52 protein-coding genes and 1 pseudogene (2 of these 53 running past the window's edge) are annotated in these 57,228 nt (G+C 58.8%); 31 read left to right on the top strand and 22 right to left on the bottom strand.

Going from position 1 to position 57,228, the window contains the following annotated elements:
• Together I6L49_RS19730 and I6L49_RS19725 are read right to left on the bottom strand one after the other, a co-directional pair.
• Window positions 1–562: the 5' portion of a LysE family translocator gene (locus tag I6L49_RS19730; RefSeq protein ID WP_139437449.1), read on the bottom strand. Its footprint begins 29 nt before the window's first position; the window shows 562 of its 591 coding nt (coding positions 1–562); it begins with the start codon at window positions 560–562; its stop codon lies beyond the left edge, outside the window.
• A 125-nt stretch (window positions 563–687) separates the two neighbouring features.
• Window positions 688–1,284, bottom strand: a complete 597-nt coding sequence (locus I6L49_RS19725) for a LysE family translocator (protein WP_005335536.1) — start codon at window positions 1,282–1,284, stop codon at window positions 688–690.
• A 116-nt stretch (window positions 1,285–1,400) separates the two neighbouring features.
• Between I6L49_RS19725 and I6L49_RS19720 the strand changes: the two genes are divergently transcribed.
• The 3 genes from I6L49_RS19720 (at window position 1,401) to I6L49_RS19710 (ending at window position 5,129) form a co-directional block, all read left to right on the top strand.
• The gene (locus I6L49_RS19720) at window positions 1,401–2,777 is read left to right on the top strand and encodes a PLP-dependent aminotransferase family protein (protein WP_216950201.1); all 1,377 of its coding nucleotides are present in this window, start codon (window positions 1,401–1,403) and stop codon (window positions 2,775–2,777) included.
• 54 nt (window positions 2,778–2,831) lie between these two features.
• On the top strand, window positions 2,832–3,299 hold the full coding sequence (locus tag I6L49_RS19715; RefSeq protein ID WP_216950200.1) for a hypothetical protein: 468 nt from the start codon (window positions 2,832–2,834) through the stop codon (window positions 3,297–3,299).
• Between the two features lie 168 nt (window positions 3,300–3,467).
• Entirely contained in the window at window positions 3,468–5,129 is a 1,662-nt protein-coding gene (locus tag I6L49_RS19710) for a hypothetical protein (protein ID WP_216950199.1), read from the top strand.
• Between the two features lie 117 nt (window positions 5,130–5,246).
• Here I6L49_RS19710 and I6L49_RS19705 read toward each other — a convergent pair whose 3' ends face one another.
• On the bottom strand, window positions 5,247–5,660 hold the full coding sequence (locus tag I6L49_RS19705; RefSeq protein WP_040068349.1) for a CBS domain-containing protein: 414 nt from the start codon (window positions 5,658–5,660) through the stop codon (window positions 5,247–5,249).
• 154 nt (window positions 5,661–5,814) lie between these two features.
• On the opposite strand from I6L49_RS19705, the gene I6L49_RS19700 reads away from it, so the two are divergent.
• The 4 genes from I6L49_RS19700 (at window position 5,815) to I6L49_RS19685 (ending at window position 10,367) form a co-directional block, all read left to right on the top strand.
• Complete coding sequence (locus tag I6L49_RS19700) at window positions 5,815–7,725, top strand: ABC transporter ATP-binding protein (RefSeq protein WP_005335545.1); 1,911 nt, start codon at window positions 5,815–5,817, stop codon at window positions 7,723–7,725.
• On the top strand, window positions 7,718–8,179 hold the full coding sequence (locus tag I6L49_RS19695; protein ID WP_042052355.1) for a DUF2390 domain-containing protein: 462 nt from the start codon (window positions 7,718–7,720) through the stop codon (window positions 8,177–8,179). Before I6L49_RS19700 ends, I6L49_RS19695 begins: the two co-directional genes overlap by 8 nt.
• Entirely contained in the window at window positions 8,173–9,027 is an 855-nt protein-coding gene (locus I6L49_RS19690; protein WP_158110599.1) for a 23S rRNA (adenine(2030)-N(6))-methyltransferase RlmJ, read from the top strand. Before I6L49_RS19695 ends, I6L49_RS19690 begins: the two co-directional genes overlap by 7 nt.
• 734 nt (window positions 9,028–9,761) lie before the next feature.
• Window positions 9,762–10,367, top strand: a complete 606-nt coding sequence (locus I6L49_RS19685; protein ID WP_159157601.1) for an HD domain-containing protein — start codon at window positions 9,762–9,764, stop codon at window positions 10,365–10,367.
• 82 nt (window positions 10,368–10,449) lie between these two features.
• Here the strand turns inward: I6L49_RS19685 and I6L49_RS21075 are convergent.
• Window positions 10,450–10,656, bottom strand: a pseudogene (locus I6L49_RS21075) (hypothetical protein).
• Between the two features lie 191 nt (window positions 10,657–10,847).
• Between I6L49_RS21075 and I6L49_RS19675 the strand changes: the two are divergent.
• Together I6L49_RS19675 and I6L49_RS19670 are read left to right on the top strand one after the other, a co-directional pair.
• Window positions 10,848–11,213 (top strand): DUF2061 domain-containing protein, encoded by a 366-nt coding sequence (locus tag I6L49_RS19675; protein WP_005343334.1) that lies wholly within the window; start codon window positions 10,848–10,850, stop codon window positions 11,211–11,213.
• Between the two features lie 185 nt (window positions 11,214–11,398).
• Complete coding sequence (locus I6L49_RS19670) at window positions 11,399–11,995, top strand: MliC family protein (protein WP_064341585.1); 597 nt, start codon at window positions 11,399–11,401, stop codon at window positions 11,993–11,995.
• A gap of 38 nt (window positions 11,996–12,033) precedes the next feature.
• On the opposite strand, the gene I6L49_RS19665 is transcribed toward I6L49_RS19670, so the two are convergent.
• On the bottom strand, window positions 12,034–13,209 hold the full coding sequence (locus tag I6L49_RS19665) for a retropepsin-like aspartic protease (protein WP_216950197.1): 1,176 nt from the start codon (window positions 13,207–13,209) through the stop codon (window positions 12,034–12,036).
• A gap of 534 nt (window positions 13,210–13,743) precedes the next feature.
• Here I6L49_RS19665 and rdrA point away from each other — a divergent pair.
• From rdrA to I6L49_RS19645, 4 genes are all read left to right on the top strand, one after another.
• On the top strand, window positions 13,744–16,674 hold the full coding sequence (gene rdrA / locus I6L49_RS19660; RefSeq protein WP_216950196.1) for an antiviral RADAR system adenosine triphosphatase RdrA: 2,931 nt from the start codon (window positions 13,744–13,746) through the stop codon (window positions 16,672–16,674).
• Entirely contained in the window at window positions 16,674–19,376 is a 2,703-nt protein-coding gene (rdrB, locus tag I6L49_RS19655) for an antiviral RADAR system adenosine deaminase RdrB (protein ID WP_216950195.1), read from the top strand. The genes rdrA and rdrB overlap by 1 nt, the downstream gene beginning before the upstream one ends.
• A 10-nt stretch (window positions 19,377–19,386) precedes the next feature.
• The gene (rdrD, locus tag I6L49_RS19650; protein WP_216950194.1) at window positions 19,387–20,193 is read left to right on the top strand and encodes an antiviral RADAR system accessory protein RdrD; all 807 of its coding nucleotides are present in this window, start codon (window positions 19,387–19,389) and stop codon (window positions 20,191–20,193) included.
• Between the two features lie 62 nt (window positions 20,194–20,255).
• Entirely contained in the window at window positions 20,256–20,741 is a 486-nt protein-coding gene (locus I6L49_RS19645; RefSeq protein ID WP_216950193.1) for a GNAT family N-acetyltransferase, read from the top strand.
• A gap of 123 nt (window positions 20,742–20,864) precedes the next feature.
• On the opposite strand, the gene eno is transcribed toward I6L49_RS19645, so the two are convergent.
• The 5 genes from eno to rlmD form a co-directional block, all read right to left on the bottom strand.
• Window positions 20,865–22,166 (bottom strand): phosphopyruvate hydratase, encoded by a 1,302-nt coding sequence (eno, locus tag I6L49_RS19640; RefSeq protein ID WP_005335583.1) that lies wholly within the window; start codon window positions 22,164–22,166, stop codon window positions 20,865–20,867.
• An 89-nt stretch (window positions 22,167–22,255) separates the two neighbouring features.
• Window positions 22,256–23,893, bottom strand: a complete 1,638-nt coding sequence (gene pyrG / locus I6L49_RS19635; RefSeq protein ID WP_005335584.1) for a glutamine hydrolyzing CTP synthase — start codon at window positions 23,891–23,893, stop codon at window positions 22,256–22,258.
• Between the two features lie 141 nt (window positions 23,894–24,034).
• Window positions 24,035–24,832 (bottom strand): nucleoside triphosphate pyrophosphohydrolase, encoded by a 798-nt coding sequence (mazG, locus tag I6L49_RS19630; protein ID WP_216950192.1) that lies wholly within the window; start codon window positions 24,830–24,832, stop codon window positions 24,035–24,037.
• 84 nt (window positions 24,833–24,916) lie between these two features.
• The gene (gene relA, locus I6L49_RS19625; protein WP_005335588.1) at window positions 24,917–27,130 is read right to left on the bottom strand and encodes a GTP diphosphokinase; all 2,214 of its coding nucleotides are present in this window, start codon (window positions 27,128–27,130) and stop codon (window positions 24,917–24,919) included.
• A gap of 390 nt (window positions 27,131–27,520) precedes the next feature.
• Entirely contained in the window at window positions 27,521–28,843 is a 1,323-nt protein-coding gene (gene rlmD, locus I6L49_RS19620) for a 23S rRNA (uracil(1939)-C(5))-methyltransferase RlmD (RefSeq protein WP_216950191.1), read from the bottom strand.
• Between the two features lie 153 nt (window positions 28,844–28,996).
• Here rlmD and barA point away from each other — a divergent pair, with 153 nt between their 5' ends.
• The 7 genes from barA to galE all read left to right on the top strand — a co-directional run bounded on the left by barA (window position 28,997) and on the right by galE (window position 37,975).
• Complete coding sequence (barA, locus tag I6L49_RS19615; protein ID WP_204385085.1) at window positions 28,997–31,714, top strand: two-component sensor histidine kinase BarA; 2,718 nt, start codon at window positions 28,997–28,999, stop codon at window positions 31,712–31,714.
• Between the two features lie 89 nt (window positions 31,715–31,803).
• Window positions 31,804–32,283 carry a DUF1456 family protein gene (locus I6L49_RS19610; protein WP_005343323.1) on the top strand — a complete coding sequence of 160 codons (480 nt, stop codon included), beginning with the start codon at window positions 31,804–31,806 and terminating at the stop codon, window positions 32,281–32,283.
• Between the two features lie 34 nt (window positions 32,284–32,317).
• Window positions 32,318–33,205, top strand: a complete 888-nt coding sequence (locus I6L49_RS19605; protein WP_216950190.1) for an N-acetylmuramoyl-L-alanine amidase — start codon at window positions 32,318–32,320, stop codon at window positions 33,203–33,205.
• Window positions 33,206–33,360: 155 nt separating this feature from the next.
• Window positions 33,361–33,828: a Dps family protein gene (locus tag I6L49_RS19600; protein ID WP_005343312.1), complete on the top strand. Its 468-nt coding sequence runs from the start codon at window positions 33,361–33,363 to the stop codon at window positions 33,826–33,828.
• Between the two features lie 289 nt (window positions 33,829–34,117).
• Window positions 34,118–35,767: a hydroxylamine reductase gene (hcp, locus tag I6L49_RS19595; RefSeq protein ID WP_216951686.1), complete on the top strand. Its 1,650-nt coding sequence runs from the start codon at window positions 34,118–34,120 to the stop codon at window positions 35,765–35,767.
• Between the two features lie 110 nt (window positions 35,768–35,877).
• A complete protein-coding gene (locus tag I6L49_RS19590) occupies window positions 35,878–36,867 on the top strand; it encodes a hybrid-cluster NAD(P)-dependent oxidoreductase (protein WP_216950189.1) in 990 nt (329 codons plus the stop codon).
• Window positions 36,868–36,961: 94 nt separating this feature from the next.
• Window positions 36,962–37,975: a UDP-glucose 4-epimerase GalE gene (galE, locus tag I6L49_RS19585; RefSeq protein ID WP_216950188.1), complete on the top strand. Its 1,014-nt coding sequence runs from the start codon at window positions 36,962–36,964 to the stop codon at window positions 37,973–37,975.
• Window positions 37,976–38,045: 70 nt separating this feature from the next.
• Here galE and I6L49_RS19580 read toward each other — a convergent pair whose 3' ends face one another.
• Window positions 38,046–38,747: a phosphatase PAP2 family protein gene (locus I6L49_RS19580; RefSeq protein ID WP_216950187.1), complete on the bottom strand. Its 702-nt coding sequence runs from the start codon at window positions 38,745–38,747 to the stop codon at window positions 38,046–38,048.
• A 258-nt stretch (window positions 38,748–39,005) separates the two neighbouring features.
• Between I6L49_RS19580 and mpl the strand changes: the two genes are divergently transcribed.
• Both mpl and I6L49_RS19570 read left to right on the top strand, forming a co-directional pair.
• Window positions 39,006–40,376, top strand: a complete 1,371-nt coding sequence (gene mpl / locus I6L49_RS19575) for a UDP-N-acetylmuramate:L-alanyl-gamma-D-glutamyl-meso-diaminopimelate ligase (RefSeq protein ID WP_005362853.1) — start codon at window positions 39,006–39,008, stop codon at window positions 40,374–40,376.
• Window positions 40,373–40,984 (top strand): flavin prenyltransferase UbiX, encoded by a 612-nt coding sequence (locus I6L49_RS19570; protein ID WP_151287389.1) that lies wholly within the window; start codon window positions 40,373–40,375, stop codon window positions 40,982–40,984. The genes mpl and I6L49_RS19570 overlap by 4 nt, the downstream gene beginning before the upstream one ends.
• 72 nt (window positions 40,985–41,056) lie before the next feature.
• On the opposite strand, the gene I6L49_RS19565 is transcribed toward I6L49_RS19570, so the two are convergent.
• On the bottom strand, window positions 41,057–41,671 hold the full coding sequence (locus I6L49_RS19565) for a TetR/AcrR family transcriptional regulator (RefSeq protein ID WP_042079938.1): 615 nt from the start codon (window positions 41,669–41,671) through the stop codon (window positions 41,057–41,059).
• 201 nt (window positions 41,672–41,872) lie between these two features.
• Here I6L49_RS19565 and hpt point away from each other — a divergent pair, with 201 nt between their 5' ends.
• From hpt to I6L49_RS19525, 8 genes are all read left to right on the top strand, one after another.
• Entirely contained in the window at window positions 41,873–42,403 is a 531-nt protein-coding gene (hpt, locus tag I6L49_RS19560) for a hypoxanthine phosphoribosyltransferase (RefSeq protein WP_005335618.1), read from the top strand.
• Between the two features lie 111 nt (window positions 42,404–42,514).
• Complete coding sequence (locus I6L49_RS19555) at window positions 42,515–43,432, top strand: ABC transporter ATP-binding protein (protein WP_005354634.1); 918 nt, start codon at window positions 42,515–42,517, stop codon at window positions 43,430–43,432.
• Window positions 43,429–44,202: an ABC transporter permease gene (locus tag I6L49_RS19550; RefSeq protein WP_005362866.1), complete on the top strand. Its 774-nt coding sequence runs from the start codon at window positions 43,429–43,431 to the stop codon at window positions 44,200–44,202. Before I6L49_RS19555 ends, I6L49_RS19550 begins: the two co-directional genes overlap by 4 nt.
• Window positions 44,203–44,428: 226 nt before the next feature.
• The gene (locus tag I6L49_RS19545; RefSeq protein ID WP_216950186.1) at window positions 44,429–45,580 is read left to right on the top strand and encodes a double-cubane-cluster-containing anaerobic reductase; all 1,152 of its coding nucleotides are present in this window, start codon (window positions 44,429–44,431) and stop codon (window positions 45,578–45,580) included.
• Window positions 45,581–45,589: 9 nt separating this feature from the next.
• On the top strand, window positions 45,590–46,372 hold the full coding sequence (locus tag I6L49_RS19540) for an acyl-CoA dehydratase activase (RefSeq protein ID WP_104016372.1): 783 nt from the start codon (window positions 45,590–45,592) through the stop codon (window positions 46,370–46,372).
• The gene (locus tag I6L49_RS19535) at window positions 46,369–46,677 is read left to right on the top strand and encodes a DUF3343 domain-containing protein (RefSeq protein WP_124241701.1); all 309 of its coding nucleotides are present in this window, start codon (window positions 46,369–46,371) and stop codon (window positions 46,675–46,677) included. The genes I6L49_RS19540 and I6L49_RS19535 overlap by 4 nt, the downstream gene beginning before the upstream one ends.
• A 14-nt stretch (window positions 46,678–46,691) precedes the next feature.
• Window positions 46,692–47,111, top strand: coding sequence for a MauE/DoxX family redox-associated membrane protein (locus I6L49_RS19530; RefSeq protein WP_236398956.1), 420 nt, complete (start codon window positions 46,692–46,694; stop codon window positions 47,109–47,111).
• A gap of 4 nt (window positions 47,112–47,115) precedes the next feature.
• Window positions 47,116–47,643: a rhodanese-like domain-containing protein gene (locus I6L49_RS19525; protein WP_151287393.1), complete on the top strand. Its 528-nt coding sequence runs from the start codon at window positions 47,116–47,118 to the stop codon at window positions 47,641–47,643.
• 78 nt (window positions 47,644–47,721) lie between these two features.
• Here the strand turns inward: I6L49_RS19525 and I6L49_RS19520 are convergent, their stop codons facing one another.
• From I6L49_RS19520 to thpR, 10 genes are all read right to left on the bottom strand, one after another.
• A complete protein-coding gene (locus I6L49_RS19520; RefSeq protein WP_216950184.1) occupies window positions 47,722–49,089 on the bottom strand; it encodes a cation:dicarboxylase symporter family transporter in 1,368 nt (455 codons plus the stop codon).
• Between the two features lie 149 nt (window positions 49,090–49,238).
• The gene (locus tag I6L49_RS19515; RefSeq protein ID WP_041210222.1) at window positions 49,239–49,589 is read right to left on the bottom strand and encodes a putative quinol monooxygenase; all 351 of its coding nucleotides are present in this window, start codon (window positions 49,587–49,589) and stop codon (window positions 49,239–49,241) included.
• 24 nt (window positions 49,590–49,613) lie between these two features.
• Entirely contained in the window at window positions 49,614–50,471 is an 858-nt protein-coding gene (gene panC, locus I6L49_RS19510; protein ID WP_124928564.1) for a pantoate--beta-alanine ligase, read from the bottom strand.
• Window positions 50,472–50,672: 201 nt separating this feature from the next.
• The gene (panB, locus tag I6L49_RS19505) at window positions 50,673–51,467 is read right to left on the bottom strand and encodes a 3-methyl-2-oxobutanoate hydroxymethyltransferase (RefSeq protein WP_005335640.1); all 795 of its coding nucleotides are present in this window, start codon (window positions 51,465–51,467) and stop codon (window positions 50,673–50,675) included.
• Window positions 51,464–51,973 (bottom strand): 2-amino-4-hydroxy-6-hydroxymethyldihydropteridine diphosphokinase, encoded by a 510-nt coding sequence (gene folK, locus I6L49_RS19500; RefSeq protein WP_184235878.1) that lies wholly within the window; start codon window positions 51,971–51,973, stop codon window positions 51,464–51,466. The genes panB and folK overlap by 4 nt, the downstream gene beginning before the upstream one ends.
• An 11-nt stretch (window positions 51,974–51,984) precedes the next feature.
• Window positions 51,985–53,451, bottom strand: a complete 1,467-nt coding sequence (gene pcnB, locus I6L49_RS19495; RefSeq protein ID WP_111900188.1) for a polynucleotide adenylyltransferase PcnB — start codon at window positions 53,449–53,451, stop codon at window positions 51,985–51,987.
• Window positions 53,452–53,619: 168 nt separating this feature from the next.
• Entirely contained in the window at window positions 53,620–54,528 is a 909-nt protein-coding gene (gene gluQRS / locus I6L49_RS19490; RefSeq protein WP_216951685.1) for a tRNA glutamyl-Q(34) synthetase GluQRS, read from the bottom strand.
• Between the two features lie 124 nt (window positions 54,529–54,652).
• Complete coding sequence (gene dksA, locus I6L49_RS19485) at window positions 54,653–55,102, bottom strand: RNA polymerase-binding protein DksA (protein ID WP_005335644.1); 450 nt, start codon at window positions 55,100–55,102, stop codon at window positions 54,653–54,655.
• Between the two features lie 119 nt (window positions 55,103–55,221).
• The gene (gene sfsA, locus I6L49_RS19480) at window positions 55,222–55,965 is read right to left on the bottom strand and encodes a DNA/RNA nuclease SfsA (protein ID WP_047437797.1); all 744 of its coding nucleotides are present in this window, start codon (window positions 55,963–55,965) and stop codon (window positions 55,222–55,224) included.
• A complete protein-coding gene (gene thpR / locus I6L49_RS19475; protein ID WP_151287395.1) occupies window positions 55,962–56,504 on the bottom strand; it encodes an RNA 2',3'-cyclic phosphodiesterase in 543 nt (180 codons plus the stop codon). Before thpR ends, sfsA begins: the two co-directional genes overlap by 4 nt.
• A gap of 178 nt (window positions 56,505–56,682) precedes the next feature.
• On the opposite strand from thpR, the gene hrpB reads away from it, so the two are divergent.
• Window positions 56,683–57,228: the beginning of an ATP-dependent helicase HrpB gene (gene hrpB / locus I6L49_RS19470; RefSeq protein ID WP_151287396.1), read on the top strand. Its footprint extends 1,902 nt past the window's final position; only the first 546 of its 2,448 coding nucleotides appear in the window; it begins with the start codon at window positions 56,683–56,685; the stop codon falls past the right edge of the window.

The raw sequence follows: 57,228 nt of genomic DNA, 5'->3' as shown, positions 1-57,228 counted from the left end.
CCGTCGCCAGCCCCATGCCGAGGTTGAAACGCCGCCAGCCCTGGGCGGTGCGAATGATTTGCCGCACCTGGGCACCAAAAAGCACCCAGAACGCCCCGGTGTAGAGACCGGTAATAAAGAAGGTCACCAACACCCAGAGCGCGGAGGGCCAGTAAGCCTCCCCCGCCAGGGTGAAACCGCTGATGGCGGAGAGCGCCATCATCCATGCCTTGGGATTGAGCAGTTGCAGCATGGCCCCCTGATGAGCGGGAATAAGCGGCCGGTTGCCCTCGGCCGGGCCGCTGGCCGTCGCCACCTTCCACGCCAGCCAGAGCAGATACGCCGAACCGATAAGCTTGAGGCCGTCGTGCAGCAGCGGCACCTTCTCGAACACCACGCCAAGCCCCAGCGCGGTAGCGAGGATCATCAGATTGATCCCCCCCACTACCCCCACCAGCAGGGGAATCGTGCGGCGAAAACCCTGCGCCGCCCCGGCGCTGGTGAGCAACATATTGTTGGGCCCCGGCGTGCCGCAGGTAACCAGGGCAAACCCCGCCAGGGGCAGTAACCAGTTCAGATCCATCTCAACCTCTTGTCGATGCAACGCCCCCGTTATGGGGAAAGCCTTCTAATATGCAGAGCCAACCCCGTGGCGACAAGTCAGAAATGCCTCTTTCCAGGCCACCTCCCCCTCCAGCGCAACACGGCTCAATACCAGAGCATCACCACGCAGAGCGCCGTCAGCAGACCGAGAGAACCGTTGAGTCGCCGCCAGCCCCGATCCGAGCTGATCCAGTTGCTCAGCTGATGGCCGAACAGTACCCAGACAAAGCAGACTGGCAGGGCCACCAGCACAAACATGACCATCACCGCCAGCTGACTCGACCAGTAACTGGCGCCGGGCAGGCTGAACAGACTGATGGCGGAGATCCCCATCATCCACGCCTTGGGATTGAGGAACTGAAAGCCCAGCCCCTCCAGCATGGTTAGCGGACGGGCCCGACGGGCCGGATCCCCCGGCGCGCCGGCCACCGCGATACGCCACGCCAGCCACAGCAGATAGAGGCTACCGAAGATCTGCAAACCGAGGCGCAGCAAGGGCCAGCGCTCGAACAGCGGATAGAGCCCCAGCGCCAGAACCAGTTGCAACACCGGCTGCCCCAGCCCCACCCCGAGCAGATGTGGCAGGGTGCGACGCACCCCGAAGTTGGCGCCGGAGGCCGTCAGCATCAGGTTGTTGGGCCCCGGCGTACCGCAGGTGAGTACGGCAAAACCGAACAGGGTGACATACCACTCCATCGTCATATTGTGACTCCTTGCTTGCCACATTGTATCGATACAATGTGTGCTATTTGGTTGTTACCAGGTTGAAATTCACGCTATATTGACAGCAAATTTTGATCAATGGATTTATTGTCACCATGACAATCTGGACACCCGACCTTACGGCCTTCGATGGCCCCCTCTACCTCAAGCTGGTCAAAGCGATCGAACAGGGGATCGCGAATGGCGAGCTGCCACCGCAGACCCGATTGCCCACCCACCGATCCCTCGCGGATCGTCTGGGTGTCACCGTCGGCACCATCACCCGCGCCTACAGCGAGGCTGAGCGGCGCGGCCTGCTGGCCGCCCGGGTGGGCCACGGCACCTGGGTCAAGGGAGCGAACACGGATCCCGCCAATGAGTGGGTGATCCGCCAGGAGGAGGGGCACCGCATCGAGCTGTGGCAGAACCTGCCGGTGCAGCTGGATCGGGCGGCCATCATTCGCCCCATGCTGGGGGAAGTGGCGGACGGGGATCTCAACGCCCTGCTCGGCTACGACAAGGAGGCGGGACGGCCGGATCAGCGCCAGCAGTTCGTCAACTGGTTGGCGGAGCAAGGGGTGGCCTGCAGTGAGGATCGCCTGCTGTTCAGCCACGGCGCCCAGCACGGCATCATGCTGGCGCTGCTGGCTACCAATTGCGTGGGGGAGACCATCCTGTGCGAGGGGCTGAGCTACCCCGGTATGCTGGGCAACGCCCGCCAACTGAAAAATCAGGTGGTGGGGCTCGCGATGGACGAGGAGGGGCTGCTGCCCGAGGCACTGGACGCCGCCTGCCGCACCCGCCGGGCCAAGCTGCTCTACCTCACCCCGACCCTGCAAAACCCCACCACCGCCATCATGAGTCTGGCGCGGCGGGAGGCCATCGTCGCCATCGCCCGTCGCCACGATCTGCTGATCATCGAGGATGACGTCAACGGCCTGCTGCCCCAGCAACCTGTGATCCCTCTGGTCAATCTGGCGCCGGAGCGGGTCATCTATCTGGGCAGTCTGGCCAAGATCGCCTGCGGCGGTCTGCGGGTCGGCTTCGTGCTGACGCCCCTCACCCTGCGCAGCGCCTTCGCCCAGACCATGCGGCTGTCGAGCTGGATGGTGAGTCCGCTGCTGATCGAGCTCGCCTGCAAAATGGTCAGTCAGCGCCAGATCATGCCGCTGGTCGAACAGCAGCGGGAGATCCTCAAACGCCGTGGCGAACTGCTGCGCCACCTGCTGCCTGCCGCCCGCTGGCAGCCGGGCAGCATGCACGCCTGGCTGCCGCTGCCGGAGCCCTGGCGCAGCCAGCAGTTTGCTGCCGCCGCCGACGCCCTTGACGTTGGCGTGGCAAGCGGGGAACACTTCGCCGCCGGTCAGTTTGCCGCTCCGCAGGGGGTGCGCCTGAGCCTGAGCCAGCCCGCCACCGACGCCCGGGTCGGCGAAGGACTGGCCCGTCTGGCCCAACTGCTGCAGGGGGCGCCCCCCAGCAATCCCCTGCTATAGTCAGGGCCAGCCGACCTGACCTTCACGCTTCATCGTCATAGCCAAGGAGATGCCGTGCCCCCCATCAGAGCCGCCCTGCTGCTTGCCACCCTGTTGTTGGGTGGCTGCGCCTCGTCAACGACCCACCAGCAGCTGGGGGCCGCGCTCAATGGACTGGAAGGGGAGTTGCAACGACTGGAAGAGGAGCTGGCGGCGATGAACGGCCTGCACTATCAAAAGGCGATCGATGCGCCGCTCAGTTTGCGCCGCGCACTCGGGGCACCGCAGCCCACCCCAGAGGGGCTGGTGCCGGTGGCCAGCAAGCTGGAGGATGGGCCACTCCTTCACTATCAATACCGCCTGCCAGCGGGGATGGCGAACCTGCCCCAAGACAACCTCTGCCAGCGCTACGAGTTCGAGCTGCGCCATCTGGGCCGCCTCGGCAAACTGGAATTGAGCTGGCTGGGGGAACAGGGCAAGGGGTCGCGGCTGATCCGCCAGAGCGACTGCCCCTTCGGGACGCAGGTCCGCCCTCGGCAATAACAGGTTGCAGCCCTGAGAGTTGGCATAACCGATTGAAATAACAGCCCATAGTGCGCCCTCCAGCCCCCTGCTGGCTACTGTCAGCTTTTCACTCAGCGAGTGCTGTGCCTATGTTCCTCTTGGGTCTACCATAATCAACCTAATGGTTTGCTCACAGGAAGTACCTGCATGACGATACTGCTGCTCGAAGAGGATCCCCTGCTCCGTAGCGCCATCACCCGGGAACTGACCGAACAGGGAGTGCCCGCCGACCGGATCCACTACCACAGCCATCCAAACCACGAGCGCAGTGGCCTGCTGGCCCTGCTGCAACAGCACGCCTTCGACGCCATCATCTGTCAGCAGGACAAGCAGCAGGATCTTGACGGAGCCCGGCTGCTGCACGAAGCGCACTATCTCGGCCTGCTGCAACCCGGTTGCGTGTTGCTGCTGCTCGATGCCGATCAGAGCGAGCAGGAGTTTCTCCCCTCGGATCTCTACTTTTCCCTCTATCTGCCCCTCCCCTTCATGACCCAGCAGCTCACCGCGGTGCTCGGCCAGTTGGTGAAGTTAAGCAGCCTGACCCGCACGCTGGCCGCCCCCATTCTGCTGCGGGAGTGGCAACTGGCTACCGCCCTCTGTGAAGACCTGCTGTTTCAACGGGAGAATCGCTCGCTGACCCCCTGGCTGGATCGGCTCAAGGGCTACCTGCTGCTGCAATCGACCGAGCGGATCACTGCCGCCCAGCACTATGCCCTCTGTGCCAACGAGTATCAGGCGAGCTGGCCAAGGGCCGGGCTCTTCTACGCCATGCTGGGGCTCGGCAAATTGCAGAGCGCCCAGACCGACTTGCAGCGCCATCAGGCCAGCGTCTCGATGGCCACCCGGCTGGAGCTGCAACTCGCCAGCCAGCTGCATCAGCATTACTGGCTGGCGGCCTGGGAGACCATGGGAGAGCTGCTGCAGATCCGCCCCCATCAGCCGCGCTGGCATCAGCTGGCGATGTTGCTCGGGCTGGTGTTGCAAGATGAAGAGAAGGTGCTGGAGCAGGCCAACAGCCTGACCCTGCGCCACTTCAGCGAGCAGCGCGTCCGGCTCGCCATCGACAGCTTCATGCTCAATGCCAGTCTGGCGGTGCTGTGGCACGCCCCCTCCAGCAACCGGATCCGCTCCCTACAACAGGAGTGGGAGCACCTCAAGCGCACCGTCCACCTGCAACCCCACGAATATGAGCTGCTGCAGGCGTTGATGCTGGGGCTGGATTACCGCTTCGACGAGGCGCTGATCCTGATTGCCCACCACCAGCCGGATGAGGGGAGCGACAACCACCTCACCCTGCTGCTCGGCTTTGCTGTCAGCCAGTTCTGCGGTTTGCCCCACCACGCCCAGCGCTACCTGACCCAGCTGACCCAATACCGCGTCAGGGTGGCGCCCCACCCGCTCACCCGCCAGCTGTTCCACCATCTGGTGGCCGAGCTGGGCCAGCGTCTGACGGCGAGAGAACAACGGCTGAGCGAACTGCGCCAGCTGCGCCACAAGGCGATGCAGGCCAGCCAATATCAGACAGCCCTGCAAGCGGGCTTGCAGCTGCTGGAGGAGTTCCCCGCCCTGCCGGGCGATGCCTGGCAACTGCTGGAGCTGCTGCAACACTGCTGGCCTGCGGGTATGGCCGCTCCCAGGGTGGCGCTGCTGGTCGATACCCTGGAGCGGCGTCTCAAGCACAGCCCCGCGTTTCTCGATCAACATGCCCAGCAGTACCAGCGCACCCTGCAGGAGATCCGCACTCATCTGCAGCCGCACCTCTCCGGCAGCGGCCCCTCCTGTCTTGTCGCAGGGCAGCCCGAGCCGTGATGATGCTGGCGGCGTGCAAACCGGCATTGTCGGCAAAGCCAATATAGAGAGAGGGGAACCTTGGCTCCCCTCTTTCTATGTTGGTTCTCTGTCAGCTGATGGCGATGAGCGTTGGGCTCAAACCAGCGCGTCACTCTCCAGCGCCGCCTTGAGAAAATCTTTCCAGCTGATAATGCCGACCAGAGCGCCATTCTCCAGCACCGGCAGGCAGGAGACCCCCTTCTCCAGCATCAGCTTGACGCCGTCGCGCACGGTGAGATGGGGAGCGATGGTGACGAGCTGACGACTCATGATCTGGTGGGCCCGCTTGTTGAGGGTTTCGGTATCGCGGCTCATCTCGGCTTCGGAGTCGAGATAGGGGCTGATGGCGCGGAACAGATCCCGATCCGAAATGACCCCCACCAGCTCCTCCTCTTCCAGCACCAGCAGGTGGCGAAAGTGTGCCTGCTCGAAGATATCCCTGATGACTCGGAGTCGATCATCCATTGAAACGGTGGCGACCCGGGTCGTCATAATATCCCTGATATGCATGCTAACCTCCCGTAACCAAACTGGTTTCTCTGTTATGGCATGTTTTTGCAGCGCCAGCCAGTGGCCAGCCCTTCGCTACAGTGCAAATCAGCGTCATTTCACGTAAGATCCGCGCCAGTTTTTCTCCTCCATTTTGAGCAAGCAGATCCCACCCATGATAGTTGCCAGTCAAATCGAACTGATCCGCGGCGGCCGCAAGCTGCTGGACAACGCCTCCGCCACCATTCACCCCGGCCACAAAGTGGGTCTGGTGGGCAAAAACGGCTGTGGCAAGTCCACCTTTTTTGCACTGGTACGGGGCGAGCTGGCCATCGACAGCGGCACCTTCAGCCTGCCCGCTGGCTGGCAGATTGCCGGCGTGGCGCAGGAGACCCCGGCGCTCGACTGCTCCGCGCTCGAGTACGTGATCGACGGCGACAAGGAGTTTCGCTCGCTGGAAGCCCAGCTGGTACAGGCCGAGCAGGATGACAATGGTCTGCTGGTAGCCGAGCTGCACGGTCGCCTCGATACCATAGGCGCCTACAGCATTCGCGCCCGCGCCGCCGAACTGTTGCACGGCCTCGGTTTCAGCGACGAGCAACTCGGCTCGCCGGTGCGCAGCTTCTCCGGTGGCTGGCGCATGCGCTTAAACCTCGCTCAGGCGCTGCTCTGCCGCTCCGATCTGCTGCTGCTCGATGAACCGACCAACCACCTGGATCTCGATGCGGTGATCTGGCTGGAGAAGTGGCTCAAGGGCTATCAGGGCACGCTGGTGCTCATCTCTCACGACCGCGATTTCCTCGATTCGGTCATCAGCCGCATCATCCATATCGAGAACGGCAAGCTCAACGAATACACCGGCGGCTACTCCGACTTCGAACTGCAGCGCGCCGAACAGCTGGCCCAGCAGCAGTCGATGTACGAGAAGCAGCAGCGGGAGATGTCCCACATGCAGGCGTATGTGGACCGCTTCCGCTACAAGGCCTCCAAGGCCCGTCAGGCCCAGAGCCGCCTGAAAGCGATGGAGCGGATGGAGAAGATCCTGCCCGCCCACGCCGACTCGGAATTCAGCTTCGAGTTTCGCGAGCCGTCGGCCCTGCCGACCCCTCTCATCGCCATGGAGAACCTCTCTGCCGGTTACGGTGACAAGGTGATCCTGGAGAAGATCAAACTCAATCTGGTACCGGGTTCGCGCATCGGTCTGCTCGGCCGCAACGGCGCAGGTAAGTCCACCTTTATCAAGATGCTGTCGGGCTCCAACCCGCCGCTCTCCGGCAAGCTCGAAGTGAGCGCCGGGGTGAGCATCGGCTACTTCGCCCAGCATCAGCTGGAGACCCTGCGTCTCGATGATTCCCCGCTCGATCATCTGGCCCGCCTCGCGCCGGACAAGACCGAGCAGGAGCTGCGCAACTATCTGGGCAGCTTCGGTTTTCACGGTGACAAGGCGCTCGACAAGGTAGCCCCCTTCTCCGGCGGCGAAAAAGCGCGGCTGGTGCTGGCGCTGATCACCTGGCAAAAGCCGAACCTCTTGCTACTGGATGAACCGACCAACCACCTGGATCTGGAGATGCGCCACGCCCTGACCATGGCGCTGCAAGGCTTCGAAGGGGCCATGGTAGTGGTCTCCCACGACCGTCACCTGCTGCGTACCACCACAGATGACTTCTATCTGGTGCACGGTGGCCGGGTCGAGCCGTTCGACGGCGATCTGGACGACTACCACAAGTGGCTCGGCGAGCAGGAGAAAGAGGCCAACGCCAAACCGGCCGACGGCCCCGTCTCTGCCAACTCGGCAGTGGCGCGCAAGGATCAGAAGCGGCGCGAGGCGGAGTTCCGCCAGCAAACCCGTCCCCTGCGCCAGAAGCTGGAAAAGCTCGAAGCGAGCATGGAGAAACTGCAAGGCAAGCTTGGCGACATCGAGAGCCAACTGGCCGACCCAGCTATCTACGAAGAGAGCGCTAAAACCAAGCTCTCCGAGCTGCTCAAATCCCAGGGCCCCCTCAAGGAGCAGCTGGAAGAGGTAGAGCTGGAGTGGATGAGCCTCTCCGAAGAGCTGGAAACCATGGAGCAAGCCTTCTTTGCGTGACGAACAGCTGATGGCCAGCGAGCGGGTCGCGGTCCACGAATTGCCGACGCCGATCGGCTTCTGGCACTGGAGCGGCAAGGTCTATGGTGAGCGCAGCCAGGATTGGCTCACCGTGCAGGAGCAGGGGGGCAACGTCAATCTGGCGCTGCTGCTGCACCGGCTCGATCAACTCGGCATCGTGGTCGATCTCACCGACCTACAACCAGCGCTGGTGCAAACCGAGGCGGTGCTAACCCCGTGGCGCGCCCTGCGCCAAAGCGCCAAGGCGCGGCTCGACGAGCAGCAGTATCAGTCGATGCTAGCCCACGAACTGGAGCTGGAGCGGCTGCAACAGGGCGTCCTGTTGCAGACCCTGCGCAGCCTCTCCCTGTTTCGCGGCAACAGCCGCAATTTGTTGAACTATCTATCGTTACTGGGTGCCCAGCAGGGCCCCCTCAGAGATCTAATATGCTGAGCTATCGCCACGCCTTTCACGCCGGCAACCATGCCGACGTGCTGAAACACGCCGTTCAGGCCCTGATCATCGAGTCCCTCAAGAAGAAGGAGAAACCCTTCATCGTGCTGGACACCCATGCCGGTGGCGGTCTCTACGACCTGCGCGGCGACTGGTCCCAGAAGAAGGCCGAGTATGCCGATGGCATCGGCCGCCTGTGGGACGAGCGGGCCCAATGGTCTGCCATGGCCCCCTATCTCGGCATCATCGAAGAGATGAACAGCGATGGCGAGCTGCACTACTACCCCGGCTCGCCGGAGCTCTCCCGTCGCCTCACCCGCGAGCAGGACAAGCTGGCGCTGATGGAGCTGCACAACAACGAGGTCGAAGATCTGCGCGCCAATATGGGTTACGACCCTCGCGTGGCCGTGCACCACCGCGACGGCTTCGAGGGGCTGATCGCCCTGCTGCCGCCGACCCCGCGCCGCGGGCTGGTGCTGATCGACCCGCCCTATGAGCTCAAAGAAGATTACTTCGCCGTGGTCGACACCCTGAAAAAGGCGCAGAAACGCTGGGCGACCGGCATCTACGCCCTCTGGTACCCCATTCTGGGGGAAGAGGCGGACAAATCCCGCGACATGCTGCGCGCCATCAAGCGCGAAAACTTCGGCAACGTGCTGGTGGCCGAGCTGGAAGTGGCCGGTCAGACCAAGGATTGGGGCATGAACGGCTCAGGCATGCTGATCATCAGCCCGCCCTGGATGCTGGACGAGCAGATTGAAGCCTTCCTCAAACCGCTGTGTGCCAAGCTGGCGCAGGGCGCCGGCGCCCAATACAAGGTCGAGTGGCTGAACAAGGTCGAAGAGTAAACCTGCACCAGCCCGCTCCGGCGCCCGGCCAAGGCGCCAGCAAGTCGCTCACCCAAGCCGTCCACAGTGGCGGCATGGCCAGCAAAGAGAAGCCCCGTTCAGGAGCTTCTTGTTTTTTTACCCGCTACCGCTTTAGCCACGAACTCTGTTCCCCACTAACTGTTTACCTCACCAATGGCAGCACCCGCCCCATCTGCACACCAGATCAGTCGTTATTGACTAATTAGTCGATCCAGATCAGAAATCGGCCATCTGGCCCTTTCCCTCCATCGACCCGCCGCTAATATATCCGATTGGCAACACACACCTCGTTGGAGTCTCCCATGAGCCAGGCCAGCCACACCCCGTTGGTGAAATGCAGCAGACTGGAAGCTGAAATTCAGAGGCGGTAGCCATGCCGGATGGAATGGATAAGCGAGAGTTTCCTACGACCCACTCAACATGGTGACGGCCCCATTTTTATTTCTGACCTGCTCATGCAGGCATGCTTTGGCGGCGCTTTCCAAGACTGCGCTGAGCACTTTTTTCACACCAATAGTAACAGCGGCACAAAAAGAGGAGGTCAAGCGAATACATTCAAGTATCAGAGGTAGACTGGTAATATTTTGATTTGATTTTATTTTATTTTTCCATGTCAAAAATCAGAGCAGATCGGATTTATATGGAAGGCTCTGCTATCGGATTAGTGCCGCCCTCTATCTAATCACCGTTAAATTATCAAGAAGGAGCGAGAATTGAATTCAATTGACGATATATTTAGCTTTATTATTGAAATCGAAAAGCTTAAAAATGTACTTCGAAAAACCAAGCCTGTCGGTCTAAATCGCTTTGAAAATTCTGGTGAGCACAGCTGGCATGTTTGTCTAGTAGCATTACTTTTTAAAGAATATTCCAACTTTGAAATCAATATTGACCGTGTAATTAAAATGTTACTTATTCATGATCTTGGTGAAATTGATGCAGGAGACACAATTGTGTACTCCTGCGAAAATAAAGAAATAAAGGAATTAGAAGCTGCCAGCATCCGAAGAGTTTTTAATCTATTACCAAGTCATTTAGCTGCGGAGCTATCAGATCTTTGGCACGAATTTGAAGAAGGTATTACACCCGACTCAATTTATGCAAAATCCATAGATCGAATTCCTCCTCTACTCCACAACATATATGGAAATGGTCACAGCTGGAAAGAACACAATATCTCTGCTGCACAGGTGTATGGCCTGAATAGTAGAATCGGAAAAGGCAGTGAGTTAGTTTGGGAAAATCTTAAGCAAAAGCTAAAAACCGCTGAATCTGAGGGAATTCTTAAGCAGTACAAATCTGGGACACCACCTTTCTGAGCAAGGTGTAGCATAACCAAAACCCAAAAGATGGGTGTCCAAGGTCTGGCAACCTAGCCTGGAGCCCCTTCCGCAGCCAGCCCTATGAGCGGGCGGGCAGATCCTGTTTCAGCGCAACCAGCAACAGGGCCAGCAGGCCAAAGGGCGGAAACAGACAGAGCAGGGAGCAGATAAGGGTGACCAGCGCCGGATGCTCGCTCTTGCGGCGCGCCAGTCGTCAGGCGATGACGCCGACGATGACCATCAGCAACGCAATGAACTGGCCAAGCAGGGTGGCATTGATATTCATGAAAGATCCTTTTTCATGGGCAAGTGTGAAGAACCTGTACTTTATCGCCTTGGCTGCGATTGGCAACCGCTGAACCGCACCGGCCACTCGCCCGTCGATAGGTTCTCTCTATTTCGGCAATAGATGAGAATAGTTTTCATTTAATCTCATTTCGGCAGATACTCTCATCATCAACAGAGGGAGCCGCCATCATGAAAAAGACCATCAGCTTTGCCATCCTGCACTTCGGTGTCGCCTTTACCGTGGCCTACCTGCTGACCGGTGAGCTGCTGACCGCCAGCCTGATCGCCCTGATCGAGCCCGCCGTCAACACGGTCGCCTTCTACTTTCATGACCTTGGCTGGCACAAGCTCAAGCCAAAGCACAGCCTGCAGGCCAAGACCAGCAGCTTCGCGGTGGTCCACTTCTCGGTGGCCTTCGGGGTGGCCTTCCTGCTGAGCGGCGAGCTGCTCACCGGTGGTGTGATGGCGATGATCGAACCGGCCATCAATACCGTGGTGTTCTTCTTCCACGAGCGGCTGTGGCGCGCCCGCAGTCAGCAACTGGCGCTGGCCTGATCAACCGGGCAACCCGCCTACCCTTTATCGCGGCCACAAAAAGCCCGACATTCCGGCCAGGAGTGTCGGGTTTTTCCGCTTTGCAGCCATTCAGCTGTGCAAGTGCGCTCAGCTCCCCTGCTGCATTGCCCTGTAGAGTGTGCTGTAGTAGGCAGATATGCCCTCCTCATTGCTGGAATCTATCGATGAACAAGACCTTGCTTGCCACCCTGCTGTTTGCCCCTCTGCTGGCCAGCGCCGCAACCCCCTCCTTTGACTGCACCAAAGCCTCCGGGTCGGTCGAAACCCTGATCTGCAAGGATGCCGGACTGGCCGCCCTTGATAACGAACTGGCGGCCCTCTACCCCAAGGCGATTGCCGCGCTCTCTCCCGAACAGCTCAAGACCGAGCGCGCCATGCAGCGCGGCTGGATCAAGGGTCGCAACGACTGCTGGAAGGGGCAGGATCTGCGCCAGTGTGTGGAGGATAACTACCTGCTGCGGATCACCGAACTGCAGATCAGCGGCGGCCAGCTGATGGTGCCGGCTCCGGTCAACTACAAGTGCGGCAAGAGCGTCACTCTCTCTACCTACTTCTATAACGATGCCAAGCTGCCCGCAGCGGTGATTAACCTGAGCGAGGGTGACAAGCAGCAACAAGTGCTCGCCTATGAAGCCCCCAGCGCCAGCGGCGCCCGTTATGAAGGGCAAAACCTCACCTTCTTCACCAAGGGGGACGACGCCACGCTGGAGCGTTACGGCCAGCCAACCCTCACCTGCATGGAAAATCCGACCAAGGGCTGAGGCTCATAGGGGCGGCTCATCTTGCCGCCCCACCTTGACTAGATGGCGATATCCAGCGGTTTTCCTTCCCGCACAATCCGCAACTTGAGCGACCCCGGCTTGCTGGTGCTGAGCAGTTCACGCACCTTGTCGATCTCGAGGGGACGATAAGCCACCCCGTTGATCTGTTCCAGAATGTCGCCGTTGGCCAGACCATAGGGGGCAAGATCCCGTTCATCGTTGTAGTAGACCTGCAGATGCTCGCCATCAAAACGCACCCCGATATTGCGCAGGGTTGGCGGCACTTTGCGCGCCAGGCTGTCGGCGTCGTAGCAGAGCATCATCCGCCCAGGCATGATCGCAAAGCGATTGAAGCGGTTAACAAAATCCAGCCCCAGACCATACTGCTCATTGCTGTTTTCCGACACGCGCAGCTCACCGAGCTGGCGCTCATCAAAGTGCAGGCCGGTGAGGATATGTTCACGCCCCTCCACCATACCGCTGGCGTCCACCCCTTTGCGTGGCATCGCATCTTCGCCAGAGATCGCCTTCTGACTCGCCATAAAGTCGATAAAGGCATGGTCGGCATAGCTCTGATCGGCCCCGGTATCCAGATACATGCGCACGCTGCTCTCGCCGTGGGTCAGATAGACGGCCGGGGAGCGGTTGTAGCTATCTTCATAGCCGATGCAACGCTCGAACATGGCAGCCGACGGTGCCGTCAGCAAAGCAGTTAGCTGATGCCTGTCGCGATCAAACACCCAGTTGAAACGGCGGATGGTGTCGATCCCGAGGATGCCATCGATACGGCTGCCAAAAGACTGGGAGAAAAGATCGAAATCAACGGTTGCCCACAGATCGCTGTCATCAATGGTGACCGACCCCACCGAGAAGGGCTGCGGCTCAACAAAGCCAAGCTGCTCGCTACCCAGTTGGCTCGACACGCTGTTCACAGTGGCAAAATCAGCCTGATAGGCCCTGGGCAATTCGCTTAAGGTCAGCGCCTTGAAGCGGCTGGCCAGACGACGATCGATAAAGGTGATACTGGCCCCGGTATCCAGCAAAAACTGGTACTGCTCACCAGCGATGGTGACGGGGATCAGGGGGGCACTTTCGTAATGCACTGTCAGCACCGGGCCGGGTGCATTGCACTTGGCGGATGAATCCGGGGCTGTGCAGCCTTGGACGACGAACAGGGCCAACATGGCCAGCGTCATTTTGAACTGCGACTTCATAACTCTCCTTCCCGATAGCAGATGCCCCCGCAACGCCACCACATAATGCTATCTTGTTGATTTATAGGTAAATAAGCTATTTCAGCGGGGGAGCGGACAATAACAAAGAGTTTTATGCTGGTTCAAGCCAGATATGACCATGAATATTCTATGGTGATAGCTCAAGAAGGGTTGTTCACGCTATCTCGGCGCGTCATCAATCGTGGGTGACACTTGATTAATTTATTGATCTTGCACAGAAATTCTAAATATTGAGTTTTCTCTCCACAGCGCCATGGTTAATATTGCCATTTGGCAACACTTGCCTCGTCGGAGTCTCCCATGAGCCATGCCAACCCCATCCCGTTGGTGAAACGCAGCAGACTGGAAGCTGAAATTCAGGGGCGGTAGCCATGCAGGATGGAATGGATAAGCGATGAAGCCCACCACGTGTCACTCAACATGTTATTCCCCTATTTAATTGCCGAATAACGATGGGTGACCATGTTAATTACAACCGTTGTCCCATAGAAATCAGCTAGCCAGGTACCGAACATGAGCCAGAACAAGCGATATATACCTCTAAATGCCGGCGAGTCCGCCGTCTTACCTGACGCCAACACCTTACTGCCACACAACGAGGTGTACGAACCGCTGGCACAGATGATTATTGAAGCCGTGAACAAGGCTAAAGCCGCTAAAGGCAAATCGCTCAATGAACTGCGTGAACATAGCGCCATCTCGATAGATGGTGCGCGCGGCACAGGTAAAACAGCTGTATTGGTTAACCTGAAAAGCTTTTTGAAAGACCAGGATGTCTTGAAAGATGTTCACATCCTCGACCCGGTAGACCCAACCCTGCTGGAAAATGGCGAATCGCTGTTTCTGCACATCATTGTCGCGGCCGTGCTGCATGACAAAGAGGTTAAAGAAGCACAAAAACAACAACCTAACAGCTCCCGCAGCCTGAACCAGACGCTGGAAAAACTAGCCCAGTCTCTAGAATCGGTCGAGACCCAGCAACAGCATCACGGCATGGACAAGATACGCGCCATGTACAGCAATAAGCTGTTGGCCGACTGCGTGCAGGATTTCTTCCGCGAAGTGCTTGGCTTACTCGGCAAACAGCTGCTGATCCTGCCCATTGATGATGTCGACACCTCGCTCAACCGCGCCTTTGAAAACCTAGAAATCGTGCGCCGCTATCTGGCCACGCCCCATGTTTTGCCCATCGTCTGCGGAGATCGTGAGCTTTACAACGATGTGACCTGGCGCGATTTTCATGGCCGTCTGACCAAAGACTCCAGCTACCGTCGCCAAGAGGCCTATAAAAAAGCCGTAGAGTTGGCGGCAGAGTATCAGCGCAAGATCCTGCCATTCCCGCGCCGTTTGACCATGCCGGAAGTCAGCCGCTATTGGCAGCAGAGCGATATCTACTTGCGTGATGATAAACAAGCCGATTTGATGCCGCTGCGCAACTTTATTGCGTGGCTGGAGATTTTTCTGACAGGGCCGGTCAATGGTCTGGGCGATAGCCAGTTGTCATTGCCGATTCCATCGATGCGCGCGCTGACTCAATTATTGAATCGGTGTCACCAACTAATACCCGCTTTACCTAAAGCCGTCAAAGAGGCTGATTCTGCCTTACAAGTCAAGCGAGCGTGGCAAATGCCGGACGTGCCTGTCAAAGCGATTGAAGAGTTTGAAAAGGAATATCAGGAACGACATAAGGACGAGAAGCGAGAGTACGGCTCTGCTTATGCAGCATTTGCTAAATTCACCAAGCCATTATCTACCACCGATACAAATGCAGGTAGGGAAAACGTAGATCGCGGGGCATGGGTATCAAGCCTAGAAAAACACTTCAAGTTTGAATCTACTGGTGGTGCTGCGTATCTGATTTTACTGGCAAGGAAACATTGGCAGCAATGGCAAGATGCCGCGGCCGGCCAACGCAGTGGCAGCGTATTTGACACACCGCTGTTCCAGCCACGTATACATGGTAATGTGAGCTATCAGCATTTTGAACGAAATCATGATCTATCTGATTGGGAAGCATCACTGAAAGAAAAATTGCCGAAAGTATGGTTTCGCGATTTGTCAGGCTTAAAAACCATCCTGCCATATCCACTGGCAGAGGTCGGTTGCAATATCAATAGAGATTTGCGAACACAGCTCACCTACAGTCGTAAAGAAAATAATCAGGACTGGCTTGCTGCGCTTGGCAGGGTCTCAGCTGGCTTAACCTCAAATGAATCGCTCTCACATGACGCTGGGTTCTTGCTGAATTTACTGGCGGAATATTACTTCTATACGCCAACGGGTCGTACTTTTGTTCTGAATATTGGGCGTGTTTTCGAACTAATTATTGCCAGCCTGCTTGGTGAGGTTGAATTAAGCGACCTGCAGCGGATTATTCACTCAGCACCATTTTTTTCTGCCAAATCACAAGTACAGGATATTGCGGTTTCAGACCAGAAAGATGTTGATGATGGGAACGAGACTGCGGAGGAAGGCAATGACGAAGATACAATAAACCCGCTCGACATGGTCCTGAGTAAACTGCAGGTGGCAATTTCGCAATGGCGCAAAGATTATGCCATTGCGGAACTAGATGTCTCGCCTTGGCTGATCTACAAGGTGTTTGAAAAGGTTTACACCATGGTTTCTAATAATGGTGATTACGGGAATGGAGAGGGTAATCTGGCCATTGCCTTGAACAAGGCAGGGTTGGTATTTTATGCTACTTGGTCGGCATTCGGCAGTTTTGAAAAAGGAAATTTATTTGGTTTACCAGAATTAGTTACTGGTATTGGTTTGCATTCAGTAAAGAATTTCGAGAGTAGTGACCATTTCAAGATGAATATTGGCCATCTTGCTCCGCATAAACAGCATCTATCTAGGGGCTCGACTTCTGCGGATGCTCGGCAGACGTTTGCTAAAGCCACTCGAACCATTTCGGGTGTGTTAGCCAGCCACCCTTTGCGTCATTTGATTATTGATCCAGTAATGGATGCTATTCCTAAACACCACTTGGATTCACAGGTAGTTGCTTTGAGAAGGGCTCTGAAAAGCGGAGCCGTCACCGATACGAAGAACAAGGGGGAGGGCACGTTCCAAAAGAGGGAGATAGGTACTCACCAAGGGGGGCTGCCGCAGGTGACTGATGGAGTTACCCACGCCAAGGAGTTCTTAATCAAAAAATTGGGAATGAGGGCTGGCGCGGAAGATACCTTTGAGAAACGTGTTCGTGAGAATGCCAAGAAAAAAACCTCAGAGGAGAAAGAAAGCATCCTATCAGAAATGCGAAATAAATTTGGCGCAGATAATTATTGGACGAAGACATTCGCTGAGATTTGTGCAAATTTGTCCCCCCAAACACAGCCTGAATCTTCTGATGAGCAGCCCGTAAGGACAGAGCAAGAACATCCATCTCAGGCGTTGACGCTAGATCAACAATCAGATCCTGATCAGGAACCTGCATAATGTTCCAGCGCACCCTGACTGAACATGCCGCCGAGTGTTTTTTCGGCGATAAAAAGTTGGCTGCATTGTTGTGGGACACATTACTCACCCCCTCGGATGCGCTGGAGTCTGACCGCTGGCATCAACTGCAAGATGATTTCTACCATTTTCTGGTAGAGGGAGTAGAGGCGCGTTATCCGCGCGAGCACCGGCTGACCGATGTGCGCCAGCTGATGGGGCGGATGCTTGATGGTCATTTGCTGCTGACCCCCACCCTGCCTTGGCTGAACGAGCTGCAACAGCGGCTATTGCAGCGCAATGGCGACTTGCTCTGCTACCGCGAGGGTGAAATTCAGGCTTATGTACGACTGGCGGCAGGGATGGATCCGACACTACTGGTCGGTTGGCACTTGGCGCTGTGGCTCGATGAGATGCCGCAGCCACAAGCGAACGATATTCGGCGCGTAGTGTCGGCACAGACTGCATTTTTCGCCCCTCCCGGCAACCCATCGCTGCCGTTTGCTGAAGGTCATGTGCATTTCTGGGGAGTCACAGCCGATAGCGCGATCCTCGATGACTATCTGCTGGCTGGGAAATCGCTGAATCTTGATGGCAAGTCGAGTCTGTGGCAGCGCGAACAACACGGCAACCTTCAGCCCCTGTTGCAGCACGCGCGGCAACGTCTGTTGTTGTTGCTGGAGCCGTGTCCTCCGGAAGATTGGCCGCAGCAATTGAAGCGACTCAACCTTGCTATGGACACACCTATCCGCAAGCCTGACTGGGAGTTGCTGGCCGCCAGCCAGCGTGCCGCAACCCTTGGCAGCGCCGATTGGTTGTTAGGCGAATTTGCATTGTCGATGAAGCGTAATGATGCCAATCGCTGGCTTTGGCTGCATGTCTATCTTTGCCGTCGTTACAGTGAGCAAGACTCGCATCCGCTTCAACGTGCAGCCATTCTGTGGTTCTGGCAGACCGTCAATCAGCTGCGTCGCAGCCTCATCATGGATGGGCAAGGGTTGACGCGTTTTGCCGAGCGTTACTATGGGGCATATCTTGGGCGTGGTCGTGATATTAAGGCCAATATCCGCCGCCTCTTGCCATCCAGTGGTGACGTTGTTGAGTTCAAATCTATGCCTGCGGGATTCGCAGCACAGCATACCCGTCCACTAATCAGAGTAATGGCGAGCAATGCAGGGCTTGGCCAACCCAAACCTCCGTATATTTTTGGCGAACATGAAATCCGTGTAGACGGTAAGGCATTTTCGTATCTGCAAAATCTGGAGCGTTGGCAATTTTGCGGCCACTTCTCACGCTCGCAGGCGCACAAAAAAAACCAGCGCCCCAAGTCGGATGGCAAAAAACTGTGGCAAGAGGCCGAAAAGCTAATGCGCAATCTGCACAGTGCTTCCGGCTGGAATGCACCCGAATTTTTAGGTGGTAAGTTGAACCCTAATTTCCATTTCCAGCCCGCCAGATGGTTTCGTGGACTGGATGTGGCGGGAGATGAAAACGCACTGAAGATCGAGTGGTTTGCACCTGTGCTGCGCTGGCTGCGCAGCGGCTTCAAATCACGGCCGGATGGCGAGCGTGCCAGCACTGGCTTTCACCTGAGCATTCATGCCGGAGAGGATTATGCCCACCCTGCGTCGGGCTTGCGCCATATCGATGAGACGGTGCGCTTTTGCGAGATGCGCGAAGGCGACCGATTGGGGCATGCGCTGGCGCTAGGCATAGTGCCGAAACAGTGGGCGGCACGTCAGGGCGAGATGATGCTGCCGCTGGATGAGCATCTGGATAATTTGGTGTGGCTTTGGCATCACGCCAGTATGCTGAGTGGAATACTGCCCTTGGCGCAACAGGTTTTACCCTTGTTCGAGCGGCGCATTATGCGTTTCTGGCGCAAGTCGCGCTGGTGGAAAGTGCCGGATTTGATGGCTAACGCAGACTGCGATGAGAAGGAGTCTGTCGATCAGACTGCCGATTTCGAGAAGGGGCCGTTGGGTCATGCGACACCTGATGATCTGTATCACGCTTGGTGGCTCCGGAGGAATTGCCATTATCGGCTGGGAATGGTTGGTGATGGCTGGCTAGTTACTTCGCAAGAGCAGTATGCCTTGCCTGATCATCAAGAGTTGAGCGAGAAACATACTCTGGCGAGTCAGCTGTATCAGGCTCGGCATGATTGGCTGGCTTCGCTGACAGAAGCACCGCTGGTAATTGTGCGCATGGGCGACGAAGCGGCTGCACATGGCGGATTTCACGCCAAAGGCATTAGCAAGGGTGATGAAAACATTCTGGAAGATGTCGATACCCCGGCCGAGCTGGATTTTATGCATGCGCTGCAAGACTGGTTGCTGACAGAGTACGACAAGCTGGGACTTATCATCGAAGCCAACCCAACCTCCAATGTCTATATCGCGCGGCTAAAATCACATGCCGAGCACCCCATTTTCCGTTGGTACCCACCTGACGAATCGGCTCTGGAGAGCGGAGCTGCAGCCAACCTTTACGGCCTGCGTCGAGGCCCCGTGCGCGTGCTGGTGAATACCGACGACCCAGGCATCATGCCGACCACATTACGTACCGAGTTCTTGTTGCTGCGCGAGGCAGCGCTTGAGCTAAAGATTGGCCGCACCGTGGCTGAACGCTGGCTGGAGACTTTGCGCCAGTTCGGGATCGAGCAGTTTCATCGTAATCATTTACCGGTGTTCGAGCCGGTTTGAGGAGAATTTAATGACAGAAAAAAATCCACCAAGGCAAATTACCAATTTTGATGAGTTAACTCAGATGTATAGCTTTCATGCCATAGCTTTAAAAAACAAGGAGCGGGAAAGCTACTGGTTACGTTATCTTTTTCGTCGGCTCCCACTGTTTTCCGGGGTTGGTCTGATTTTCTTTGGTGTGTGCTTAGTGCTAGCACTGAATAATTTGTTTAGTGGAAAAGTTGATGATTTTTTTCATAGCTTGATACTATTTGATAAGGGATATCGTGACCTTATTTTGATTGGCAGCGTTGTGTTATTGCTGTTGCGAATTTTTTTACCTCAGACGTGGTTTGTCGAAAAATATGGTAAAGAAGAAGGAGTTGAAACTAACAACGAGAGTAATACTAAAAATAAAACTCGGCGAGAAAAGTGGACTGAATATTGGGAGAAACCAATTACATTAGTGCTGATATTTAGTGCGCTGATCTCCGGTTTTTCTTGGATTATCTCCCACCCCCATGCTTTATCGTTAGGTTTGAGTATTTTTTCCGTCGTAACGTTGGGGGCTTTGCTAGCAGATCGCATGCTCGGTTTTACACGTCGCAATGAGCGCTACCAGTTATTCTCTAATCGAGCGGAAGGTCTGATTGTCGAAAGTCGCTCTTGGGGAAAAATATGCGACGAGTCTGGCGACATGATCCACTTTAATGAAAAACATCTGCTTGAGTGTGCAGCATTTTTTGAAGAATTAAGATTGGATAAACATAATGCGGCCGTGCGAGATTCATTCTATTTATTACGCCTTAAAGAAAAATTGCTGGGACGATTAATTTAAAGGAAAGCTGGACATCCACCATGCATGCATCTCTGCTGGCGTAACACATCCAAAGGAGATTTATGAAACCCGACTTAACCGGTAGGCGGATTGTACTACGCACCATTGGCCCGCAGGATGCTGCCGATCTGTTCGAGATTTATGGCAATCCTCTGACCATGGAGTTTGCCTCTGATCCCTGCTTTACCTCTCCCACCATGATGGCGCAGATGATGGCGAGCGTGGTACGGCTGGAGCAAACGGGGGAGTCACTGGAGTGGGCGATTGTCGAGCGGGAGGGCAACAAGGTGATCGGCACCTGCGGCCTGCACAGTTTCAGCGAGGCGGGCCATTGCTGCGAGGTGGGTTGCCTGCTCAATGCGGCCTATTGGCGCAGAGGGTTTATGTCGGAAGCGCTGGGATTGCTGTTCGCCCATGCCAGCACACTGGGAGTCACTCGCCTCACCGCAGATATCGATGCAGATAACGTCCGCTCTATCGCCATGTTTGAAAAGCTGGGCTTCAAGGCCCATGCAGGGCGCTATCAGCGCATGCTCCCCTTTGTCTGACCCGAGACCAGAGGCACAACCCCCTCGCCTCTCAGGCCGTTTTGGCAATGTTCAGGCATAAAAAAACCGGAACCCAAGGGTTCCGGTTTTTTTCATTCCAGCCGAGGCTGGCAAACCAGCAAATTAAGCCTGGTTTTTAACTTCTTTCAGACCGCGGAAAGGAGCTTTGGCACCCAGAGCTTCTTCGATACGGATCAGCTGGTTGTACTTGGCAACACGGTCAGAACGGCTCATGGAACCGGTCTTGATCTGGCCAGCAGCGGTACCAACAGCCAGGTCGGCGATGGTCGCGTCTTCGGTCTCACCGGAGCGGTGGGAGATGACGGCAGTGTAGCCAGCGTCTTTGGCCATCTTGATGGCAGCCAGAGTTTCGGTCAGGGAACCGATCTGGTTGAACTTGATCAGGATGGAGTTGGCGATGCCGTTGTCGATACCGCGCTTCAGGATCTTGGTGTTGGTTACGAACAGGTCGTCACCAACGATCTGGATTTTTTTGCCCAGTTCAGCAGTCTGGTAGGCGAAACCTTCCCAGTCAGATTCGTCCAGGCCATCTTCGATGGAGACGATCGGGAACTTGGTGGTCAGGTCAGCCAGGAAGTCGGAGAAACCGTTGGAGGTGAAGACACGACCTTCGCCTTTCAGGTTGTACTCTTTCTTCTCTGCGTCGTAGAACTCGGAAGCAGCGCAGTCCATAGCCAGGGTGATGTCGGTGCCCAGTTTGTAACCGGCAGCGGCAACGGCTTCAGCGATAACTTCCAGCGCTTCGGCGTTGGATTTCAGGTTCGGAGCGAAACCACCTTCGTCACCAACTGCAGTGTTGTAGCCCTTGGACTTCAGCACTTTGGCCAGGTTGTGGAACACTTCTGCGCCCATGCGAACGGCTTCTTTCAGGGTCTTGGCGCCAACCGGCTGGATCATGAACTCCTGGATATCGACGTTGTTGTCGGCGTGCTCACCACCGTTGATGATGTTCATCATCGGCAGCGGCATGGAGTAAACACCCGGGGTGCCGTTCAGCTCGGCGATGTGGGCGTACAGCGGCATGCCTTTGGCAGCAGCGGCAGCTTTGGCGTTAGCCAGGGAAACAGCCAAGATGGCGTTGGCGCCGAACTTGGATTTGTTCTCGGTACCGTCGAGGTCGATCATGATCTGGTCAACGGTGGCCTGGTCCTTGGCATCTTTACCCAGCAGAGCTTGAGCGATCGGGCCGTTTACGGCTTCGATGGCTTTCAGCACGCCTTTACCCAGGAAACGGCTCTTGTCGCCGTCACGCAGTTCCAGCGCTTCGCGGGAACCGGTGGACGCGCCAGACGGAGCGGCTGCCATACCAACAAAACCACCTTCCAGGTGAACTTCGGCCTCAACGGTCGGGTTACCACGGGAGTCGATGATTTCACGACCGATCACTTTAACGATCTTGGACATGTGTATTTCCTCAGGTTTCGTAAAAAAACAACAAAAATATGCCAAAAAAAGCGGCTGTGGCACAGTGCCCCAACCGCATTTATTTTCAATTACTTCAAATTACGCTTCTGATACTCGCCTGCCGCCTTCACAAAACCGGCGAACAGAGCGTGGCCATCACGGGGAGTAGAGGTGAACTCCGGGTGGAACTGCGCAGCCACGAACCAGGGGTGATCCGGGATCTCGATGATTTCCACCAACTTCTTGTCGGCGGAGAGACCGGTCACTTTCAGACCTGCCGCTTCAATCTGCGGCAGCAGCTTGTTGTTGACTTCGTAACGGTGACGGTGACGCTCGTAAATGGTCGGGCTGCCGTACATCTGACGCACCTTGGAATCTTCGACCAGGTGGCAGAGCTGGGAACCCAGACGCATGGTACCGCCCAGATCGGACTTCTCGGTACGGGTCTCGACGTTGCCCTCTTCATCCACCCACTCGGTGATGAGGCCGACGACCGGATACGCGCAATCTTTCTTGAATTCTGAGGAGTGAGCCCCTTCCATGCCCGCTACGTTGCGAGCGAATTCGATCATGGCAACCTGCATGCCGAGGCAGATACCCAGGTAGGGGATCTTGTTCTCGCGGGCATACTGGGCAGCCAGAATTTTGCCTTCCACACCGCGCTCACCGAAGCCACCCGGCACCAGGATCGCGTCCAGACCTTCCAGCAGCTCGGCGCCACGGGTCTCGATATCCTGAGAGTCGATGTACTTGATGTTGACGGAGTGACGGGTCTTGAGACCACCGTGCTTGAGCGCCTCGTTGACGGACTTGTAAGCGTCCGGCAGGGAGACGTACTTGCCGACCATACCGATGGTCACTTCACCAGTCGGGTTGGCCTCTTCGTAAATAACCTGTTCCCACTCGGACAAATCAGCTTCTTTGCACTCCAGACCGAAACGCTCGGTGAAGTAGGAGTCCAGATTCTGGGATTTCAGCAGTGCCGGGATCTTGTAGATGGAGTCGACGTCTTTCATGGAGATGACGGCGCGCTCGGGCACGTTGCAGAACAGGGCAATCTTGGCGCGCTCGTTGGCCGGAATGGCACGGTCGGAGCGGCAGATCAGCACATCCGGCTGGATACCGATGGAGAGCAGCTCTTTGACGGAGTGCTGGGTCGGCTTGGTCTTCACTTCACCGGCCGCAGCCAGGTAAGGAACCAGCGTCAGGTGCATGAACATGGCGTTGTTGCGGCCCACTTCGGCGGCCAGCTGACGAATGGCTTCGAGGAACGGCAGGGACTCGATGTCACCTACGGTACCGCCCACTTCGACGATGGCAACCTGATGGCCTTCGGCACCGGCAATAACCCGCTCTTTGATGGCGTTGGTGATGTGCGGGATAACCTGAATGGTGGCGCCCAGATAGTCACCACGACGCTCTTTACGCAGTACGTCGGCGTAGATACGTCCGGTGGTAAAGTTGTTGCGACGGGTCATCTTGGTGCGGATGAAACGCTCGTAGTGGCCCAAATCCAGATCGGTTTCGGCCCCGTCCTCGGTTACGAACACTTCACCATGCTGGGTCGGGCTCATGGTGCCCGGATCCACGTTGATGTACGGGTCCAGTTTCATGATGGTCACATCCAGACCACGGGCTTCCAGAATGGCTGCCAGAGAAGCTGCGGCAATGCCTTTGCCGAGGGATGAAACAACGCCACCAGTAACAAAAATATATTTGGTCGTCATGCTGAACCTGAAAGAAGTTTAGGGAATTTTAAGGGGTGCTTCGGGGATGAAGCAGGACGGGGAAACAGTATACCAAAAACCCCTCTCCCAAACAATGAGCAAAAATCTATCAGGCTCACCGCCCCCCCATCTTGCGCCAAATCAACTTTGCTCGGTTTCCTTCGCCTTATCCCAGGCGGCATCGAGCTTTTCGAGGGTGCAATCGGTCATTTTCAAGCCTTCTGCGGCGATTATCTGCTCAACCTGACGAAAACGACGTTCGAACTTGGCGTTGGCGCCTCGCAGTACCTGCTCCGGATCCTTGCCCAGATGACGCACCAGATTGACGGTGGCAAACAGCAGATCGCCGAGCTCGTCGCTCACCCGCGCCTCGTCCACATCGGCCATCAATGCCTCTTCCATCACCTCGTCGATCTCTTCGTGGATCTTGTCCACCACAGGCCCCAACGTCTTCCAGTCGAATCCGACGGTGGCGCAGCGTTTCTGGATCTTGGCGGCGCGGGTCAGGGCAGGCAGCGCCTGCGGGATGTCGTCCAGCACGCTATCTTTGTCGAGGGCCGCTCGCTCCTTGGCTTTTTCTGCTTCCCAGTTCGCTTTTACCGCCTGCTCGTTGGAGAGATCTGCATCGGAAAAAACGTGGGGGTGACGGCGAATGAGTTTCTCGCTCACCGTATCGACGATATCGGCGAAGTCGAACAAGCCCCGCTCTTTACCCAGCTGGGCGTAAAACACCACCTGAAACAGCAGGTCACCCAACTCCCCTTTCAGCCCCTGCCAATCTTCGGTCTCGATGGCATCGGCCACCTCGTAGGCCTCTTCCAGGGTGTGCGGCACTATGGTCTGGAAGTCCTGTTTCTGATCCCAGGGGCAGCCGTTTTGCGGGTCACGCAAACGAGCCATGATGTCGAGCAGTTGGGGCAGATCGTAACGTTGGGACATGAGATATTCGCTTGTTGATTCGTACCGCAGGGGCAAAACAGTGACCGACCTGGCGGTCGGTCACAAGTTGGTTCTTGATGACAATCAGAGGCGCTTGGCGCTAATTACGTCATTGAGCTGACTGAGCTTGGCCAACGCCCGGTTGAAAGCGTTGATGTTGTAAATCTCCAGCTCCATGTCGATCTCCGCGGTCTGCTCGCGCACATTGGAGCGCGAGCGCACCCCCATCACATTGATCTTCTCGTTGGCCAGCACGGTAGTGATATCGCGCAGCAGGCCGGAGCGATCGTTGGAGATGATCCGGATGGTGAGGCCGTAGCCGCCGGAGTAGTTCTCCCCCCACACCGCATCGATCAGCCGCTCGGGGTTGCGACGTGACAACTCTTTCAACTGCTCGCAATCTTCCCGGTGAATGGATACGCCGCGCCCCATGGTGATAAAGCCCTGAATGGAGTCCCCCGGAATGGGCTGACAGCAACGGGCAATATGGGTCATCAGGTTGCCGACCCCTTCCACCACTATGTGGTCTTTGGGCTTGTGGCGCATCGGCGCATTGGCCTTCTGCTCCAGCTTCTCCAGCAGGCGGCGATCTTCCTCTTCCGCCGTCGGCTTGTTGTAGCAGGTGTCGAGATAGTTGAGCACCTGGTTGATGCGGATATCACCGCTGCCGATACCGGCCAGCAGATCGTCGGTGCTCTCCAGATTGAAGCGGCGCAGCATGTTGCCCTTGTCGATCTTGGACATGCTGAGGTTGTGGCGATCCAGCTCCTTCTCGAACAGCTCGCGACCGGCCACGATATTCTTGTCCCGATCCAGTTTTCTGAACCAGGTCGCCACCTTGGCCCGCGCCCGGCTGGAGCGCAGGAAGCCGGCGTTGGGGTTCATCCAGTCGCGGCTCGGGTTCGGCTCTTTCTGGGTGATCACCTCCACCTGATCGCCGGTCTGCAGCGCATAGGTAAACGGCACGATGCGGCCGTCAATCTTGGCGCCGATGCAGCGGTGGCCGATCATGCTGTGGACGTGATAGGCAAAATCGAGCGGGGTGGCGCCAGCCGGCAGGTCGATGACATCCCCTTTCGGGGTGAAGACGTAGACCCGGTCCTCGAACACCTGACTGCGCAGATCTTCGAGCAGGGAGCCGCTCTCGGAGAGATCCTCCTGCCAGGCGAGCAGCTTGCGCAGCCACTCGATCTTGTCTTCGAAGGTGTTGGCCTTGCCGCCAGCCTGTGCCCCTTCCTTGTAGCGCCAGTGCGCCGCGACGCCGAGCTCGGCATCCTGATGCATCTGGTCGGTACGGATCTGGATCTCGACGGTCTTGCCCTCCGGCCCCACCACTACGGTGTGGATCGACTGATAGCCGTTGGGTTTGGGGTTGGCGACATAGTCGTCAAACTCGCGAGGAATGTGGTGGAACTGGGTATGCACGATACCGAGCGCCGCATAGCAATCCTGCAGACGCTTGGTCACTACCCGCACTGCGCGCACGTCGAACAACTCGTTGAATTCGAGGTGCTTCTTCTGCATCTTGCGCCAGATGCTGTAGATATGTTTCGGCCGACCGTACACCTCGGCGTCAACTCCCGCCTCTTTCAACCCATTACGCAGGGATTGCACAAACTCGCGGATATAGCGCTCTCGGTCGAGCCGCTTCTCGTCGAGCTGCTTGGCGATCTGCTTGTAGGTATCCGGGTGCAGGTAACGGAAGGCGAGATCTTCCAGCTCCCACTTGAGCTGGCCGATGCCCAGACGGTTGGCGAGCGGTGCATAGATATTGGTGATCTCCTGGGCCATCAGCACCCGGGTCTCTTCATCTGCCGTCTTCGCTTCCCGCAGGCAGGCGATCCGCTCCGCCAGCTTGATCACCACGGCGCGCACATCCTCGACCATGGCGAGCAACATACGACGCACGTTGTCGACCTGCTCCGGCGAGGTTTCGCTGCGATGGAGGGTCTGCAGGGAGCGGATGGCCTCCATCTCCAGCACCCCTTCCACCAGCTTGGCGATCTTGGAGCCAAAGTCCTCGTCCATCCGCTCCTGGCTGATGAGACCGGCTTCGACGAAGGGGTAGATGATGGCCGCTTTGAGGGTACCGATATCCATGCTGAGCATCTGCAGGATGCCCACCATTTCGATGCCGCGCACCAGCAGCTTGCTGGTCAGCGCCTCGTCACCGAGCGTCAGACAATACTGGTAGACGGTTCGCAGCTGATCCTTTTCACTGTCACTCAAGGAGAGCGAGCTGACCCACTCTTCCAGGGTGAAGTTGTCTTTCAAATGAATATCGCGAACCGCAACCATGGTATCAATCCTTTAAATTATCGGGCCGAAAGCTGTCACTTTCTCCCCTCATGAGATTGCCTCAAATGGGGATATCCAGCGCACTTTTCAAGGCATATTGTCCAGAAAGACAATAGAGCGCGCCAACAGGCCCTGCCGAACGACGAGGGTCTAGATTACCCCAATCACATCAGCTCAAACAGACGCAGACATGCCAGATTACATATCCGCATCGCCGAACTGATGAGCAGGATTACTTCATATACACACCTGCTCAAACAGCCGCAGACACGCCAGATTACATATCCGCATCGCCGTACTGATGAGCAGGATTACTTCATATACACACCTGCTCAAACAGTAACAAACATGCCGGATGACCTATCCGGCATCGCCGAACTGATGAGTCATTTACTCCCGTTCAAACAGCGCCATGGACTCCAGATGACCGGTGTGAGGGAACATGTCGAGCATGCCGAGGCGCACCAGACGGTAACCCCCTTTCACCAGTACCTGACTGTCCCGCGCCAGGGTGACCGGGTTACAGGAGACGTAGACCACCCGCTTGGGTGAAAGTTTCACGACGTGTCCCATCACTTCCAGCGCGCCGGGACGAGCCGGATCCAGCAGCACCAGATCAAACCCTTCCCGCGCCCAGGACATGCCGACTATGTCATCGCTCAGGTCGGCCTTGTAGAAACGGGCATTGCTGATGCCGTTGCGACGGGCGTTCTCTTCGGCCCGCTGCACCATGGCCAGTTCACCTTCCACACCCACCACTTCGCGAGCCTGACGGGCCAGCGGCAGGGTGAAGTTGCCGATGCCGCAGAAGAGATCGAGCACCTTGTCATCCTTGCTCGCCCCGAGCCATGTCAGCGCCTGCTCAACCATGCTCTGGTTGATGGGGCCGTTGACCTGAATGAAATCACCGGGAGCAAATGCAAGAGACAGGCCATCCAGCGAGTAGGATGGGGAAAATTGTTGCTGCAGCGCTTCGATGCGATCATCGGCCGCCTGCAGATAGAGGTCGATCCCCTGCGCTTTTGCAAAATCCACCAGCAGGGCGCGATCCGCCTCATTGGGGCGACCAATGTGGCGCAGCAGCATCATGATCCCCTGCTCGGCCTGGATAAGCTCCGCATGGCCCAGCTCGCGCTGGCTCTTCAAGCGATTGAGGCATTCACGCAGCGGGGCAATCAGCGCAGAGAGCGGCTCGGCCAGTACAGGGCACCCTTCGATTTCCACCAGATCGTTGCTGTTGCGGCGGCGGAAACCGACCCGGGTGCAGCGACCGTTCTTGTCAAATTTGATGGCCAGACGACAGACCCGGCGGTAGGCACGATCTTCACCGGTCAGTACCGGCTCCAGCGCCGGCGCCTTGATGTTGCCCAACCGCTCGAACAGGCTGACCAGTCCCGCCGCCTTGGCGGCTTGCTGATCGGCAACCGACATGTGCTGGGCACTGCAACCGCCGCACTCGCGATAGTGGCCGCAAAAGGGAGCGATACGATTAGCCGCCGGGGTCACCACCTGTTGCAAGGCGGCGTGACCATACTGTTTTTTTTCTTCGGTGATGCGTGCCTTGACGGTCTCGCCGGGCAGAGCCCCTTCGACGAAGATCGCCTTGCCCTGATGGCGACCGATACCGACGCAGTGGTGATCGAGGGTGTCTATCGTAAATTCAATGCGTTGGAGCTGGGTGGACTTCTTTTGGGGCTTGAAAAACTGGGCCATAAAACTTGGTGCCTATAGGTGGCTATGTCATGATTGTGGAATCTGCTGCCGGGTATTGTCCCACAAGAATAATAGTATGACCAAATACGGCCACAGAGCCCGTGTATTGCCATCAACCCTATCGCCAACCCTGTTCACTGGTGGCCTGTTCGTATGACCAAATATGGCCTGAGAGCACGCGTTCTCGCCTTCACCATCCTGCCAACCCTGATCATCGGTGGCCTGATGGCCGGTTACTTCACCTTCCACCGCTACCAGCAGCTGGAAAACAACCTCATTGATCAGGGGATCAACATTATCGAACCGCTGGCGATCGCCAGTGAATACGGGATGACCCAGCACAGTCGCGAATCCCTCAAGCGGCTGATTGGCCTGACCCATCGCAAGAACTCCCCCTTCATCAAGTCCATCGCGGTTTTCACCCAGGACAACCAGCTGTTCGTCACCTCGAACTACCACCGGGATTTCACCCGGCTCAGGCTGCCCGATGGCGAGCCAATTCCGGATCTGACCAGCGTGACGTTTCAGGGGGATGACATCATTTTGCGCACCCCGATCCAGGCTGAAACCAGTCTGGATGGCTTCCCGCTGCCCAGCGATGTGGAGCCCCCGATGATCGGCTACATCTCGATGCAGATGGCGACCGATCGGGCCATGCTGCTGCAGTACCGCGACACCTTCTTTGCGGTGATCATGGTGCTCATCGGGGTCGCCTTCAGTACCCTGTTTGGCTTCCGGCTGGTCAAGAGCGTGACCCAGCCCATCACCAACATGGTGCAGGCGGTGCACAAGATCAGGGAGGGGCGGCTCGATACCCGGGTCAGCGGCCAGCTCACCGGCGAGCTGGATATGCTGAAAAACGGCATCAACGCCATGGCCAAGGCGCTCTCCGAATATCACGAAGAGATGCAGCAGAATATCGATCAGGCTACCTCTGACCTGCGCGAAACCCTGGAGCAGATCGAGATCCAGAACGTCGAGCTCGACATGGCCAAGAAACGAGCGCAAGAGGCGGCGCGGGTCAAGTCGGAGTTTCTGGCCAACATGTCCCACGAATTGCGTACCCCGCTCAACGGGGTCATCGGCTTTACCCGCCAGCTGCTGAAAACCAGCCTGACCCCGAGCCAAACCGACTACATGCAAACCATCGAGAAGTCGGCGCGCAACCTGCTTGGCATCATCAACGACATCCTCGACTTCTCTAAGCTGGAAGCAGGCAAGCTGCAGCTGGAGCATATCCCGTTCAGCCTGCGCGATACCCTCAACGAGACCATGCACCTGCTCGGCCCCAGCGCCCACGACAAGCAGCTGGAGCTCTCCCTGCGGGTGGATGCCGATGTGCCGGACTACCTCACCGGCGACCCCATGCGTCTGCAACAGGTGCTGACCAACCTCACCGGCAACGCCATCAAGTTCACCGAGCAAGGCAACGTGGATGTCCATATCGAGCAGACCGGCAGTGGCAACCACAAGGTGAGGCTCAACGTCCAGATCCGCGATACCGGCATCGGCATCTCCCAAGAGCAGCAACATCAGCTGTTCCAGGCCTTCAATCAGGCTGACTCCTCCATCTCCCGCCGTTATGGCGGCACGGGCCTGGGCCTCGTCATTACCCAGAAGCTGGTGCAGCAGATGGGCGGCCAGATCCGCTTTGAATCGGAGCTCGGCAAGGGCTCCATCTTCTCCTTCAGTCTGGATGTGGAGGTATCCCCCCTGCCCCAGACCGATCAACTGCCGCTGGATCGGATCCGTGGCAAACGGCTCTGGCTGCTGGAACCGGATCCCTTCGCGCAAGCCTCCCTGCTCGCCCTGTTGGCGGAGTGGCACCTCGACGTGCACCCACTGACCAGCGATGATCCCTGGCCCGAGATGAGCGAGCAGGAGATGGTGATCATCGGCAGCAGCACCCTGCATACGCCGCAGCAGGTGCTCGGCCGTCTCGACAGACTGAGCGGCCAGCAGCAGAACACCATAGTACTGCTCAGCAGCCACGAGCCGGCGCTCTATGAAGCGATGCTGGCCCATGGCGCCCAGCACTGTCTCTCCAAACCGGTCAACCACCGCAAGCTGCTGCACGCCCTGCTCTCGCCGGAATCGAGCCGCCAGAAGCTGCCCGCGCAACCTGCGCCGCGCCAGTTGCAGCCGATCAAGGTGCTGGCGGTGGACGACAACGCCGCCAACCTCAAACTGATCGCCGCCATGCTCAAGGAGATGGTGAGTCAGGTGGTGGTGTGCAAAAACGGCAAGGAGGCGGTCAAACAGGCCCAGAGCCAACCGTTCGACATCATCTTCATGGATATCCAGATGCCGATCATGGATGGCATCAGCGCCACCCAGGCGATCCGCAACCAGTCCCTCAACACCACCACCCCGATCGTGGCGGTGACCGCCCACGCCATCCCCGGCGAGCGGGAGCGGCTGATCCGGCAGGGGATGGACGACTATCTGGCCAAACCCATCGACGAGAGCATGCTGGCCCAGCTCATCACCGACTTTGCCCATCGCCGCCACCAGAATAATGGTGCCCAACAGATCGACTGGGCACTGGCGGTGCGGCAGGCGGCGGGGAAAGAGCATCTCGCCAGAGAGATGCTGACCATGCTGCTGGCCAGTTTCGACGAGGTCGAGCCAGTGCTGGATAGCGCACTGGCGGGCGAAATTGAAGATAGCGAGGTGCTGGCCCAGCTCCATCGCCTCAACGGCGGCTGTGCCTATTCCGGGGTGCCGGGACTGCAACGGCTGCTCTCCCAGCTGGAGCAACAGCTGCGTGACGGCGTGCCGGTGAGCGAGCTGGAACCAGAGCTGCTGGAGCTGCAAGATGCGCTGGAACTGGTGCGCCAGGAGGCGCCCCGCTATCTCGGCAAGGCTTGATGAGCTTGACCTGAACTGTATCGGCCCCCGCTTTTTCTGACGCGAGGGCCGCCAGATGGTAAAGTTGCGCCGTTTACACAGGAGTCAGCATGACCAACAACGATATTCTGCGCCGTCTGCGCTACGCCCTCACCATCAGCAACGACCAGATGGTCGAGATGTTTGCCAAGGGCAACCTGACGGTCACTCACGCCCAGCTGCACAGCTGGTTGATGAAAGAGGCAGCGGAAGGTGAAGAGCAAGAGGCAGGCTATGTCGCCTGTCCCGACTCGGCCCTGAGCCAGTTCCTCGACGGTTTCATCATCGCCCGCCGCGGCGTGCGGGAAGATGCACCGCCCCAGGTGATCCCGAACCGGATCAACAACAACATGATCCTGCGCAAGCTGCGCATCGGTCTCAACTTCAAGGAAGAGGATATGCTCGGCACCCTCAAGCTCGCCGACTTCAACCTCTCCAAGTCCGAGCTCAGTGCCCTGTTCCGCTCCAAGGATCACAAGCACTATCAGGATTGCGGGGATCAGATCCTGCGCAACTTCCTGATCGGTCTCACTGCCAAATACCGCGGCTAACCAGCCGCGCGACTGACCAGAGCGGGCCTTCGACATGTGCCAGCGACTCACTCCTCCCACGCTCAGCAGCCTGGCTGCGGCAGGGGGATGGCGCTGGCGCTGTCTTCTTCCCCTCTTCTTTCTGCCACTGGTTCTGCTGCTGAGCGCCTGTACACCGTCCGAGTACCAGCTATCTACCCGCTATCAGAGCGCCAACCAGAACGAGCGGATCGCCTTTCTGATCCTCCACTACACCGACGAAGACGATGCCAATTCCCTGCGCCTCTTGACCGAGCCGGAGCACAAGGTAAGCGCCCACTACCTGATCCCCCGCGACAGCCACGAGACCCCGCTCACCGTCTATCAGCTGGTGCCGGACAACGCGCGCGCCTGGCATGCGGGACGCAGCCGTTGGCACCAATATGCCGGGCTCAATGCAAGCGCCCTTGGCATCGAGATCGTCAACCTTGGCTATCCGCCGGAAGATGAGCCGCTGGCCCCCGATGCCCGCCGCTGGCAACCCTATACCCCGCAGCAGATAGCTGCCGTCGGCGCCCTCAGCCGGGAGCTGGTCGCCCGCTACCAGATTCCACCGACCCAGGTGCTGGGCCACAGCGATGTCGCCCCCGAGCGCAAGCAGGATCCCGGCCCTCACTTCCCCTGGCGCCAGCTCTATCTGACGTATGGGGTCGGCGCCTGGCCCGATGAAGGTCGGGTGGCCGAGTTGCTGGCCAGCCCCTTGCCCGACTGGGATGCGGCCATGTGGCAGCAGCAGTTGGCCCGCTATGGCTATGGCCTGCCCCGGAGCGGCCAGTGGGATGAGCAGAGCCGCGCCGTCTTGGGCGCCTTTCAGCTCCACTTTCGCGCCAGCAAGGTCGATAGCAAACCGGACCGCGAGTGTCAGGCCATCCTGATGGCGCTGCTCGAAAAATACTTCCCCTAATCCTCATCCATTGCCCCCGTTGCTGCGTACTGTTTGATAGCCGTTAGCTATCAAACAGTTAGGCACAAGCAATTGTCCCTGCATTTTGCAAGGCGTTATTCTGACTGCGTTCCGAAAGAGAATTTAAAACCGATTTCCAAATCTGGAGGTGAATGATGAAAAGCCCGATTGGTCTTGATACTGCTCAATCACAAGCCCTGGCAGCCGAGTTGAACAAATTGCTGGCCAGCTACCAGATCCTCTACATGAACGTGCGCGGCTTCCACTGGAATATCCGTGGCAACCAGTTCTTCGAACTGCACCTGAAATTTGAAGAGATTTACAACGACCTGCTGCTGAAAGTCGATGCGCTGGCCGAGCGGATCCTGACCCTGGATGGCGTGCCCATGCACAGCTTCAGTGAATACCTGAAAGTCTCTGCCATCCCGGAGCAGAAGGGGCTGCACGATGGCCGCGCCTGTGTCGAATCCTTGCTGGATAGCTTCCGCGAACTGCTGGTCGCCCAGCGCCGTATTCTGGGCCAAGCCGCCGAAGCCGGTGATGAGGGCACGGCCTCCATCCTCTCCGACTATGTGCAGCAGCAGGAAAAACTGGTCTGGATGCTGCGCGCTTATCTGGCCTGATAGTGAACCAAGCCGACTACAGCGTACGTATGCTGGCTTGAGTAAGTACCGGGCCGAAAGCTCCTGACCAGACCACGGCCCAATCAGTCTGATTGTTATGTTCTGTTGCAAACCTGAGTTGTCTCTCCTTTTATCCACCCGCTTGCCGCCCTGTTTGGGCGGCTTTTTTTGTTTTTGATCTGCATCAAGGGAATCTTAATTGGCAAATTGAATACCTATTAAGTTTTTCGCGAGAGGAATAGAATCACCACAAAACAGACAACTGAAATGTCCAATTAGGAGAGACATGATGTTTTGTGTGCAATGTGAACAGACAATTCGTACCCCGGCAGGCAACGGCTGTGCCTACGCACAAGGTATGTGCGGCAAGACGGCGGAAACCTCGGATCTGCAGGATGTGCTGATCTACACCCTGCAGGGGCTCAGCGCCTGGACGCTGGCCGCCCGCGAGCAGGGCATCATGGATCGCGAGATCGATGCTTTCGTGCCCAAGGCCTTCTTCGCCACCCTCACCAACGTCAACTTCGACTCGAATCGCATCGCGGCCTACGTCAATCAGGCCCTCGCCTATCGCCAGCAGTTAGCCGATCGTCTGACCGCCATGGCGGTGCAGGTCAACAACTTGCCACAGTCCGCTTATTTCGAGCCCGGTGCCGAGCTGCTGGAACAACTTGCCCATGCCGCGCCAGCCGCCCCCAATCGGGGCAAGAACGAAGTGAACGAAGACATCATGGGGCTGCGCCTGCTCTGCCTCTACGGCCTCAAGGGCGCCGCCGCCTACATGGAGCACGCCCGGGTGCTGGATCAGCAGAGTGACGAGGTGGCCGCCGAATTCCACCGCATCATGAGCTGGCTAAGCACAGACCCGAGCGAAATGGGTCGGCTGTTCAGCTGCGCCATGGAGATCGGTCAGCTCAACTTCAAAATCATGGAGATGCTGGATCTCGGTGAAACCAGCGCCTTCGGCCATCCGGAGCCGACCCAGGTACGCGTAACCCCCATCCCCGGCAAGTGCATTCTGGTCTCCGGCCACGACATGATGGATCTCAAGCTCATTCTGGAGCAGACCAAGGGGACCGGCATTCATGTCTACACCCATGGCGAGATGCTGCCCGCGCTGGCCTACCCCTTCTTCAAGCAGTACCCCCATCTGGTGGGCAACTACGGCTCCGCCTGGCAGAACCAGCAGAAGGAGTTTGCCAACTTCCCGGGCGCCGTGGTGATGACCTCCAACTGCATCATCGACCCGAATGTGGGCAACTACTCGGATCGCATCTTCACCCGCTCCATCGTCGGCTGGCCAGGCGTCACTCATCTGGAGGGGGATGATTTCTCCGCTGTGATCGCCAAGGCGCAAGCGCTGGAAGGCTTCAAACACACCGAGCTCGAGCACTTCATCACCATCGGCTTTGCCCGCAACGCTCTGATGCAGGCCGCCCCCGCGGTGATCGAGAAGGTCAAGGCCGGAGAGATCGGCCACTTCTTCCTGGTGGGTGGCTGTGACGGTGACAAGGCCGAGCGCGCCTACTTCACCGAGTTTGCCAAGGCGGCGCCGCGCGACAGCCTGCTGCTCACCCTGGGCTGCGGCAAGTACAAGTTCAACAAGCTCGATTTTGGCGATATCGGCGGCATTCCGCGCCTGCTGGACGTGGGCCAGTGCAACGATGCCTACTCCGCCATCCAGCTGGCACTGGCACTCTCAGAGGCGTTCGAGTGCGGGGTCAACGATCTGCCGCTGACGCTGGTGCTCTCCTGGTTCGAGCAAAAAGCCATCGTCATTCTGCTCACCCTGCTCTCCCTCGGGGTGAAGGACATTCGTACCGGGCCGACCGCCCCCGCCTTCCTCACCCCGGCCCTGCTCAAGGTGCTGGAGGAGCAGTTTGGCCTGAAAGGGACCACCACGGCCGAGGCTGACTTGGCCGAGATCCTGGCGGCCTGACATTCCAGCATGTTGTAAGCGTTTGGCGAGCCGCCCGGCTCGCCTTTTTTCTGGATCCGGCTTTTTCACCAGACGTTTTTCGAACCGTTTCAAACCTAAGGAGCCTTGTGATGACCTCTCTCACGCTCACCTGCATTGGCCGCCAACAGAACACCCACGACGTAGTGAGCTGGCAGCTCGCGCCGCTTTCCGGCAGCCTCCCTCCCGTACTGGCTGGCCAATGCATCACCCTGCACACCGAGATCGACGGCCAGCCCCACTGCCGTGCCTATACCCTCTCCTCCAGCCCGCAGGATGCCTGCTGGCAGGTCACCATCAAGGATGTGGGACGGGTATCTCGCCATCTGCACCAGACCCTGCAAGTGGGAGACAAGATCCGGGTGGATGGTCCCTTTGGCGATTTCAACCTGACCAACCTCCCTTGCAAACGGCCACTGCTGCTCAGTGCCGGTTCCGGCATCACGCCCATGTGGGCCATGCTGCGGGACGAGCTCGCCAAACGGCCGGATGCCGATATCCGCTTTATCCATAGCGCCCGCTCGCCAGCAGATGTGATCTTCGCGGATGACTTGGCTGCATTGGCCGAAGCTCATCCCGGTGTACGCCATGCCCTGATTCTGGAAGATGCCCCTGCAGATCACCCCTGGATTGGCCGACTCACCCCCGCCATGCTGGCCGAACTGGCCCCGGATCTACGCGAACGCCATGTCTATCTCTGCGGCCCGGCCCCCTATATGGCGGCGGTCGGCACCATGCTGGCAGAGCTGGGATTGCCGCCGGAGCAACTGCATCAGGAGTCCTTTGGTTTTCCCCCCGCAGAGCCCATCAAGACCACCAGCGACCACTTCTGGCTGACCCTGAAAAAGAGCGGCAAAAAGGTGAAGATCCTGCCAGGTCAGACCCTGTTGGCGGCACTGGAAGCGGCGGGCGAAACCATAATGGCCGCTTGCCGCGCCGGGGTATGTGGCAGCTGTCGTTGCACCACCACAGGTGACATCGAGCGCCAGAGCGTGATGACCCTGAGTGCTCAGGATCTGGAGAGCGGCGTTGCTCTGGCCTGCTCCTGCACCGCGAAAGGGGATATCAGTCTCGATTATTGAGATACACAAAGGGCTTCATTGGTATCTCAACCTTTTCCCGAGCGGGCAGGACGGGTAGACTCTGCCCCAGTTTCACCAGAACACGGGATAAAAAATGACAATACTGGTCACAGGGGGCGCCGGCTATATCGGCTCCCACACCCTGGTTGAGCTGCTCGGCGCGGGGCAGCAGGTCGTGGTCCTCGACAACCTCTCCAACTCCTCACCGGAGTCACTCAAGCGGGTCGAGCAGATCACCGGCAAGCCGGTCACCTTCGTCGAAGGGGATGTGCTGGACAGAGCCTGCCTACAGCAGGTGTTCGCCAACAACCAGATCGAATCGGTCATCCACTTCGCCGGTCTCAAGGCGGTCGGGGAGTCGAGCCAGAGCCCGCTCACCTACTACCAGAACAACATCAGCGGCACTCTGGTGCTGTGCGAAGAGATGGCCAAGGCCGGGGTTTTCCGGCTGGTATTCAGCTCCTCGGCCACCGTCTATGGCGATCCCGCCTCGGTACCGCTGCGGGAAGATTTCCCCACCAGCGCCACCAACCCCTATGGTCGCTCCAAGCTGATGGTGGAGGAGATCCTGCGCGATCTCGCCAAATCCGATCCCCGCTGGGCTATCGTACTGCTGCGTTACTTCAACCCGGTCGGCGCCCACGAGAGCGGCCTGATTGGTGAAGATCCCAACGGCATCCCCAACAACCTGTTGCCCTATATCAGCCAGGTGGGTGTCGGCAAGCTCAAGGAGCTGGGGGTATTTGGCAACGACTACCCGACTCCGGATGGCACCGGCGTACGTGACTACATCCATGTGGTGGATCTCGCCATCGGCCACCTGAAAGCACTGGCGCGCATCAAGAGCGACACCGGCGTCTTCACCTACAACCTGGGCACAGGTCAGGGCTACTCGGTACTAGAGATGGTCAAGGCGTTTGAAGCGGCCAGCGGCCGACCCATTCCCTACCAGATCAAACCCCGTCGCCCGGGCGACATCGCCGAGTGCTGGGCAGAGCCGACGCTGGCCCGTGCCGAGCTGGGCTGGCAGGCAGAGCGCGGTCTGGAGCAGATGATGGTCGATACCTGGCGCTGGCAAAGCAACAACCCGAACGGCTATCAAGGCTGATGATCTAGCGGGTGGATAACAGAACGCCCCGACATTTTCATGTCGGGGCGTTTTATTTTGCGACGTTCAATCAGTGGGCCTGACTGCGCAGCAGCGGCACACGGGCCAATCGGGGGGCGATGCGCTCTATCAGCCGATCCGCCAGCGGGGTCAGCAGCAACCAGGGCAGACAGAGGGTCGCCAGCCCCAGTGCGCCGACGTAGACATCGGTAAACCAGTGGGCACCAGCCAGAATGCGCGGCGCGGAAAAGATCGGCACCATCAGCAATGCGGTGACTCCCGCCCAGCGCGGCAGATAGCGCAGGGCAAAACCGGCGAAGACCATCAGGAACAGAGCGTGATCCCCGGGGAAGCTGTCACCGGAAGAGTCCTTGGTCGGAATACCGCTGATCTGGGTCACCCGCAGCGCATCAGCCACCATCAGGGTCGGGCTGGGTCGCTCCACCGGCAATCGGTGACCAAGCTGGTTGATCACCAGAGCACTCAGCAGCATCACTATGCACATCGCCACCAGCTGGCGACGACCCGCCAGATCCCGTGCAAAGAAACATCGGGCCAGGATCAACCCCATACAGGCCAACACCGCCAGATCGAACAGCCGGTTATTGGTGATGGCCACCAGATCGGCCCACAGAGCCGACTGGCCAAGCCAGCCGTTAACGGTATGAAAAATCGCGAGGTCCCACTGATCCCAGGGACCATGAGCGGGCAGCGCAGCCCAACTGATGGCCACCAGACCACCGACCAGATAGCAAAGCAGGAACTTGCCCATGGGGACTCTCCTTTGGAAAAGGGCGATATCGTAAAACTGTAGCGTGCGTCACAAAACCGAAGAATTGTAAGAAAGTGCGACACAATATCAAGCCTCAAATAAAGCCCACCAGCCCATTCCAATCTCGCATATCCCAACAGCGCCAAGATTTCTGCCTCCGGTGCTGCATCTGTGGGCCGCTCACCATGAGTGCGGCTTGTGCCACCACCGCAACACCCCCTAGAATGCGCACTTCCCTTTACTGCGAAAGGAAGCGGTATGCATATTCACATTCTCGGGATCTGCGGCACCTTTATGGGTGGTCTGGCGGTGTTGGCAAAACAGCTTGGTTACCGGGTGACCGGTTCGGATGCCAACGTCTATCCCCCCATGAGTACCCAGCTCGAGCAACAGGGCATCGAACTGACCGAAGGCTATGACCCCTCCCAACTCGATCCGGCGCCGGATCTGGTGGTGATCGGCAACGCCATGAGCCGCGGCAACCCCTGTGTTGAATATGTGCTGGACCGCAATCTGCCCTACATCTCCGGTCCCCAGTGGCTGCTGGAGCACGTGCTGCAAGATCGCTGGGTGCTGGCCGTTGCCGGCACCCATGGCAAGACCACCACCGCCAGCATGTTGGCCTGGGTGCTGGAGTACGCCAAACTGGAACCCGGTTTCCTTATTGGCGGCGTGCCGGGCAACTTCCCGGTCTCCGCCCGTCTCGGCTCCGCCCCCTTCTTTGTCATCGAAGCGGACGAGTATGACTGCGCCTTCTTCGACAAACGCTCCAAGTTCGTCCACTACCATCCGCGCACCCTGGTGATGAACAATCTGGAGTTTGACCATGCGGACATCTTCCCGGATCTCGCCGCGATCCAGCGCCAGTTCCACCACCTGATGCGCACCGTGCCGAGTAACGGCCGGGTGCTGTTCCCGCAAGCCGATGACAATCTCACCGCCGTGCGCAAGATGGGCTGCTGGAGCGAAGTGGAGCTGGTGGGTCAGGATGACGCCAAGTGGAAAGCGGTCAAGCTGGCCGATGACGGCTCCGCCTTCGAGGTGTGGCTGGATGGCGAAAAGCAGGGTGAGGTGCACTGGGAGTGCATCGGCGAGCACAACGTCAACAATGGCCTGATGGCCATCGCTGCCGCCCGTCATGCTGGCGTGATGGTGGAGCACGGCATCGCGGCGCTCTGCCAGTTCAAATCCCCCAAGCGGCGGATGGAGCTCAAAGGCGAAGTGGCGGGCATCAGCGTCTATGACGACTTTGCCCACCACCCCACCGCCATCGAGACCACCCTCGGCGGCCTGCGTGCCAAGGTAGGCAGCTCACGTATTCTGGCGGTGCTGGAGCCTCGCTCCAACACCATGAAGCTGGGGGTTCACAAGGAGGAGCTGGCTGGCTGCTTCGATGGCGCCGACGAGGTGTTCTTCTTCCAGCCCCCCAACATCGGCTGGGATCTCGGCGAGGTGACGGCCCATATGACCCGACCCGCCAAGGTATTCAACGATCTGGAGACCCTGATCAACCGGCTGGTGGCCGAGAGCCGTGATGGCGACCATATTCTGATCATGAGCAACGGCGGCTTCGGTGGCATTCATGACAAGCTGATCGCCCGCCTCAAGGATTACCACGGCGAACTATGAACAAAGCGATCACCCTTGCGCTGACCGGCGCCTCCGGCGCCCCCTACGCCCTGCGCCTGCTTCAGTGTCTGGTGCAGGCAGACTATCGGGTCTACCTGCTCGCCTCCTCGGCAGCTCGTGTGGTGCTCAAAACCGAGCAGCAGCAGGATTGGCCCGGCTCGCCGAAAGAGCTCTCTGTTTATCTTTGTCGCCAATATGGCGCCAAGGAGGGTCAGATTGTCGCCTGCGGCAAGGAGGAGTGGTTCTCGCCGGTCGCCTCCGGTTCGGCGGCCCCCAAACAGATGGTGGTCTGCCCCTGCTCCATGGGCACCATCTCGGCCATTGCCAACGGCACCTCCGACAACCTGCTGGAGCGAGCAGCGGATGTGGTGATCAAGGAGCGCGGCCAGCTGATCCTGGTGCCTCGCGAAACCCCCTTCTCGGCGATCCATCTGGAGAACATGCTGAAACTGGCACGGCTCGGGGTGACCATCATGCCTGCTGCCCCCGGTTTCTATCATGAGCCGAAAAGCATCGAAGATCTGGTGGACTTTATGGTTGCCCGCATCCTTGATCATCTGGGTGTCGAGCATGAGCTGACCCACCGCTGGGGCTATGGCCACCAGTGAGGTGACCGCCATATCCGGCCATAAAAAAACGGCGCCACTCAATGAGTGACGCCGTTTTTTCGTTAAGCCGTGTTAGCGAGCCTGAATTGGCGCCGTCACGTACTTGAACAGGAAATCAGTCACCTCTTGGCGCGCCGGGCGCTGGGGTTGATTGATCATCTGCATCATCACATAGCCAAAACCGGTCAGAGAGCGGGCCAGATCCTGTGCTGACAGCACGCTGGTGATCTCCCCTGCATCCATGGCGGTTTGCAGCTCGCTGGCGATCAGCTCAAGGCAGTGATCGAGCAGCCGGGTATAGCGGGGCCATACCTCTTCCCGAACCGATGAGCTCCACTCCAGCCAGATACCGGCATAATCCGGTTGATCGTAGGCGGCATCGACAGAGAGGCGTACATGACGCTGGATCTTGTCGAAAATGGAGCCCTGGTCACCGTATGCCTGCGACAGCATCTGGTTCACAAAGCGTTCGATCTCGGCCAGCACCTCATCTACCAACTCCTCGCGGGTGTTGAAATAGTTGAAGACGGTAGCCACAGAGACCTTGGCCTGTTCGGCTATCTCGGCGTGACCTGCACGGCCAATGCCGCGACGGGAGAACACCTCGATGGCACATTCCATCAATTGGGAGCGACGAGCTTCCGGCGACAGCCGGGTACGACGTCTTATTTCTGCGCGTGGTTCCATAGTTTTTATCATCTAATAGTTATTGATTATGGTGTTTATAGTATTTTAACTAATCATGCCTGAGTGCCTGCTAACTCTATCAATTAAAATAAGCCGATAAAAGCACCACGTATCTCTAGCACCCTTCAACATGAGTGGTAGAATCATCGGTTTTGATATTCATGAACGGCCAAATCCCCTTTGGCCTTATGGGAGTAAGTGATGAAACACACCGTCGAGGTGATGATCTCCGAGGCTGAAGTAGCCGCCCGGATCGCCAAATTGGGTGAAGAGATCACCGCCCGCTATCAGGGTTCTGACGAAGTCGTGATGATTGCGTTGCTGCGCGGTTCCTGCATCTTCCTGGCCGACCTCTGCCGCCAGTGCCAGCTGCCCATCACCCTGGACTTCATGACCGCCTCCAGCTACGGCTCCGGCATGCACAGCACCCGTGACGTCCGCATCCTCAAAGACCTGGACGACGACATCAAGGGCAAGGATGTGGTGATCGTGGAAGACATCATCGACACCGGTTACACCCTCAACAAGGTGCGCGAGATCCTCTCCCTGCGCGAGCCGAAATCCCTGGCCATCTGCACCCTGCTGGACAAACCCTCCCGCCGCGAAGTGCAGGTGCCGGTCGACTGGATTGGCTTCGCCATTCCGGACGAATTCGTGGTCGGCTGCGGCATCGACTACGCCCAGAAGTACCGCAACCTGCCGTTTATCGGCAAAGTGGTACCCCAGGAGTAAGCCAGGTTCAGGAATATCACGGGTGAAGCGGCCTTGCGCCCTTTACTCTGTGCAGGCGGCCTTGGCCGCCTTTTCTGTATCGAGCCGGATTCAACCATCACAGAGGTTGCAATGAACGCACTGGAAATCAGCGGCCTGAAAAAGACCTATCAGGGGGGCGTCGAAGCCCTTAAAGGCATCGATCTTACCGTCAGGCAGGGGGATTTCTTCGCCCTGCTAGGCCCCAATGGCGCGGGCAAATCCACCACCATCGGCGTCATCAGCTCGCTGGTGAACAAGAGCGCCGGCAAGGTGAAGGTGTTTGGCTACGACATCGACAGCGATCTGGAACAGGCCAAGGCCCAGCTCGGACTGGTGCCGCAGGAGTTCAACTTCAGCCAGTTCGAGAAGGTGATCCAGATTGTCACCCATCAGGCCGGTTTCTACGGCGTACCCAAGGCGGAAGCCAAGATCCGCGCCGAGAAGTACCTGCGCCAGCTCGATCTGTGGGAGAAGCGCGACATGCCTGCCCGCACCCTCTCCGGCGGCATGAAGCGCCGCCTGATGATCGCCCGCGCCCTGATGCACGAGCCCAAGCTGTTGATCCTCGATGAGCCGACCGCCGGGGTCGATATCGAGATCCGCCGCTCCATGTGGACCTTCCTCAAGGATCTCAACGAGCAGGGCGTCACCATCATCCTCACCACCCACTATCTGGAAGAGGCCGAGATGCTCTGCCGCAACATCGGCATCATCGACAAGGGTCGTCTGATCGAGAACACCAGCATGAAGAATCTGCTGGGCAAGCTGGGTCGCGAGACCTTCCTACTCGACCTTGCGCCAGGTTCTGCCGTACCTGAGGTACCAGAGTTCAACGGCCGGATGCCGGATGAGCGCACCCTTGAGGTGGATCTCGACAAGAGCCAGTCACTCAACAGCCTGTTCGAGCAGTTGTCGAACCAGCAGGTGCAGGTCGTGAGCATGCGCAACAAGGCCAACCGGCTGGAAGAGCTGTTCGTCAATCTGGTCGAAGAGGGGAGAAAAGCATGAATCTGGCCATCTACTACATCGCCTTCAAGAGCATTCTGGCCAAAGAGGTGAGCCGCTTCACCCGGATCTGGATCCAGACCCTGGTGCCACCGGCCATCACCATGAGCCTCTACTTCGTCATCTTCGGCAACCTGATCGGTTCGCGCATCGGTGACATGGGTGGCTTCACCTACATGGAGTTCATCGTGCCCGGCCTCATCATGATGTCGGTGATCACCAACTCCTACTCCAACGTCGCCTCTTCCTTCTTCAGCGCCAAGTTCCAGCGCAATATCGAGGAGATGCTGGTGGCGCCGGTGCCCAACTACGTCATCATCGCCGGTTACGTGGGCGGAGGCGTGGCACGCGGCCTCTGTGTCGGCCTCATCGTCACCCTGGTGTCGCTGTTCTTCGTGCCGCTGCAGATCCACCATCTGTTCAGCGTCTGCGTCACCGTGCTGCTCACCGCCATCCTCTTCTCGCTGGGTGGCCTTATCAACGCTGTGTTTGCCAAGACCTTCGACGACATCAGCATCATCCCCACCTTCGTGCTGACACCGCTCACCTATCTGGGCGGGGTGTTCTACTCCATCAGCCTGCTGCCCCCCTTCTGGCAGGGTGTCTCCCAGGTGAACCCCATCATCTACATGGTGAACGCGTTCCGTTACGGCTTCCTCGGCATCTCCGACGTGCCGCTCGGCACCGCCTACCTCATCATCATCGGCTTTATCGTGGCCCTCTACGGTATCGCCTGGTGGCTTATCTCCCGCGGCACCGGTCTGCGCCACTGATTGCCAAAACGGGCACCTCGCGGTGCCCGTTTTTTATTCCCCCTCTAGCCCCTTCAACCTGCCAGCCCCCTTCTCAATAACCTGCCTGTTATTAAGGATTTACCTGACACCTTGTGATCCACCGCAATTTTCGAATTACCCCCAAAGGTATAATTCTCGCGGTTGGATGTGCCGTCACGGATGGCTCGTCCGTCTCTTCATTTCTCTCATCAGGGCAGGATCGCCTATGTCACTTATCACCGAGTTGCCAGCCATATTCGATAGTTTTTCAGATGCCCGTCGTCAGGGCTTTCTGGCTGTGATGGCACTCAAGGAGCGACAGATCCCCCTGGTCGGCACCTACTGCACCTTTATGCCGCAGGAGGTGGCGATGGCTGCCGGCGCAGTGGTGGTATCGCTCTGCTCCACCAGTGACGAAACCATCGAGGAGGCCGAGAAAGACCTGCCCCGCAATCTCTGCCCGCTGATCAAGAGCAGCTATGGTTTCGGCAAGACCGACAAGTGCCCCTACTTCTACTTCTCCGATCTGGTGGTGGGGGAAACCACCTGCGACGGCAAGAAGAAGATGTACGAGTACATGGCCGAGTTCAAACCGGTGCACGTGATGCAATTGCCCAACCGCGCCGATGACGAGGCCTCCCGCACCCTGTGGCGCAGCGAAATCGTCCGCTTCAAGGAGCTGTTGGAGCAGCAGTTTGGCAAGCCCATCAGCGAGCAGGCATTGCGAGAGGCCATCGTGCTGAAAAACCGCGAGCGCCGCGCGCTGGTCGACTTCTACCGGCTGGGTCAGCTCAACCCGCCGGCGCTGAGCGGCACCGACCTGCTCAAGGTGGTCTATGGCGCCACCTTCCGCTTCGACAAGGAGCAGCTCATCAGCGAGCTGCAGGAGATGACCCGCCGCATCAAGGCCGAGTATGCCGAGGGCAAGCGGCTCGATGCCCGTCCGCGCATCCTCATCACCGGCTGCCCCATCGGCGGCGCAGCTGACAAGGTGGTGCGCCTTATCGAGGAGCACGGCGGCTGGGTGGTGGGTTACGAGAACTGCACCGGCGCCAAGGCGACCGAGCAGTGCGTCAGCGAAGAGGGTGACCTGTTCGATGCGCTGACCGACAAGTATCTGGCCATCGGCTGCTCCTGCATCTCCCCCAATCACCAGCGTATGAATCTGCTGAGCCAGATGGTGGAGGAGTATCAGGCAGACGGGGTGATCGACGTGATCCTGCAGGCCTGTCACACCTATGCGGTGGAGTCGCTCGCCATCAAGCGCCATGTGCGCGAACGCCACGGCATCCCCTACATGGCGGTCGAGACCGACTACTCCAGCGCCGACAAGGGACAACTGGCGACCCGGCTGGCCGCCTTTATCGAAATGCTGTAAGGAGGCGCCGTGTCACTCTCCATCGGGATTGACTCGGGCTCCACCGCGACCAAGGGGATCCTGTTCGACCACAATGATGGCGGGCGCATCGTCCGCCGTTTTCTGGTGCCAACCCCCTTTCGTCCGCTGGCCGCCATCGAGCAAGGCTGGGAGGAGCTCTCGGCCGATTTGCCAGAGCGCCCCCACCTGACCCTGACCGGCTATGGCCGCGATCTGGCGTCGTTCGCCGATCGCCGGGTTACCGAGATCTCCTGCCATGGGCTGGGGGCTCGCCTGCTCTGCCCGTCGGTACACACCGTCATCGACATCGGCGGCCAGGACAGCAAGGTGATCCAGCTCGATGGCGAGGGCAACCTCACCGACTTTCTGATGAACGACAAGTGCGCCGCCGGTACCGGTCGCTTTCTCGAGGTGATCACCCGCACTCTGGGGGCGCGGGTAGAGCAGCTTGACGAACTGCTGCAAGGGGCCGAGCCCCACGATATCAGCAGCATGTGCACCGTGTTTGCCGAATCGGAGGCGATCAGCCTGCGCTCCGCGGGCATTCCGGCCGAGTCGATCCTGGCCGGCATCGTCCGCGCCATGGCCCGGCGCAGTGCCAACTTTATCGGCCGCCTCGGCGCCAGACCGAGCGTGCTCTTTACCGGCGGCGTCAGCCACTGCGCCACCTTCCGCCACTATCTGGCCGAAGGGTTGGGCTGCGAGGTCGCCACCCACCCGGACGCCCAGTTTGCCGGTGCGCTGGGGGCCGCCCTGTTCGGCGCGCGCGCCAGCACGGGAGGCAAATCATGAATCAGGAGTTTCTCTACCTGTTCCACTCCACCCTCGGCACGGTCAGGCTGCGCAAACGGCTGGAGCAGCACGGTCAGTCGTTTCGGGTCTGCGATGTGCCGCGCCTGCTTAGCGCCGGCTGTGGCCTAGCCATTCGCCTCCACTGCCCGCCAGACGAGTGGCAGCAGTGGTGCCAGAGCGGTGAAACCGCCGCAGTCTTTCGCTGCGAAGCGGACGGCGACTATCAGGAGCTGGCCCGCTATCCGGCCGATAGTCAGGACATGGCGAAGCAAACACCTGTGGCAGGCAGTCGGAGTCATGGATGATAAAGAGCTATCCCATGGCCGTTTATCTGCGCATGCTGGCCAATCTGGCGCTGGGGGGATTCTTCCTCGCCTCCGCCGGGTTCAAGCTGGCCTCCCCCGCCCTGTTCATCGATCAGATCGGCGCCTTTGGCCTGATCTGGCCGCCGCTGCTCCCGTTCGCCGCCTGGGGGCTGATTGCCCTTGAGTTCTGCGCAGGGCTTGCAGTCATCGCCAACCGGCGCTGGGGATTGTGGCTGGTGATCGGGCTGCTCGCCCTGTTTATTCCGGTGTTGGGCTATGGCGTTGCCATCGGGCTCGACATCTCTTGCGGCTGTCTTGGCAGGGCTGATCTCAGCTCGTTGCCGGAGGCCATTGTGCGGGATCTGCTGCTACTGACGCTTGCGGGCGCCCTGCTGCGAACTTCCCGCCCCGTTTTTCCCGTACTAAAGGAGTAGTGACATGATGACATTGCGATCCCGCACTCTGGTGGCCTCGCTGATTGCGGCCAGCTTTGCCCTCGCGGGCTGTGGCGACAACCAGTTCGAGCAGGAGGTGAAGCTGGAACAATCGGCTGTGCAGCTGGCACAGGAGGCGCAGCAGGGGGGCTATCAGCTGCTGACCGTGGCCGAGTTGAAAACCCGGATGGACAAGGGCGAGGAGCTGGTGATCATCGACACCATGCCCTATGAGGACTCCTACAAGAAGGAGCACATCCCGGGCGCCAAGAACTTTGCCTTCGTGAAAGAGGCCAAGGCTGGCGACAACTGGAGCGAGATTGTCGAGGGAAGCGGTACACCGGAGCAGTTCCAGACGCTGCTGGGTGAAGACAAAGCTCGCCCAGTGGTGATCTACTGCGGCTTCGTCAAGTGCGGCCGCAGCCACAACGCAGCCGCCTGGGCGGTCAATCAGGGCTATCAACAGGTCTATCGGGTGCCGGGCGGCATCTTCGCCTGGAAAGGGGCCGGTTACCCCGTCTCTGCCGAGTAATACCTGCTCACAAGGTAACACAGTCGACATAAAGAAGCCCGCAACTGCGGGCTTCTTTCATATTGGGGAACGCTGGGGTTAGCTGGCGGCCTGCTGCTCCAGCACCTGCGTCTCGGCCAGCTGCTGTTTGCCCAGCAGGCGCTTGGTGATCATCGCCGCCATGATGGAGCCATTGACGTTGAGAGCAGTACGGCCCATGTCCACCAGCGGCTCGATGGCGATCATCACCCCCACCAGCGCGATAGGGAAGTTGAGGGTGGAGAGCACGATCAGCGCGGCGAAGGTGCCGCCACCGCCGACGCCGGCCACCCCGATGGAGCCCAGCGCAATTACCGGCAGCAGAGTCAGCAGGAACAGGGGATCAAACGGGTTGATACCGAGCATGGGAGCAATCATCGCCACCATCATGGCCGGATAGATGCCGGCGCAACCGTTCTGGCCGAGGTTGGCACCGAACGAGGCGGCAAAGTTGGCGATGCTGGCGGGCACCCCAAGACGCTGCTGGGTCTCGATACTGAGCGGGATGGAAGCCGCGCTGCTGCGGGAGACAAAAGCGAAAGTGAGCACGCCCCACACTTCCCGCAAATAGTGCAGCGGGTTCTGACCGATCAGCAGCAGGATCACCATGTGTACCGCAAACATCGCCAGAATGGCGACGTAGCAGACCAGAATAAAGCCGAGCAGGCTGAGGATCTCGCTCAGGGGATAGTGGGCCACCACCCGGGCGATCAGCGCCATCACGCCATAGGGGGTGAGCGCAATCACCACCCGCACCATCTTCATCACCCACAGTTGCAGGGTATCGATGGCCACGGCGGCGCGAGCCCCCGCCTGCGGATGCTCCACCTTCAACTGCAGCAGGGCAACCCCCGCCAGCACGGTGAAGATCACCACGCCGATCACCGAGAGACCGCGGCTACCCGCCATATCGGCGGCAAAGTTGGTTGGCACCAGCGAGAGCAGCAGGGCCGGCAGGGTCTGGGCACTGTCGATGGTGCTCATGCTCTGTTGCAGCGCTGCCGTGTCGCTGCCGTGGCTCAACAGCCCCTCGGCAGTGAGACCACTCAGATGGGTCACCATCATCCCCACCACACCGGCGATCATCACCAGGGTCAGCATGGAGCCGATCAGTACGGCGCTGATCTTGCCGAGAGACTGGGCCTGCTCCAGCTTGTTGATGGCGGAGAGGATGGAGGTGAACACCAGCGGCATCATCACCACCTTGAGCAGGCTGACATAGCCGCCGCCGATGATATTGACCCACTCCAGGGTCTGCTGAATGCCGGCATCATCGGCGCCCCAGCCCAGTTGCAGCGCCAGCCCGAACAGGGCGCCAAGCAGCAGACCCGCAAGTACCTTGCGCGAGAGCGGCACAGTAGAGGGAATCCGGGTCAGGGCAAAACAGAGCAGACAGAAAACAAGCGATGTAATCAGGACAAACATCATGAATACCTGTAGCGGCCATCAGGCCGAGAGTGGATTGAAACAAAGGGGGATGCGGGTAGGGCCGCAGAACAAAACGCCGGGATGCAGGAGAGTGCAGGCGTGAAAAAGCAGCGGACGCCCGGGAAGGCGTCCGCTGACAATCGGGGGAATTACTTCTTTACGGGGGCGTCGTACTGTTCGGGTTCGTCGCTATAGACGCAGACGTTCCACTTGGCAGCCAGGCCATCGTCGGCCAGACAGTAACGCTCGAAGAAAGCCTTGATCTCGGCGCGCTGGCAGTGCGCCTCGAAAGAGGCCATGTCTTGCCAAATCTCGTTGAACACGATGGGGAAGCTCTCCCCCTCGGCAAACGGGCTGGCGATGTGGCGGGTTACCCGATATTGCAGGCAGCCATCCTCACGCAGAGTGTTGGGCTCCAGTGCCTGCAACACCTGAAACAGGGCCTGCTCCTGACCGGCTTTCGGCAGGAATTGGGCGATGCAATAAACCTTCTTGGACATGAGATCCTCCTGTGGGCGACTCGCTCAGGCTTGCTGTAGCGTGACCACCCGGTTGTCGATAAGACGGGCCTTGCCGAGATAAGCAGCCATCAGGATCACCAGCTGTTCGCTCTCGTCGGTAGCCGCTTCGAGGTTGGCGGCATCGACGATGTCGATGGCATCGGTACGAAAACCGGCGTTGTCGAGACGCTGGCTGGCCTGCGCCACCAGGGAGGGCAGGTGGTGGTCACCCGCTTCAATCTGCTCGGCGATCCAGTTCATGGTGCGCGCCAGCTCGGGGGCGATGGCCCGCTCGGCAGCTGTCAGGTAGCCGTTGCGCGAAGAGAGCGCCAGCCCGTCTTCGGCCCGCACGGTGGGCACACCGACGATCTCGATGGGCATCGCCATGTCGGCCACCATCTTTCGAATAAGCGCCAACTGCTGGTAATCCTTCTGGCCAAAGCAGGCCACATCCGGCTGTACCAGATTGAACAGCTTGGTGACGACGGTGCTGACACCGCGGAAGTGACCCGGACGCAGCGCCCCCTCCAGCAGATTGGAGAGACCCGGCACCTCGACGAAGGTCTGGCTGGCCAGCCCCTGCGGATACATGATCTCCGGGGTCGGGGTGAATACCATGTCGACGCCGGCGGCTTCCAGCGCAGCGCAATCCTGCTCCAGAGTGCGCGGATAGTTGGCAAGATCCTCGGCCTTATCGAACTGCATCGGGTTGACGAAGATGCTGACCACCACCTTCTCGGCGTGGCTGTGCGCCTCCTTCACCAGCGTCAGGTGGCCCTGATGCAGATTGCCCATGGTGGGCACGAATGCGATGGCACGCCCTTCACGGCGCCATTGGCTTATCTGCTCACGCAGAACGACGGGATTATTTACGACCAACATCAGCAGTTCACCTTCCGATAAATCAAAAAGAGAGACGGGTTGCATCCACAGATAGCGCTCGGGCGGGATGGGGCACGAACATAGCTATCAGCAGTTCACCTTTAGATGAATCAATAAGATACGGATTAGCTATACAGATTAACTGTGCGAGGCTGAGAAGCAGAGACGGGGGCCGCAGCCCCCATCATGCAACTGCCAGGATCAGTTGAAGCAGTGCTCCGGGCCGGGGAAGCTCCCCTCGCTCACCTGCTGGACATAGAGGCGGATGGCGGCACGCACATCGCCGGTCTCGGCCAGGAAGTTCTTGGTGAACTTGGGCACATAGCCGGAGGTGACGCCAAAGGCATCGTGCATCACCAAAATCTGACCGTCGGTCGCGGGGCCGGCACCAATGCCGATCACCGGGATGCGAAGCGCCTTGGTGATGCGCTCGGCCAGCGCAGTGGGCACACACTCGAGCACCAGCAGCTGGATACCGGCCGCTTGCAGTTCGAGGGCCTGACGGTAGATCTCCTGGGCTTGAAACTCGTCGCGCCCCTGCACCTTGAAGCCGCCAAAGACATGAACGGATTGCGGAGTGAGGCCGAGGTGACCGCACACCGGCACCCCGTTGCGGGTGAGGTGGCGGATGGAGTCACACAGCCAGTCGCCCCCTTCCATCTTCACCATGCGGGCACCGGCCGCCATCAGGCGGGCAGCGTTCTGGTAAGTCTGCTCGGGAGTGGCGTAGCTCATGAACGGCATGTCGGCGACCACCAGTGCCTTGCTGGCACCGCGCGCCACACAGCGGGTGTGATAGACCATCTCATCCATGTTGACCGCCAGGGTATCCTGACCCCCTTGCAGCACCATGCCCAGTGAATCGCCGATGAGCAGCACGTGGGCCCCCTCGTCGTCGAACAGCTTGGCAAAGGTGGCATCATAGGCGGTGATGGCGGTGAACTTTTGACCTTCCTGCTTCATCTTCAGCAGGCTGGCGGTGGTGATCTTGCTCATAGAGGCTCCTGTACGTCTGCACGCGGGGCAATGATGGCCAAATCATTGTGCGGGCAGCGGGCAACCAGTAGGGCGAGCGGGGTGCCGCAGGGCAGCACCAGAGCAGGCGCAATTTCGGCAAGGGGCAGCAGCACGAACTCCCGCTCCTTCATGCCGTAGTGGGGTACGATCAGGCGCTCATGGTTGATCACCTGATCCCCATAGAGCAGCAGATCGAGATCCAGAGTTCTCGGCCCCCACCGCTCATCTTTGCGCACACGTCCCTGTTCCAGCTCGATTTTTTGTAATTGATCCAGCAGCGCAAGGGGCGCGAGCCGGGTATTGAGCCGGGCCACGGCATTGACGTAGTCCGGCTGGTCAGCAGGGCCCATGGGGCGGCTGCTGTAAAACGACGAGGCCTCCACCAGCACAGATTCCGGCAACCTTGCCAGGGCGGCAACGGCGCGACGAGCCTGACCCAGCGGGTCAGACAGGTTGGAACCAATGGCGATGAAGACCTCGGTCATCACGTCTGTTGTCACTCGGCCACTTTCGGTTTGCGGCGACGGGGGCGACGACGGTTGCGGCTGTTGCTGCTGCGCTTCTCGCCATCGTGGCTGCGGGACTCACCGCGCTCACCGCTTGCCGGGCGACGGGTCGCTTCACGCTGCAGTTGCGGGCGCACATCCGGATTGGAGGCAACATAGCGCTCCCACCAGCTGGCCAGCTCACCGAGACCGCGCTCGACCCGGTTGCGCAGCAACAGGAAGTCGAACGCAGCGCGGAACTTGGGATGCTCCATGGCGCGCTCGGGGTGCTTGCCCTGACGACGGGTCAACCGCTGTTGCAGTGCCCAGATGTCGCGGACATCTGTGGTGAAACGGCGGGGAACGGCGATGATCCGCACCTGATTGTCCAGTACCTCGTTGATCGCCAGCATGAAGGCGTCATACCAGGGCAGGCCGCTCTCGTTCTCCAGCACCCGACCACGGGCCTCGACGCAGCCCCACAGCAGGGTGGCGTAGAGGAAGGCGGGGGTGACGCGCTTATCTTCACGAACGCGGGTGTCGGTATCGATCAGCGCCTGCTCGATAAACTGCTCGTAGGGCGAGTTGCCGTGCGGGGTAAACAACGCCGCTACTTGCGGGAAGAGCTGTTGGAACAGGCCATACTCGCGCAGCAGTTTGTAGGTCGCCAGACCATCGCCAGCCAGGAACAGCTTGAGGGTCTCCTCAAACAGGCGGGCAGCCGGGATGTCTTGCAGCAGTGGCGCCAGCTCCTTGATGGGGGCGGCGGTACGCGGGCTGATGGTCATATCCAGCTTGGCGGCAAAGCGCACAGCGCGCAGCATCCGCACCGGATCTTCACGATAACGGGTCTCGGGATCACCGATCAGCTCAAGCTTGCGCTCGGCCAGATCTTCCAGACCTCCTTCGAAATCGTGCAGGGTGAAATCTTTGGCACTGTAGTAGAGGGCGTTGACGGTAAAGTCGCGGCGCTCGGCATCCTCTTCGATGGTGCCGTAGACGTTGTCGCGCAGCAGCATCCCTTCATCAGACTGTGCCGACACATGTTTGCTGGTATTGACCTGATGGTGGTGACCCCGGAAGGTGGCCACTTCGATCACGTCACGACCAAAGACAATGTGGGCCAGGCGGAAACGACGGCCAATCAGGCGGCAGTTGCTGAACAGCGCCTTGATCTGCTCCGGCGTCGCATCGGTTGCGATGTCGAAATCCTTGGGCGTCTTCCCGAGCAGCAGATCCCGGACTCCGCCGCCGACCAGGTAGGCCTCATAGCCCCCTTTGTTCAGGCGATAGAGCACCTTGAGTGCATTCTCGCTGATCTCTTTGCGCGAAATAGGGTGCTGATCACGGCTTAAGGTACGACGTTGACCGGCGACACGGGCTGGAATGGGGGATTCCACCGACTGCTCGCCGTCTTCCTTGCCGAGCACCTTGCGGCAAAAGTTTGCGATCTGGGAAAAAATGGTACACCTCTTCATGACTTCTAAATTGACGGGAGGCCAAAAAATAGCGGCCTATCATAGCTCACGCCTGCACAAATGAAAAACCGTGCTGACAATTGATCCAGTTTGAAACGGATCATCCCGGTAAAATCACAATCAACAGCGGCAATTTACGCTCAATCAAACAAAAATCACCTGGTCGACTCAGCAATCAGCAAGCGGGATCTTCTCGCTGGCTGGCACCCGTTCGAGCTGCCAGTTAGCGATACCCCATTCGATGATCTCGTCAATCCGGCTCGCCATCAGCTCGGGCGGCGGGCACTGGCCGAGGAAGTGCAGCGCCTGCCACAGGGCCGGTCGCACCTCATCGAGCGCCAGCGCCGGCGCATGGTTCTGCTTGGAGAGCTTGTTGCCATCTGCCAGCACCGCCAGCGGCAAATGCACCCAGTCGGGCACCGGCGCCCCCAGCGTCTGATAAAGGGCAATCTGGCGCACCGTGGGCTCCAGCAGATCGGCGCCGCGCACTATCTCGGTAATGCCGCTGTCCATATCATCCACCACCACCGCCAGGTTGTAGGCGTAGAGCCCGTCGCGGCGACGGATAATGAAATCCTCCTCGGCGAGCGCCGCCGGGACCGCGATATGGCCCTGCAAACGATCGTCGAAGTGGTAGACCGGATGGTGCTGGCGCAGCCGGGCGGCGCAACCTTCGGCCGCAAGCCCGAGGGTGCGGCAGTGGCCGCTGTAGAGACCGCCCGCGGCCATGATTTCTCGCCGGGTGCAGCGGCACCAGTAGAGATCCCCCGCCCGATAGAGCTGGTCGATGATCTCGTCATAGCGGCCGTGGCGCGCGCTCTGGAACATCACCTCCCCATCCCACTCGAGACCATATGCCTCAAGGGTCTTGAGGATCAGGGTCGCAGCCCCCGCCATCTCCCGCGGCGGATCGATATCCTCGATGCGTACCAACCAGCGTCCCTGCTGCGCTCTGGCCTGCAAAAAGCTGCCGAGGGCCGCAATCAGCGAACCGAAGTGGAGCGGGCCGGAAGGGGACGGCGCAAAGCGGCCCACATAGGGGCGAATTTGGGGGGAGGAAGGGGTATTCACAGCCATGACGGTTCGGATAAGCAGTTCAGTGAGGCGCATTTTGGGACGCCCCGCCCAAAAGCTCAATAAGAAATGCGCAATAAAAAAGGGAGCCCGCAAGCTCCCTTTTTCATATTGCAGCGGGTCGGTATCAACCGGCCATCTGCTTTTCCTTGATCTCGGCCAGCGTCTTGCAGTCGACACAGAGGTCGGCTGTCGGACGGGCTTCCAGACGGCGGATACCGATTTCGATACCGCAGTGCTCGCAGTAACCGAAGTCGTCATCTTCCAGCAGCTGCAAGGTCTTCTCGATCTTCTTGATCAGCTTGCGTTCACGGTCGCGGGTACGCAGTTCAAGAGCGAACTCTTCTTCTTGCGCGGCACGATCCACGGGATCCGGGAAGTTGGCAGCCTCGTCTTTCATATGGTCGACGGTACGATCAACTTCCTGCATCAGTTGGTTGCGCCAGGCACCCAGGATCTTGCGAAAATGCGCCTTTTGTTGGTCATTCATGTACTCCTCACCCGGCTTTTCCTGGTAAGGCGCGACACCCGCAATGGCCAGGGGGCCCAGAGATTTCCTGTTTTCGCCTGTTGGCATGCCCTGTCTCCTAATTCAGCACGCTACCCGTGCCATCCATAAATTGAGGGCGACATCTATAGCAGAAGGGTAACGGGTAAGCAAACGAGCCGTACCAATAATGTTACCCACTCCAATATTTATGCACTCCCCTCGGGTAACAGGTGACCAGATTCAAACGGGATAAACCCTTGAGCCACCATGCCTTGCACCCCAACATGGGGCCGATAGCATAAAATTTCAACCCCCGCCGCGATTGCCTGCTCAATTAGCAGACTATAGTGCGGATCTATATGGGTTGCAGGGCGCATCCGGCTTATTCCGGAGTGCAGCACCATAAAGAGCAGCACGGCCCTGTGGCCTGCCGCTTTCATGGCCATCAACTCGCGCAAATGCTTGGCACCACGGGCGGTGACCGCATCGGGGAAGTAGCCCATACCCGGATGTTCACGTTCGTCGAGCAGGGTGACCGATTTTACCTCGATGTAACAATTGCCCTTCTCGTCATCTTCCAGCAACAGATCGATGCGACTGTTCTCTTCGCCATACTTCACCTCGGTGCGCAACCGGCTGTAACCCGCCAGCGGAGCGATAGCCTCCTGCTCGATCAACTCCCGGGCGATCTGGTTGGCGCGCGCCGTGTTGACGCAGATAAAATGGCCCGCCGGGCTCTCGGCGATCTCCCAGCTGTTGGGCAGCTTGCGCTTGGGGTTGTCGGAGGTGGAGTACCAGACCCGGGTGCCAGGATCGGCACAACCGGTCATGGCACCGGTGTTGGCGCAGTGGATGGTGATGACCTCGCCGTTATCGAGTTGCACATCGGTCAGAAAGCGCTTGTAGCGGGCCACCAGCTGGCCCGATTGCAGGGGGGGATCAAAAATCACGGGTTAGCCCTCCGCGCATCTTCTTTTACCCGGGCACGCAGCGGCCAGCAGGCAAGCGGCTCATAGCGCACCCCGTCCGAAGTCGAGATGGATTGATAGAGGCAGAACTCATCGGCCTGCAGCAGAAAATTTGGGGCTGGCAGGATGGCAGGCGCCTCGCCCGCCTTGCGCGACAGGGTGACGTGGGGTCGATAACCCTGCTCGCCATTGCCAAGGCGCAACTTCTCACCGTGGCGGCGCAGCGCCTTCGCCAGCACGGTCAGCTCGTTGGGCCACTCCTTCGGGCCAATCCAGGCGGCCTTGGCCCGGCTGAACCAGCCGGTCTCATCCAGCCTGATGGAGAGCGGCGGACAGTGCTGACGCTCCACGGCGGCGATCAGGCGGCGGGTGGTCAACTCGTCCGCCTCACCCAGAAAAGCCAGGGTCAGGTGGAGGTTGGCTTGTGGCACCGGCTGACCGGGCCAGGGCAGCTTATCGCGCCAGGCGATGAGCTCGGGGGCGAGCTCCTTGACGGGCAGGGCAAAAAAGAGTTTGGCCATGTGGTGATAATGCCTTTTTCACGCTCATTGGATGGGCCCATTCTATGGCAGCCATCCGGCCATGTCTCGCCAGCCTCCCGCCCGAGTGACCATCTCCGCACATCCACTCACGGTGGCGCGGGTGGCTGTGGCAGAATAGGCGCCGTTTTACCGGTTGCCACAGAAGGTGCTCATCGCTTTGTCCCAGCTCCCCATCGTTTCGGTATTGCCCGAACTCTTTGCCGCCCTCGACAGCCACACCAGCGTGATCCTGCAGGCGCCACCCGGCGCGGGCAAATCGACCCTGCTGCCGCTGGAGCTGGTGCGTCAGAACCGGCTACCCGGCCGCATCATCATGCTGGAACCAAGGCGCCTTGCGGCGCGCAATATCGCCACTTTTCTGGCGCGCCAACTGGGGGAGAAGGTGGGCGAGCGCATCGGCCTGCGAGTGCGTGGCGAGAGCCGCACCAGCGCAGCGACCCGGTTCGAGATCGTCACCGAAGGGGTGCTGACCCGGATGTTGCAGCAGGACCCTGAGCTGACTGGCGTCTCGCTGGTGATCTTCGATGAGTTCCACGAACGCAGTCTGCACGCCGATACCGCGCTGGCCTTCGCCATCGAGAGCCAGCAGGGATTGCGCGATGACCTCAAGCTCCTGGTGATGTCCGCTACCCTGGATGGCATGGCACTCGAGACCTTGCTGCCGGATGCCCCTGTGGTTCGCTCCGAGGGGCGCGGTTTTCCC

The sequence above is a fragment of the Aeromonas sp. FDAARGOS 1419 genome, from assembly GCF_019047045.1.
GTDB classification, from domain to species: Bacteria; Pseudomonadota; Gammaproteobacteria; order Enterobacterales; family Aeromonadaceae; genus Aeromonas; species Aeromonas veronii.
This window is presented reverse-complemented; position numbering and strand designations above follow the sequence as displayed.

What these genes read in the sequence shown, in the direction of transcription:
- I6L49_RS19725 (WP_005335536.1), bottom strand. Translation starts at nt 1,284, where the DNA reads ATGACGATGGAGTGGTATGTCACCCTGTTCGGTTTTGCCGTACTCACC.
- I6L49_RS19720 (WP_216950201.1), top strand. Translation starts at nt 1,401, where the DNA reads ATGACAATCTGGACACCCGACCTTACGGCCTTCGATGGCCCCCTCTAC.
- I6L49_RS19710 (WP_216950199.1), top strand. Translation starts at nt 3,468, where the DNA reads ATGACGATACTGCTGCTCGAAGAGGATCCCCTGCTCCGTAGCGCCATC.
- I6L49_RS19705 (WP_040068349.1), bottom strand. Translation starts at nt 5,660, where the DNA reads ATGCATATCAGGGATATTATGACGACCCGGGTCGCCACCGTTTCAATG.
- I6L49_RS19700 (WP_005335545.1), top strand. Translation starts at nt 5,815, where the DNA reads ATGATAGTTGCCAGTCAAATCGAACTGATCCGCGGCGGCCGCAAGCTG.
- I6L49_RS19690 (WP_158110599.1), top strand. Translation starts at nt 8,173, where the DNA reads ATGCTGAGCTATCGCCACGCCTTTCACGCCGGCAACCATGCCGACGTG.
- I6L49_RS19675 (WP_005343334.1), top strand. Translation starts at nt 10,848, where the DNA reads ATGAAAAAGACCATCAGCTTTGCCATCCTGCACTTCGGTGTCGCCTTT.
- I6L49_RS19670 (WP_064341585.1), top strand. Translation starts at nt 11,399, where the DNA reads ATGAACAAGACCTTGCTTGCCACCCTGCTGTTTGCCCCTCTGCTGGCC.
- I6L49_RS19665 (WP_216950197.1), bottom strand. Translation starts at nt 13,209, where the DNA reads ATGAAGTCGCAGTTCAAAATGACGCTGGCCATGTTGGCCCTGTTCGTC.
- rdrA (WP_216950196.1), top strand. Translation starts at nt 13,744, where the DNA reads ATGAGCCAGAACAAGCGATATATACCTCTAAATGCCGGCGAGTCCGCC.
- rdrB (WP_216950195.1), top strand. Translation starts at nt 16,674, where the DNA reads ATGTTCCAGCGCACCCTGACTGAACATGCCGCCGAGTGTTTTTTCGGC.
- rdrD (WP_216950194.1), top strand. Translation starts at nt 19,387, where the DNA reads ATGACAGAAAAAAATCCACCAAGGCAAATTACCAATTTTGATGAGTTA.
- I6L49_RS19645 (WP_216950193.1), top strand. Translation starts at nt 20,256, where the DNA reads ATGAAACCCGACTTAACCGGTAGGCGGATTGTACTACGCACCATTGGC.
- eno (WP_005335583.1), bottom strand. Translation starts at nt 22,166, where the DNA reads ATGTCCAAGATCGTTAAAGTGATCGGTCGTGAAATCATCGACTCCCGT.
- pyrG (WP_005335584.1), bottom strand. Translation starts at nt 23,893, where the DNA reads ATGACGACCAAATATATTTTTGTTACTGGTGGCGTTGTTTCATCCCTC.
- mazG (WP_216950192.1), bottom strand. Translation starts at nt 24,832, where the DNA reads ATGTCCCAACGTTACGATCTGCCCCAACTGCTCGACATCATGGCTCGT.
- relA (WP_005335588.1), bottom strand. Translation starts at nt 27,130, where the DNA reads ATGGTTGCGGTTCGCGATATTCATTTGAAAGACAACTTCACCCTGGAA.
- rlmD (WP_216950191.1), bottom strand. Translation starts at nt 28,843, where the DNA reads ATGGCCCAGTTTTTCAAGCCCCAAAAGAAGTCCACCCAGCTCCAACGC.
- barA (WP_204385085.1), top strand. Translation starts at nt 28,997, where the DNA reads ATGACCAAATATGGCCTGAGAGCACGCGTTCTCGCCTTCACCATCCTG.
- I6L49_RS19610 (WP_005343323.1), top strand. Translation starts at nt 31,804, where the DNA reads ATGACCAACAACGATATTCTGCGCCGTCTGCGCTACGCCCTCACCATC.
- I6L49_RS19605 (WP_216950190.1), top strand. Translation starts at nt 32,318, where the DNA reads ATGTGCCAGCGACTCACTCCTCCCACGCTCAGCAGCCTGGCTGCGGCA.
- I6L49_RS19600 (WP_005343312.1), top strand. Translation starts at nt 33,361, where the DNA reads ATGAAAAGCCCGATTGGTCTTGATACTGCTCAATCACAAGCCCTGGCA.
- hcp (WP_216951686.1), top strand. Translation starts at nt 34,118, where the DNA reads ATGTTTTGTGTGCAATGTGAACAGACAATTCGTACCCCGGCAGGCAAC.
- I6L49_RS19590 (WP_216950189.1), top strand. Translation starts at nt 35,878, where the DNA reads ATGACCTCTCTCACGCTCACCTGCATTGGCCGCCAACAGAACACCCAC.
- galE (WP_216950188.1), top strand. Translation starts at nt 36,962, where the DNA reads ATGACAATACTGGTCACAGGGGGCGCCGGCTATATCGGCTCCCACACC.
- I6L49_RS19580 (WP_216950187.1), bottom strand. Translation starts at nt 38,747, where the DNA reads ATGGGCAAGTTCCTGCTTTGCTATCTGGTCGGTGGTCTGGTGGCCATC.
- mpl (WP_005362853.1), top strand. Translation starts at nt 39,006, where the DNA reads ATGCATATTCACATTCTCGGGATCTGCGGCACCTTTATGGGTGGTCTG.
- I6L49_RS19570 (WP_151287389.1), top strand. Translation starts at nt 40,373, where the DNA reads ATGAACAAAGCGATCACCCTTGCGCTGACCGGCGCCTCCGGCGCCCCC.
- I6L49_RS19565 (WP_042079938.1), bottom strand. Translation starts at nt 41,671, where the DNA reads ATGGAACCACGCGCAGAAATAAGACGTCGTACCCGGCTGTCGCCGGAA.
- hpt (WP_005335618.1), top strand. Translation starts at nt 41,873, where the DNA reads ATGAAACACACCGTCGAGGTGATGATCTCCGAGGCTGAAGTAGCCGCC.
- I6L49_RS19555 (WP_005354634.1), top strand. Translation starts at nt 42,515, where the DNA reads ATGAACGCACTGGAAATCAGCGGCCTGAAAAAGACCTATCAGGGGGGC.
- I6L49_RS19550 (WP_005362866.1), top strand. Translation starts at nt 43,429, where the DNA reads ATGAATCTGGCCATCTACTACATCGCCTTCAAGAGCATTCTGGCCAAA.
- I6L49_RS19545 (WP_216950186.1), top strand. Translation starts at nt 44,429, where the DNA reads ATGTCACTTATCACCGAGTTGCCAGCCATATTCGATAGTTTTTCAGAT.
- I6L49_RS19535 (WP_124241701.1), top strand. Translation starts at nt 46,369, where the DNA reads ATGAATCAGGAGTTTCTCTACCTGTTCCACTCCACCCTCGGCACGGTC.
- I6L49_RS19530 (WP_236398956.1), top strand. Translation starts at nt 46,692, where the DNA reads ATGGCCGTTTATCTGCGCATGCTGGCCAATCTGGCGCTGGGGGGATTC.
- I6L49_RS19525 (WP_151287393.1), top strand. Translation starts at nt 47,116, where the DNA reads ATGATGACATTGCGATCCCGCACTCTGGTGGCCTCGCTGATTGCGGCC.
- I6L49_RS19520 (WP_216950184.1), bottom strand. Translation starts at nt 49,089, where the DNA reads ATGATGTTTGTCCTGATTACATCGCTTGTTTTCTGTCTGCTCTGTTTT.
- I6L49_RS19515 (WP_041210222.1), bottom strand. Translation starts at nt 49,589, where the DNA reads ATGTCCAAGAAGGTTTATTGCATCGCCCAATTCCTGCCGAAAGCCGGT.
- panC (WP_124928564.1), bottom strand. Translation starts at nt 50,471, where the DNA reads ATGTTGGTCGTAAATAATCCCGTCGTTCTGCGTGAGCAGATAAGCCAA.
- panB (WP_005335640.1), bottom strand. Translation starts at nt 51,467, where the DNA reads ATGAGCAAGATCACCACCGCCAGCCTGCTGAAGATGAAGCAGGAAGGT.
- folK (WP_184235878.1), bottom strand. Translation starts at nt 51,973, where the DNA reads ATGACCGAGGTCTTCATCGCCATTGGTTCCAACCTGTCTGACCCGCTG.
- pcnB (WP_111900188.1), bottom strand. Translation starts at nt 53,451, where the DNA reads ATGAAGAGGTGTACCATTTTTTCCCAGATCGCAAACTTTTGCCGCAAG.
- gluQRS (WP_216951685.1), bottom strand. Translation starts at nt 54,528, where the DNA reads ATGGCTGTGAATACCCCTTCCTCCCCCCAAATTCGCCCCTATGTGGGC.
- dksA (WP_005335644.1), bottom strand. Translation starts at nt 55,102, where the DNA reads ATGCCAACAGGCGAAAACAGGAAATCTCTGGGCCCCCTGGCCATTGCG.
- thpR (WP_151287395.1), bottom strand. Translation starts at nt 56,504, where the DNA reads ATGGCCAAACTCTTTTTTGCCCTGCCCGTCAAGGAGCTCGCCCCCGAG.